Source organism: Amycolatopsis sp. lyj-346 (assembly GCF_046548975.1).
In the GTDB taxonomy this organism is placed as follows: Bacteria; Actinomycetota; Actinomycetes; order Mycobacteriales; family Pseudonocardiaceae; genus Amycolatopsis.
Map to the genome: position 1 here is coordinate 1 of NZ_JAJPWT010000029.1, position 42997 is coordinate 42997.

32 protein-coding genes are annotated in these 42997 nt (G+C 72.2%); 9 read left to right on the forward strand and 23 right to left on the reverse strand.

All coding sequences use genetic code 11. The annotated features are described in order from the left end of the window. Positions 1-430: 430 nt before the first annotated feature. The 3 genes from ACLJQE_RS43540 to ACLJQE_RS43550 all read right to left on the reverse strand — a co-directional run bounded on the left by ACLJQE_RS43540 (position 431) and on the right by ACLJQE_RS43550 (position 4711). Positions 431-1990, reverse strand: coding sequence for an amidase (locus ACLJQE_RS43540; RefSeq protein ID WP_410645730.1), 1560 nt, complete (start codon positions 1988-1990; stop codon positions 431-433). Further along, positions 1990-3333 carry a type I glutamate--ammonia ligase gene (glnA, locus tag ACLJQE_RS43545; protein WP_410645731.1) on the reverse strand — a complete coding sequence of 448 codons (1344 nt, stop codon included), beginning with the start codon at positions 3331-3333 and terminating at the stop codon, positions 1990-1992. The genes ACLJQE_RS43540 and glnA overlap by 1 nt, the downstream gene beginning before the upstream one ends. Positions 3334-3394: 61 nt before the next feature. Continuing rightward, complete coding sequence (locus ACLJQE_RS43550; RefSeq protein WP_410645732.1) at positions 3395-4711, reverse strand: MFS transporter; 1317 nt, start codon at positions 4709-4711, stop codon at positions 3395-3397. Between the two features lie 87 nt (positions 4712-4798). Here ACLJQE_RS43550 and ACLJQE_RS43555 point away from each other — a divergent pair, with 87 nt between their 5' ends. Next, on the forward strand, positions 4799-5410 hold the full coding sequence (locus ACLJQE_RS43555; protein ID WP_410645733.1) for an LppX_LprAFG lipoprotein: 612 nt from the start codon (positions 4799-4801) through the stop codon (positions 5408-5410). Between the two features lie 61 nt (positions 5411-5471). Here ACLJQE_RS43555 and ACLJQE_RS43560 read toward each other — a convergent pair whose 3' ends face one another. Further along, positions 5472-7034 carry an alpha/beta hydrolase gene (locus ACLJQE_RS43560; protein ID WP_410645761.1) on the reverse strand — a complete coding sequence of 521 codons (1563 nt, stop codon included), beginning with the start codon at positions 7032-7034 and terminating at the stop codon, positions 5472-5474. Between the two features lie 154 nt (positions 7035-7188). Here ACLJQE_RS43560 and secA2 point away from each other — a divergent pair, with 154 nt between their 5' ends. Together secA2 and ACLJQE_RS43570 are read left to right on the forward strand one after the other, a co-directional pair. Continuing rightward, positions 7189-9540, forward strand: a complete 2352-nt coding sequence (gene secA2, locus ACLJQE_RS43565) for an accessory Sec system translocase SecA2 (protein ID WP_410645734.1) — start codon at positions 7189-7191, stop codon at positions 9538-9540. Positions 9541-9640: 100 nt separating this feature from the next. Beyond that, positions 9641-11362, forward strand: a complete 1722-nt coding sequence (locus tag ACLJQE_RS43570) for an NAD+ synthase (RefSeq protein ID WP_410645735.1) — start codon at positions 9641-9643, stop codon at positions 11360-11362. On the opposite strand, the gene ACLJQE_RS43575 is transcribed toward ACLJQE_RS43570, so the two are convergent. Further along, positions 11363-11977, reverse strand: a complete 615-nt coding sequence (locus tag ACLJQE_RS43575) for a VOC family protein (RefSeq protein WP_410645736.1) — start codon at positions 11975-11977, stop codon at positions 11363-11365. An 8-nt stretch (positions 11978-11985) separates the two neighbouring features. Next, positions 11986-13326, reverse strand: a complete 1341-nt coding sequence (locus tag ACLJQE_RS43580; RefSeq protein WP_410645737.1) for a S8 family peptidase — start codon at positions 13324-13326, stop codon at positions 11986-11988. Between the two features lie 85 nt (positions 13327-13411). On the opposite strand from ACLJQE_RS43580, the gene ACLJQE_RS43585 reads away from it, so the two are divergent. Further along, the gene (locus ACLJQE_RS43585) at positions 13412-13945 is read left to right on the forward strand and encodes a methylated-DNA--[protein]-cysteine S-methyltransferase (protein WP_410645738.1); all 534 of its coding nucleotides are present in this window, start codon (positions 13412-13414) and stop codon (positions 13943-13945) included. Between the two features lie 158 nt (positions 13946-14103). Here the strand turns inward: ACLJQE_RS43585 and ACLJQE_RS43590 are convergent, their stop codons facing one another. From ACLJQE_RS43590 to lysX, 3 genes are all read right to left on the reverse strand, one after another. Then, a complete protein-coding gene (locus tag ACLJQE_RS43590) occupies positions 14104-14694 on the reverse strand; it encodes a DinB family protein (RefSeq protein WP_410645739.1) in 591 nt (196 codons plus the stop codon). An 83-nt stretch (positions 14695-14777) separates the two neighbouring features. Further along, on the reverse strand, positions 14778-15344 hold the full coding sequence (locus ACLJQE_RS43595; protein WP_410645740.1) for a hypothetical protein: 567 nt from the start codon (positions 15342-15344) through the stop codon (positions 14778-14780). A 63-nt stretch (positions 15345-15407) separates the two neighbouring features. After that, positions 15408-18731, reverse strand: coding sequence for a bifunctional lysylphosphatidylglycerol synthetase/lysine--tRNA ligase LysX (gene lysX, locus ACLJQE_RS43600; protein ID WP_410645741.1), 3324 nt, complete (start codon positions 18729-18731; stop codon positions 15408-15410). 236 nt (positions 18732-18967) lie between these two features. On the opposite strand from lysX, the gene panB reads away from it, so the two are divergent. Continuing rightward, the gene (panB, locus tag ACLJQE_RS43605; RefSeq protein ID WP_410645742.1) at positions 18968-19837 is read left to right on the forward strand and encodes a 3-methyl-2-oxobutanoate hydroxymethyltransferase; all 870 of its coding nucleotides are present in this window, start codon (positions 18968-18970) and stop codon (positions 19835-19837) included. A gap of 110 nt (positions 19838-19947) precedes the next feature. On the opposite strand, the gene ACLJQE_RS43610 is transcribed toward panB, so the two are convergent. Together ACLJQE_RS43610 and ACLJQE_RS43615 are read right to left on the reverse strand one after the other, a co-directional pair. Next, a complete protein-coding gene (locus ACLJQE_RS43610) occupies positions 19948-20805 on the reverse strand; it encodes a cytochrome c oxidase assembly protein (protein ID WP_410645743.1) in 858 nt (285 codons plus the stop codon). 1 nt (position 20806) lies between these two features. Next, positions 20807-21733: an undecaprenyl-diphosphate phosphatase gene (locus ACLJQE_RS43615; RefSeq protein WP_410645744.1), complete on the reverse strand. Its 927-nt coding sequence runs from the start codon at positions 21731-21733 to the stop codon at positions 20807-20809. Positions 21734-22067: 334 nt separating this feature from the next. Here ACLJQE_RS43615 and pip point away from each other — a divergent pair, with 334 nt between their 5' ends. After that, positions 22068-23012: a prolyl aminopeptidase gene (gene pip, locus ACLJQE_RS43620; protein ID WP_410645745.1), complete on the forward strand. Its 945-nt coding sequence runs from the start codon at positions 22068-22070 to the stop codon at positions 23010-23012. 15 nt (positions 23013-23027) lie between these two features. Here the strand turns inward: pip and ACLJQE_RS43625 are convergent, their stop codons facing one another. Next, the gene (locus tag ACLJQE_RS43625) at positions 23028-24485 is read right to left on the reverse strand and encodes a PucR family transcriptional regulator (RefSeq protein ID WP_410645746.1); all 1458 of its coding nucleotides are present in this window, start codon (positions 24483-24485) and stop codon (positions 23028-23030) included. A gap of 102 nt (positions 24486-24587) precedes the next feature. Between ACLJQE_RS43625 and gabT the strand changes: the two genes are divergently transcribed. Next, entirely contained in the window at positions 24588-25943 is a 1356-nt protein-coding gene (gabT, locus tag ACLJQE_RS43630; protein WP_410645747.1) for a 4-aminobutyrate--2-oxoglutarate transaminase, read from the forward strand. Next, on the forward strand, positions 25940-27367 hold the full coding sequence (locus ACLJQE_RS43635) for an aldehyde dehydrogenase family protein (RefSeq protein ID WP_410645748.1): 1428 nt from the start codon (positions 25940-25942) through the stop codon (positions 27365-27367). The genes gabT and ACLJQE_RS43635 overlap by 4 nt, the downstream gene beginning before the upstream one ends. On the opposite strand, the gene ACLJQE_RS43640 is transcribed toward ACLJQE_RS43635, so the two are convergent. The 5 genes from ACLJQE_RS43640 to ACLJQE_RS43660 form a co-directional block, all read right to left on the reverse strand. Next, the gene (locus ACLJQE_RS43640) at positions 27364-28017 is read right to left on the reverse strand and encodes a response regulator (RefSeq protein WP_410645749.1); all 654 of its coding nucleotides are present in this window, start codon (positions 28015-28017) and stop codon (positions 27364-27366) included. The two genes, ACLJQE_RS43635 and ACLJQE_RS43640, sit on opposite strands and share 4 nt — an antisense overlap. Further along, positions 28014-29165: a sensor histidine kinase gene (locus ACLJQE_RS43645; protein WP_410645750.1), complete on the reverse strand. Its 1152-nt coding sequence runs from the start codon at positions 29163-29165 to the stop codon at positions 28014-28016. Before ACLJQE_RS43645 ends, ACLJQE_RS43640 begins: the two co-directional genes overlap by 4 nt. Positions 29166-29209: 44 nt before the next feature. Then, on the reverse strand, positions 29210-30367 hold the full coding sequence (locus tag ACLJQE_RS43650; RefSeq protein WP_410645751.1) for a serine hydrolase domain-containing protein: 1158 nt from the start codon (positions 30365-30367) through the stop codon (positions 29210-29212). 102 nt (positions 30368-30469) lie between these two features. Beyond that, positions 30470-31243, reverse strand: coding sequence for a helical backbone metal receptor (locus tag ACLJQE_RS43655; RefSeq protein ID WP_410645752.1), 774 nt, complete (start codon positions 31241-31243; stop codon positions 30470-30472). Next, complete coding sequence (locus ACLJQE_RS43660; protein ID WP_410645753.1) at positions 31240-32646, reverse strand: RNB domain-containing ribonuclease; 1407 nt, start codon at positions 32644-32646, stop codon at positions 31240-31242. The genes ACLJQE_RS43655 and ACLJQE_RS43660 overlap by 4 nt, the downstream gene beginning before the upstream one ends. A 131-nt stretch (positions 32647-32777) precedes the next feature. On the opposite strand from ACLJQE_RS43660, the gene ACLJQE_RS43665 reads away from it, so the two are divergent. After that, entirely contained in the window at positions 32778-33722 is a 945-nt protein-coding gene (locus ACLJQE_RS43665; protein ID WP_410645754.1) for an AAA family ATPase, read from the forward strand. Here the strand turns inward: ACLJQE_RS43665 and ACLJQE_RS43670 are convergent. From ACLJQE_RS43670 to ACLJQE_RS43695, 6 genes are all read right to left on the reverse strand, one after another. Next, a complete protein-coding gene (locus tag ACLJQE_RS43670; protein WP_410645755.1) occupies positions 33719-33904 on the reverse strand; it encodes a hypothetical protein in 186 nt (61 codons plus the stop codon). The genes ACLJQE_RS43665 and ACLJQE_RS43670 overlap by 4 nt on opposite strands. A gap of 31 nt (positions 33905-33935) precedes the next feature. Further along, complete coding sequence (locus ACLJQE_RS43675; protein WP_410645756.1) at positions 33936-37256, reverse strand: hypothetical protein; 3321 nt, start codon at positions 37254-37256, stop codon at positions 33936-33938. A gap of 95 nt (positions 37257-37351) precedes the next feature. Continuing rightward, complete coding sequence (locus tag ACLJQE_RS43680) at positions 37352-38353, reverse strand: C40 family peptidase (protein ID WP_410645757.1); 1002 nt, start codon at positions 38351-38353, stop codon at positions 37352-37354. A gap of 2 nt (positions 38354-38355) precedes the next feature. Beyond that, positions 38356-38958, reverse strand: a complete 603-nt coding sequence (locus tag ACLJQE_RS43685; protein ID WP_410645758.1) for a hypothetical protein — start codon at positions 38956-38958, stop codon at positions 38356-38358. A gap of 3 nt (positions 38959-38961) precedes the next feature. Further along, entirely contained in the window at positions 38962-41028 is a 2067-nt protein-coding gene (locus ACLJQE_RS43690; RefSeq protein ID WP_410645759.1) for a magnesium transporter, read from the reverse strand. After that, the coding region (locus ACLJQE_RS43695) for an ATP-binding protein (RefSeq protein WP_410645760.1) at positions 41025-42997 on the reverse strand (1973 nt) is incomplete at its 5' end. The genes ACLJQE_RS43695 and ACLJQE_RS43690, both read right to left, overlap by 4 nt.

Sequence of the window (42997 nt, forward strand, 5' to 3'; positions counted from 1 at the left end):
AACTCTCCATCAATGAACAGTTTAATCGAGGCAAATAAATGCTCTCAAAGGAACCTCACACGAGGTTCATACATAAGCTCTACTGGCTTAGTTCACTAGCACACTGTTGAGTTCTCAAGCAACACACTCTGAATCCACCCGCGTTATCCGCGGCTAAATCCTCGGCAGTTGTTCCAAGCTTTTGGTCGAGCATGCCTAATCCTACGAGTTTAGTCGTAGGGGGTCGGCGGCCGCTCGTGGGCCGACGCTGAACATTACCCGGTCCGATCCGCGGTGTCAACCCGCTCGTCCCGGCCTGGTCTCCGGGGCTTGCGGCCCCGGTGTGACCCGGTGTTCCTGGCGACGAAGAGAAGATTACATGCCCCCGAACCGCCCCAAAACAGGGGGGTCACTTAACGACATCGCCGCAGGTCAGAGTGCTTACGGACGGCTACGACGGCAGCGTCGCCAGGAACCGGGGCGGGACGCGCGCCGGAGCGACCCGCGAGAAGTCCGCCGCGAACGCCAGCACCCGGGCGTCGGACCACCGCGGCCCCATGAACGACAGGCCCACCGGGAGCGGTCCGGCGAACCCCGCCGGCACGGTCACGTCGGGGTAGCCCGCCACCGCCGCCGGGGTCGAGGACGGGATCACGTCGTTGTCGCCCACCGCGCAGTCGGTCTTCCACGCCGGCGGGTTGGTCGGCGACGCGATCGCGGCCAGGCCGTGCGCGGCCAGCGTCTCGTCCAGCGACCGGCGCGAAAGGTCCGTGAGCTCGGCGCGCATGGCCCGGTAGCCCGGGTCCGACGGCGGCGGCGCGGCCAGTGCCTGCTCGAACAGCTCTTGACCGGCGAAGCACGTCCGCTCCAGCGGGTCCGCGCGGTTGTACGCGATCAGCTCGGCCAGGTTCCGCGGTCCGTGCGGGCGGGTCGCCAGGTAGGCGTCGATGTCGCGGTGGAACTCCGTGAGCAGCGCCGGGAACTCCAGCTCCAGGAGCCGGTCCTGGTACGGCAACGTCACTTCGACGACCGTCGCACCGGCCTTGACCAGGGCATTCCGGGCCGACGTCATGATCGCGTCGGTGGCCGGGCCGAGGACCGGCAGGCGCCACAGGCCGATCCGCGCGCCGCTCAGGGCACCCGGGCGCAGCAGTTTCGCGTAGTCCGACGGCTGGGTGCGCGGGTAGGTCAGGGTGGCCGGATCCGACGGGTCCCGCCCCTGCAGGACCGAGAGCGTCAGCGCCACGTCGACGACGTTGCGGGCGATCGGGCCCGCGGTGTCCTGCTCGGCCGAGATCGGCACCACGCCGGTGCGGCTGACCAGGCCGAGGCTCGGTTTGTGCCCGACCGTGGCCGTCATCCCGGCGGGGCACACGATCGAGCCGTCCGTCTCCGAGCCGATCGCCACCTGGGCGAGTGACGCCGCCACGCCGGCCGCGGACCCCGCGGACGACCCGCACGGGTTGCGGTCCAGCACGTACGGGTTGTTCGTCTGCCCGCCGACGCCCGACCAGCCGGACGTCGGCTTCGCGGCGCGGAAGTTCGCCCATTCGGAGAGGTTCGCCTTGCCGAGGATCACCGCACCGGCGCTCCGCAGCCGGGTGATCAGCGTGGCGTCCTTCGCCGGGAAACTGCGGAGTGCCCGCGACCCGGCCGTCGTCTGCTGGTCGCGGGTGTCGACGTTGTCCTTGACCAGCACCGGGATGCCGTCGAGGGGCCCGCGCAGGCGGTGCGCGCGACGCCGGGCGTCGCTCTCCCGAGCCTGGCCCGGCGCGGCCGGGTTGACCGCCAGTACCGCGTTGACCTTGCCGTCGATCCGGCGGATCCGTTCGAGATAAGTGCTGGTCAGGTCCACCGCGGTGAGCCGGCCGGACGCCATCCGCGCCTGCAGGGCCGGGATGTCGGCCGAGTCGAGGTCGAACTTCGAAGAGGACGCCGACGCGGCGGGTGCGGCGGGGACGAGCACGAGTGCGGCGGCCAGGATCGCGAGGAACACCGGCCGCCGCCCCATCAGAGCACCGGGAGGAGCGTCCGGAGTTCGTACGGGGTGACCGCGCTGCGGTAGTTGTCCCACTCCACGCGCTTGTTCCGGAGGAAGAAGTCGTAGACGTGCTCACCGAGCGCTTCCGGCAGCAGCTCCGACTTCTCCATCTCGGCCAGTGCCTCCCCCAGGTTCTGCGGCAGCTGCGAGTACCCGGCCGCGCGCCGTTCGGAGTCGCTGAGCTGCCAGATGTTGTCCTCGGCGGGGGGCGGCAGCTCGTAGCCCTTCTCGATCCCCTTCAGCCCGGCGGCCAGGATGACCGAGTACGCCAGGTACGGGTTGCACGCCGAGTCCAGCGTGCGGATCTCCACCCGTCGGGATGACGCCTTTCCGACTGAATACATCGGGACGCGGACGAGCGCGGAGCGGTTGGCACGGCCCCACGAGACGGTCGTCGGGGCCTCACTGCCGCTGATCAGGCGCTTGTAGGAGTTCACCCACTGGTTGGTGACCGCCGAGATCTCCTTGGCGTGGTGGAGCACCCCGGCGACGAAGGCCTTGCCGGTCCCCGACAGCTCGTGCGGGTCTTCGGCGTCGTAGAAGGCGTTGCGGTCGCCTTCGAACAGGCTGACGTGGGTGTGCATCCCCGAGCCGGGCTGGTCGGTGAACGGCTTCGGCATGAACGTCGCGCGCACCCCCTGGGTCAGCGCGACCTCCTTGACGACGTAGCGGAACGTCATCACGTTGTCGGCCATGGTCAGCGCGTCGGCGTAGCGGAGGTCGATCTCCTGCTGGCCGGGAGCCCCTTCGTGGTGGCTGAACTCGACCGAGATGCCCATGGCCTCGAGCGTCTCGATGGCGTGACGGCGGAAGTGCGTCGCCGTGGCGTGGCTGGCCTGGTCGAAGTAGCCGCCGTTGTCCGCGGGCTCCGGCTCGCTGCCGTCGTCCGGCATGGTCGAGAGGAGGAAGAACTCGATTTCGGGGTGGACGTAGCAGGTGAAGCCCGCTTCGGCGGCCTTCGACAGCTGGCGGCGCAGCACGTGCCGCGGGTCGGCCCACGACGGCGAGCCGTCGGGCATGGCGATGTCGCAGAACATGCGGGCCGAGTAGGGGCCGCCGTCGGGGGTTTCCCAGGGCAAGACCTGGAACGTCGACGGATCGGGTTTGGCGACCATGTCCGATTCGTAGACGCGCGCGAAGCCCTCGATGGCCGAGCCGTCGAAGCCGATGCCGTCGTTGAAAGCCCCTTCGAGCTCGGCCGGCGCGACGGCGACGGACTTGAGGAACCCCAGCACATCGGTGAACCAGAGACGAACGAAGCGGATGTCGCGCTCCTCGAGCGTGCGAAGCACGAATTCCTGCTGGCGATCCATGGCCGCACCCTAACCACAGCGTGTTAACGACATGTTTCGCGACGCGCCGTGGCCGCCGAAGTCACGTCGCGAGTACCGCAACGGGCTTCCTCGCCCGCGTGATGGCCAGCGACGCGACCGACGCGATGACGGCCAGCACGGCCGCGGCGTACCAGGCCAGGGTGTAGTTCCCGAGCTGGTCGCGGACCAGGCCGGCGGCCGACGCGGCGAACGCGGCCCCGAGCTGGTGGGAGGCGAAGACCCAGCCGAACACGATCGGGCCGGCGTCGCCGAACGCGCGGATGCAGAGCGCGACCGTCGGCGGGACCGTGGCCACCCAGTCGAGGCCGTAGAACAGGATGAACGCCCACATGCTCGGCTGCACCGAATCGGTGAACAGCTGCGGGAGCAGGGCCAGCGAGAGCCCGCGCAGGGCGTAGTAGACGCCGAGCAGGATCCGCGGGTCGACGCGGTCGGTGAGCCAGCCGGAGAAGATCGTGCCGACGACGTCGAAGAGGCCGACCAGTGCCAGCAGGCTCGCCGCGGTCGTCTGCGGCATGCCGTGGTCGTGCGCGGCCGGGACGAAGTGGGTGCCGACCAGGCCGTTGGTCGTCGCGCCGCAGATCGCGAAGCCGATCGCGAGCAGCCAGAACGTCCGGGTCCGGGCGGCCTGGCCCAGCACGGAGAGAGCACGGCGGACCGAGCCGGTCCGCGCGGCCGGGTGCACGACCTCGGCGGCATCGGGGGCATCGGGGGCATCGGGGGCATCGGGGGCATCGGGGGCACCGTAGGCCGTGGTGCCGACGTCGGCGGGGTGGTCGCGGATCACCAGCAGGACCACCGGGACGACGGCGAGCGCGGCGATCGCGATCACCAGCGACGCCGTGCGCCAGCCCGACCCCACCGCCAGGTTCGCGATCAGCGGCAGGAAGATCAGCTGGCCGGTGGCACCCGCGGCGGTCAGGACGCCGGTGACGACCCCGCGGCTGCGGACGAACCACCGCGTCGCGATCATCGCGGCGAAGCCCATGGCCATCGAGCCGGTGCCCAGCCCGACCAGCACACCCCAGCACAGCACGAGCTGCCAGCTCGCGGTCATGAACACCGTGCCGCCCGCGCCGAGGGCGATGACGGTCAACGCCGTCGCCGAGACGCGCCGGATGCCGAAGCGCTCCATCAACGCGGCCGCGAAGGGCGCGAAGAGGCCGAAGAGCACGAGGTTCACCGAGACGGCCGAGCTGATCGTGGTGCGGGACCAGCCGAACTCTTCGTGCAGCGGGTCGATCAGGACGCCGGGAGCGGCGCGGAAGCCGGCGGAGGCGAGCAGCGCGACGAACGCGGCGCCGGCGATCAGCCACGCACGGTGCAGCCTCGGGGCGGGACGGGTCTCAACGGTCACTCAGGCAGTCTCACCACGCGCGCGTGACGGCGGAAGTGGCCGGAAGGACATCATCCGCAAGGATCGGGCCAACAGTAGGCTCACGCCATGGTTCGCCTCGCCCTGCTGCTCGCGCTCCTCCTGACGGCCGGCTGCACCGCGTCACCCGACACGCGCGGGCCGTTCCCGGCGGGCGCCGCCCTGGTCCGCGAGGCCGCGACGTCGTTCGCCTCGGTCCGGAGCGTGCACTTCGCGGCCGGCGTCAACGGCGTGCTGCCGGGCTTCCCGCTCCGCCAGATCGAGGGCGACGCGACCCTCGACGACGGCGGCCACGCCACCGGAACGGCCGACGTCCAGGACGGTGACGGGCACACCGAGTTCCCGTTCGACGTGCGCGACGGCCAGGACTCGCAGTACCGGGTCAGCGCCTTCCTCGGCCCGCAGGGCGGGCTGAAACGGCTGCTCGACGGGGTGACCGACGCCAAGACCGAAGGCCGCGAGAACGTCGACGGCGCCCCCGCGCTGCGGGTCGGCGGCCGGGTGCCGGCCGCCGTGGCGCACAGCGTGCTCGCGCCGATCGACGCCGACCTCACCGTCAAGGTGTGGGTCGCCGACGACGGCGGGCCACGCCGCTTCGTGCGGCTGTGGGTGCAGATCCCGCCGGCCGGCGATCACCTCAGCCCGGTGATGATCGAGCTGTCGCTGACCAACCAGGCGTAGCTGTGACAACCGGGGCTTCGCCCCGGGCCGGGGGCTTCGCCACCCGGACCCCCGCAAAGCGCTACTGCCCCGAGCACCGCTTGCCGTCCGGCGGCACCGTGCCGTCGACCAGGTAGTCCGTGCCCGCTTCGTCCACGCACTTCACGCCCTGCAGGAACACCGTGTGCTGAGTGCCCTCGTAGGTCAGCAGCGCACCCTTCAGGCCCTTCGCGAGGTTGACGCCGGCCTGGTACGGCGTCGCCGGGTCGTTGGTCGTCGAGATGATCAGCGTCTTCGCCAGGCCTTCGACGTTCGGCACGTGCGGTTCCGAGGTGTTCGGCACCGGCCAGAACGCGCACGCGTCGCGGGCCGCGCTCGCCGGGCGGCCGTCGTCGAGGAACGGCGCCACCTTCACGTACTCCTCCTGCGCCTTGAGGATGACGGCCGGGTCCGTGACGCGCGGGTCGTCGACGCAGCGGACCGCCGTGAAGGCGTCCTGCGTGGTGCCGTAGCGGCCGTCGGAGTCGCGCTCGTTGTAGATGTCGGCGAGCTTCTCCAGCGTCGTGCCGCGCTGCTGCCTCAGCTCGTTGAGGCCCGTGTTCAGGGTGTCCCAGAGGCTTTGCTGGTAGAGCGCCTGGATCACGCCGGTCGTCGCGTCCTCGTAGGAGAGCTTGCGGCCGTCGCCGACCGGCACCGGGAAGTCGATCAACGGCTGGACGAGGGCCTGGAACGCCTTGACCGCGCCGGCGTCGTCCGCGCCGAGCGCGCAGTCCTGCTGGGCCGTGCACCACTTCGCGAACTGCGTGAACGCCGTCCCGAAGCCCTGGCCCTGCGCGACGAGCGACTCGACCGCGTCCTGCTCGGGGTCGACCGCGCCGTCGAGGACCATCGCGCGGACGTTCTTCGGGAACGCTTCGGCGTACGCCGACCCGATCCGGGTGCCGTAGGAGTAGCCCAAATAGGTGAGCTTTTCGTCGCCGAGGACCGAGCGGAGGACGTCCAGGTCCTTCACGACGTCGCGGGTGCCGAGGTTGGCGAGCATCCCGGTGCCGTCCTCGGTGCGCTGGGCGCACTTGGCGGCGAAGTCCTTTTCCTGCGATTCCTGCTTCAGCACGCCCGCCGGCGAGCCGTCGGTCTCGCTGTCGTCGGCGCGGTCGGCGTCCCGCTCGGCGTCGGTCAGGCAGTGGACGGCCGGCTGGCTGGCCCCGATCCCCCGCGGGTCGAACCCGACCAGGTCGAAGCGTTTGCCCAGGCCGGTGCTGGTCACCGGCTTGCTCAGCCCGGCGGCCGCGACCATGCCCGACGCGCCCGGGCCGCCCGGGTTGACCACGAGCGACCCGATCCGCGAGCCGGCGTCCGTCGCCTGTCGCCGGAGCAGGCCGAGGGTGATCGTGTCCCCGGCCGGCTTCGCGTAGTCCAGCGGCACGGTCAGGCGCGCGCACTGGACGTCCTTCGCCTGGAACGCCGACCGCGAGTCTTCCGATGTCGCGTAAGGTGCGCAGTCGGCCCAGCTCAGGCTCTGGCCGTAGAACCGCTCCAGCCCGGCGGGCACCGGCCCGGACGGCGGGTGCGACTCGGTCGTCGGCGCGGGTGGCTCGGTTCTGCCGGAGGACGTGCACGCGGCCAGCGAGGCCACGAGCAGCACGGACGTCGCGATCGCGGTGATCCGGCGACGATGGGACCTGGCGCTGGGATGTGGGAACACGGTTGGATCGTCCCATCCGGCCGCGGAACTCGAACGCACCACCGTCGCGTTGGGTGGTGGAGGCCGTCGAGCGAGAGAGAACGGGAGACCAGGGGTGGCAGCACTGATCAGCCGGGTGGGCAAGAAGCTCCGCCGGATCATCCAGCGGCCGGGCAGCGTCGAGCTGACCCGCTACGAAGCACTGCTGCCCGCGGTCGGAAAGCTCGAACCCGAGCTCGAGAAGCTCTCCGACGAGGAGCTGACCGAGCGGGCGGGCAAGCTCCGCGAGAAGCTGAAGGACACCGCGTTCGGCGACGACCAGCTGGTCGAGGTGTGCGCGCTGGGCCGTGAGGCCGCGCGGCGGGCACTGGGCGAGCGCGCGTTCGACGTGCAGGTGCTGGGCACGATGGGCCTGCTCACCAAGCACGTCGTGCAGATGGAAACCGGTGAGGGCAAGACCCTCGCCGGTGCGCTGGCCGCGGCGGGGTACGCCCTGCGCGGAAAGCGCGTTCACGTCGTCACGGTCAACGACTACCTGGCCCGGCGCGACGCGGAATGGATGGGCCCGGTCTACGCCCTGCTCGGGGTGTCGGTCGGCTGGGTCGAGCCGTCGCACTCGCGTGAGGAGCGTCGCGAGGCCTACGCCAAGGACGTCACCTACGGCGCCGTCGCCGAAATCGGCTTCGACGTGCTCCGGGACCGGCTGGTGACCAGCGTCGACGACCTGGTCCAGCCCGCCCCCGAGGTCGCGATCGTCGACGAGGCGGACTCGGTGCTGGTCGACGAGGCCCGCGTGCCGCTGGTGATGGCCGGCTCGATCGACCACACCGACGCCGACGAAGAGGTCGCGAAGGTCGTCCGGCGGCTGCGGCTGGGCCTGCACTACGAGACCGACAGCGAGGGCCGCAACGCCTGGCTGACCGACGCCGGCGCGTCCGTCGTCGCGAAGTCGCTCGGCCTGGAGGTCGACGACCTCTACGGCGAGACGGCCTCGGACCGGCTCCCCGCGGTGAACGTCGCGCTGCACGCGCACGCGCTGCTCACCCGCGACGTCGACTACCTGGTCCGCGACGGCAAGGTGCAGCTCATCAACGCCGCCCGCGGCCGTGTCGCCGAACTGCAGCGCTGGCCGGACGGCCTCCAGGCCGCCGTCGAGGCGAAGGAGCAGGTCAGCGCCACCGACCGCGGCGAGATCCTGGACTCGATCACCGTACAGGCGTTGCTCGCGCGGTACCCGGAGGTCGCGGGCATGACCGGGACCGCGGTCGCCGTCGCCGAGCAGCTGCGGGAGTTCTACAAGCTCGAGGTCGCGGTCATCCCGCCGAACACCCCGAACATCCGCGAAGACCTCGAAGACCGGATCTTCGCTTCGCCGTCGCAGAAGCTGCGGGCGATCGAGGAGGAGATCCGCACGGTGCACGAGACCGGGCGGCCGATCCTCGTCGGCACCCAGGACGTCGCCGAGTCCGAAGAGCTGGCCGAGAAGCTGGCGAAGGTCGACCTCGAGTGCGTCGTGCTCAACGCGCGCAACGACGCCGAAGAGGCCGCGATCATCGCCGAGGCCGGCAAGAAGGGCGCGGTCACCGTGTCCACGCAGATGGCGGGCCGCGGTACCGACATCCGGCTGGGCGGCACCGACGGCGCGACCCGTGACGAGGTCGTCGAACTGGGCGGGCTGCACGTCATCGGCACCGCGCGGTACCCGTCGAGCCGGCTCGACGGGCAGCTGCGCGGCCGCTCCGGCCGCCAGGGCGACCCGGGCAGCGCGATCTTCTTCGCCAGCCTGAACGACGAACTCGTGCTGTCGAACGCGCCGGACGTGCCCGAGGGCATCGCCGCCGACGAGGAGACCGGCGAGATCACCGACCCGGCGGCGCTGCGGCAGCTCAACCACGCCCAGCGCGTCGCCGAGGGTGTCGACCTGGAGATCCACCGCAACACCTGGCGCTACACGCGGCTGATCGAGCGGCAGCGCGGCGACCTGCTGGTGCACCGCGACAAGGTGCTTCGCACCGCGTATGCGGCGGAGGCGCTCGAAAAGGCGCACCCGGAGAAGTTCGGCGAGCTGAAGGAGAAGCTCGCCGAAGGCGAGGAAAGCCAGGAGAAGCTGGAGCAGATGTGCCGCGAGGTGCTGCTGTTCCACGTCGACCAGCTGTGGTCGGACCACCTGGCGTACCTGACCGACGTCCGCGAGAGCATCCACCTGCGGGCGCTGGCCCGGGAGACGCCGCTGGACGAGTTCCACCGCGCGGCGATCCCGGAGTTCCACAAGATCATCGCCGAGGCCGACTCCCGGGCGGCGAAGACGCTCGAAGAGGCGGAGCTGACCGACGAAGGCATCGACCTCGGTGACGCGGGTGTGCGGCGGGCCAACACGACGTGGACGTACCTGGTCCACGACAACCCGTTCGATTCGGACTTCGAGCAGACCATCAAGAAGGTCCGGAGCATGATCAAGCGGAAGTAGCCGGTTCTCGAGAGGCCCCCGTCCGGTTCGCCGGGCGGGGGCTTTCGATTTCGCCCACATTCGCTCGGCCTTCCGGGTGACGGTGGGCCAGAATGGCGGCATGCCGCAACTGCGCATCGCGCTCGCCCAGGTCAACCCCACCGTCGGCGACCTCGACGGCAACGCCGATCTGCACGTCGAGTGGACCCGCCGGGCCGCCGAAGCCGGCGCGCACGTCGTCGTCTTCCCCGAGATGTCCCTGACCGGCTACCCCATCGAGGACCTCTCGCTCCGCAAGACCTTCGCCGCCGCGTCGCGGCAGGGTGTCGAGTCGCTGGCGCGCCGCCTGGACGAAGCCGGCTGCGGCGAAGTGCTCACCTACCTCGGCTACCTCGACCTCGACGAAATCGGCCCGCGTGACGCGGCCGCGGCGCTCTACCGCGGCGAAGTCGTCGCCCGGCAGTTCAAGCACCACCTGCCCAACTACGGCGTCTTCGACGAGCACCGCTGGTACAAGCCGGGCACGACGCTCGACGTCGTCCGGTTCCACGGGCTCGACATCGGCATGGTCATCTGCGAGGACGTCTGGCAGGACGGCGGGCCGATCTCGGCGCTCGGCCGCGCCGGCGTCGACCTCGTCGTGGCGCCGAACGCGTCGCCGTACGAACGGTCCAAGGACGAGCAGCGGCTGCCGCTGATCGCCCGGCGCGCCGCCGAGGCCGGGGCGCCCCTGGTCTACACCAACCAGATCGGCGGGCAGGACGACCTCGTCTTCGACGGCGACTCGCTCGTCGTCGGCGCGGACGGCACCCTGCTGGCCCGCGCACCGCAGTTCGTCGAGCACCTGCTCGTGCTGGACATGGACCTCGCCGCGGGCGGGCACGCCGCCGACGGCGAACTCGAAGGCCTGCACGTCCGGCGCCGGGTGCTGAGCGCGGAACCGCTGCCGGCCTACGAGCCGACGGCCACGCCGGTGATCAGCGAGCCGCTGTCCGAAGAGGCCGAGGTGTGGCACGCGCTGGTCGTCGGGCTCCGGGACTACGTGCACAAGAACGGGTTCTCGTCGGTGACCTTCGGGTTCTCCGGCGGCATCGACTCGGCGGTCTGCGCGGCGCTGGCGGCGGACGCGCTGGGCGGCGACAACGTCTACGGCGTCTCGATGCCGTCGAAGTACTCGTCGGGGCACTCGAAGGACGACGCCGCCGACCTGGCGCGGCGGATCGGCGCCCACTACCGGGTCGAGCCGGTCGAGGACATGGTCCGGGTGTACGTCGACCAGCTTTCCCTGACGGGCCTGGCCGAAGAGAACATCCAGGCGCGGACGCGGGGCATGCTGCTGATGGCACTGTCCAACCTGGACGGTCACCTGGTGCTGGCCACCGGCAACAAGACCGAGCTCGCCGTCGGGTATTCGACGATCTACGGCGACGCGGTCGGCGCGTTCGCCCCGATCAAGGACGTCTTCAAGACGCACGTGTGGCAGCTGGCCCGCTGGCGCAACGCCGAAGCGGTGAAGAACGGCGAAACGCCGCCGATCCCGGAGAACTCCATCTCGAAGCCGCCGTCGGCGGAGCTGCGGCCCGGCCAGGTGGACACCGACTCGCTGCCCGACTACGCGCTGCTGGACGACATCCTCGACGACTACGTCGAGGGCGACCGCGGGTACGCGGACCTGGTGTCCGCGGGCTTCGACCCGGAGACCATCGACCGCGTGGTGCGGATGGTCGACAAGGCCGAGTACAAGCGGCGCCAGTACCCGCCGGGCACGAAGATCACGTTCAAGGCCTTCGGCCGCGACCGGCGGCTGCCGATGACCAACCTGTGGCGCGAGGGCAAGGCCTAGCTAGCTCAGGGCGACCTGGCGGCCTTCCGGTGTCCGGAGGGCCGCCGTCAGGCCGGCTTTGTCCGCGCGGCGGACCAGCAGCTCCAAGCCGAGTGCGTCCGTCACCGCGAGCACCGAATCCGGGTCCGGGTGGACGCCGGTGACCATCAGCAGCGGCAGGGACGGCAGGTCCCGCGTCGTCGGGTGCGGCGTCGAACCCCAGTCGATGAGGAACGGGTGCAAGGTGCCCGGGACGGCCGGCGGGGTCAGGCGCCAGCGCAGCGTTTCGCCGTCGCCGGTTTCGCGGGACATCTCCCGCGCGTCGCCCGGGTCGAAGCCGTGGGCGCGGGCCTCGGCGATCGTCGTGTCGATGTCGGTCGTGCGGACCGCCCACGCGACCAGCGCGGGCTCGGTCAGCTCGTCGATGCCGAACGGCCGCGGTACGTCGGGGTCCGGCTGCGCCGGGTCCGGGCCGATGACCTCCAGGTACATCCCCGCGCCGAGGTCGGCGAGGTGGTTGGCCGTGCCGACGCCGAGGTGACGGCCGCCGGGCACGGGCGTGACTCCGGTGAGGGCGGTGACCCGGGCGACGGCGTCGGCGAGGTCCGGGCCGGCGTAGACGAGGTGATCGAGCACGAGCGCCATCATCCCGCGCCGACGGCCTTCGCCGCATCGACCACTCCGTGGCCGTAGTAGGTCGTTCCCTGCGGCGTCGCCTGGCAGACGGCGTCCGGGCACGGCAGCGGCGTCGCCGTGGCGTAGAGGGCGCGCTTGATCCGCTCGGCGCTCCAGTGCGGGTGCTCGCTCGCGATCAGGGCGGCGACGCCGCTCGCGTGCGGGGCGGCCATCGACGTCCCGTTCGCGGACCGGTATTCGCCGTTCGGCCAGGTCGACCAGATGCGTGCGCCGGGCGCGGCGACGCTGATCCGGGTCGCCGAGTAGTTCGAGAAGGTGGCTTTGACGAGCTTTTCGTCGAGTGCGCCGGTGCCGACGACGCCGGGCAGCTCGTGCGGCAGCCGGGTGCAGCTCGGGTCGATCCGGCGTTCCACCGGCGTGCTGTCGGCCGGGCTTTCCTTGTCCACCGAGCGCGTGTCGAGGTTGATCCCGGCGTTGCCGGCGGAGGCGACCACCAGGACGTTGCGGCGCTGCGCGTACGCGACCGCCCGGCCGACGGCGAGCTTCGCCGCGGCCTGGTCCGGCTGGTCGTCGCAGTTGTAGCGCCACGGGATCGACCGGTAGCTGTTGTTCGTCACGGCGAACCCGTGCTCGGCGGCCCAGACGAAGCCGCAGACCATGCTCTCTGCCGTCTCCTTGTCGTCGAGCTCGGCGAGTTTGACCGCGGCGATCTTCACCCCCGGGGCGACGCCGACGACGCCGGTTCCGTTGCGGGCCGCGGCGATCGTGCCCGCGACGTGCGTGCCGTGGCCGTCGAGCGTGGGCCGCCAGGCGCCGGGGCCGCGGTCGGGCCAGCCGGACAGGCAGGAGACGGAGTTTCTCCTGTCGAACGCCTTCGCGAGTTCGGGGTGGGTGTCGTCGACGCCGACGTCGAGGACACCGACGACCGTGCGCCTGCTGCCGTCGGTGACCTGGTGCGCTTCGGGCAGGTGCAGCGCCGGGACGTCCCACGCCGTGCCCTCCGGCGGGACCAGGCCGGAGTTCGGCGAGCCGGGACCGGTGTAGCGGAGGTCCTTGCGGGGCGCGAAGAACTCCTTCGGGATCTTCGCGGTGCGCGTCGCGCCGACGGCGTCGATGCCCGGCGTTTTCCGGACCTTCGCGGCGAAGTCGTCCTTCGCCGTGTACGCGACCACGACGCCGATCTGCGGGTAACTCGCGACGACCGTGCCCCCGGCGTGCTTGACGACCTGCTCCGCCCACCACGTGTGGTGCGTGACGACGACGTGCGGCATGACCAGCGGATCGGCGGCCGCCGGAGTGGCGATCATGCCGAGCAGCAGCAACGCCGTCACCAGGATTGCTCGTCGCACGCGTCCTCCTCGAAATTCGCCCAAACCGAACTTAGCGATCATCGGCGGCGGGGCGGTACCCCTCTTCGGTCGTAGGCTGGACGGCATGACGACGGGGTTCACGGTGTTCGGCACGGCGATCGGGGCGTGCGGGCTCGCCTGGCGCGACGACGTCGTCGCCGGGACGTCGCTGCCCGAGGGCAGCCCGGAATGGACCCGCGCCGGGCTGGTCCGCCGGTTCCCGGACGCCGTCGAGGGGACGCCGCCGTCACCGGTGCGGGCCGCGGTGGACGGGATCGTGGCGTTGCTCGGCGGTGCGCGTTCCGACCTGGCCCCGGTCGAGCTGGACTTCTCCGGGGTGCCGGCGTTCAACCGGCGCGCGTACGAGGTCGCGCGGGAGATCCCGCCGGGCAAGACGCTGACGTACGGCGACATCGCCCACCGGCTCGGGCAGCCGGGGTCGGCGCAGGCCGTCGGGCAGGCGATGGGGCACAACCCGTTCCCGATCATCGTGCCGTGCCACCGCGTGCTGGCGGCGGGCGGGAAGGACGGCGGGTTCTCGGCGCGGGGCGGGGTCGGGACCAAACGCCGGATGCTCGTGATCGAAGGCGCGCTCGCGGACGAGCCGACGCTGTTCTGACGCCCCGCCGGTGTACGCGGAAGGGTATCTCGCGTGCCAAGAGGGTCGACTCGCGTGCCTGGAGGGTCGACTCGCGTGATTGAGGGGTCGACTCGCGTGCGTGGGGGTCGGGTGGTGGGCCTGGGGGCGGCTCGCGGGTGGGGCCGCGAGCCGAACGGTCAGGCGGGCTGGGGCGAGGGGGTCCAGGGCTTGATCCACGGGGACTCGGGCCAGCCCTCGGCTGCTGCCATCAGGGGGATGGCCGTGCCGCCGTCGATGTGCTCGCGGATGATGTCCGCGTGGCCCGCGTGGCGGGCCGTCTCCTGGATCAGGTGCAGCAGGACCCAGCGGACCGACCAGGCCTCGACGTCCTGGGGGAACCACGGGACGCCCTTCGGGACCGGGACCGCCTGGCCGAGGTCGTCGATGCCCGCGATGACCTCCGCCGTGCGGGCGGCCACCTCGTCGTAGCGGGCCAGCGCGCCCTCCAGGGTCTCCTCCGGGCCCAGGCGGTGCGCCGACTCGTACTCCGCCATCGCCTCGCCGAACGGCTTCTGCGGCACCTGCAGCACCGTGTCCATCCAGCTGTCCTCGGTGCTCGCGACGTGCTTGATCAGCCCGCCCACCGACAGCGTGCTCTTCGTCGAGGCGAGTCTCGCCTGATCGTCGGTCAGCCCGTGTGCCGCCAATCTGAGCACGTACCGCTGCTGCTCCAGGAAGCTCAGCAGCCCGTCACGCTCGTCGGTCACCGGGCGCACGTTTCCCGCCATGTCGATCCTTCCGTCTGGGAATACCTGCGGCGATCGTGCCACCCACCACCGACATTCCGGGCGGAAAGCCCGAAGATCGGCCGCTACCGGTGCGCGTGCCGCGGCGCCGGCTTGACGAAGGCGTACGCCCCGCCGACGCCGTACAGCGCCGCGCGGACCAGCAGCTGGGCCCGGGTGAACACGCCCTCGAAGGTGTCCAGCTGCCGGCTGAGCACGACGGCCAGCCAGGTGGCCAGCACCAGCACCAGGCCCACGACCGCGAGTGCGCGCCAGCCCGGCGGCCACCACAGGATCAGGCTGATCACCCCGGTCACCAGCACGACGCTGAGCAGCGACGACAGCAGGTGGCTGCGCTCGGGGTAGGCGGCCTGCAGCAGCACGAGCACGCCGAACGCGCTCACCGAGATCGAACTCAGCCGCGCCGACCACTGGACCGGCCCGAGCCGGTGCAGCGGCGGCCCGGCGAGGATGAACGCGACCCCCGACACCGCGAGCAGGACCCGGAACACCGGTGGCCCGGTCAGCAGCGCCTCGGCCGGGTCCCGCACCGGGGAGACACCGGTGGGCAGGAAGAACTCCAGCAGCCAGCCCGAATACGCGAGGACGGCCACCCCCATCAGGAGGGCCGAGGCGATCCGAGCCGTGCGCACGAGGCAGAGCGTAAGCGACGGGCCGCGCCACGGCCCGTCGCCGTGACCAGGTCCACCGAGTCGTTACGCCTGCGGTCGGACGAAGGGGAACAGGACCGTCTGGCGGATCGAGGCGCCGGTGAGCATCATGAGCAGCCGATCGACGCCCAAACCGAGCCCGCCGGTCGGCGGCATGCCGTGCTCCAAGGCGAGCAGGAAATCTTCGTCCAGCTCCATGGCCTCGACGTCGCCGCTGGCCGCGCGCAGTGACTGTCCCTCGAGCCGCCGTCGCTGCTCGATCGGGTCCGTCAACTCGGTGTAGGCCGTGCCGACCTCGGAGCCGAACGCGATGAGGTCCCAGCGCTCGGCCAGCCGCGGGTCCACCCGGTGCTGCCGGGTCAGGGGCGAGACGTCGGTCGGGTAGTCGGTGTAGAAGGTCGGCAGCACGGTCGCGCCCTCGACGAGGTGCTCGAACGCCTTGAGCACGAGGTCGCCGGGCCCCGGGTCCTCCCCCACCGGCACGCCCGCGGCCACGCACAGGCGGCGCAGCTCGGTCACCGGGGTCCCCGCGTCGATCTCCTCGCCGAACACCGCCGAGACGGCTTCGTGGACCGGGACGACCGGCCAGTCGCCGGAGATGTCGTACTCGACGATCCGGCCGCCGGCGTCGGGCCGCCGCACGATCTGGGCGCCGTACGCCGCTTCGGCCGCGTGCTGGACGAGTTCGCGCGTCAGCGTCCTCATCGTGTCGTAGTCCGCGTACGCCTGGTACGCCTCGAGCATCGTGAACTCGGGGTTGTGCGTCGCGTCGACGCCTTCGTTGCGGAAGTTGCGGTTGAGCTCGAAGACGCGCTCGACGCCCGCCACGCACAGCCGTTTCAGGTACAGCTCGGGTGCGATCCGCAGGTACATCCGCATGTCGTAGGCGTTGATGTGGGTGACGAACGGCCGGGCGTTGGCGCCACCGTGCACTGCCTGCAGCATCGGCGTCTCGACCTCGAGGTAGTCGGCGTGGTGCAGCCGGTCGCGCACCGCGCGGACCACGGTCGACCGCAGCCGCAGCATGTTCGTCGAGTCCGGGTTGACCGCCAGGTCGAGGTAGCGCTGCCGGACGCGCGTCTCCGGGTCGGTGAGGCCCTTCCGCTTGTCGGGCAGCGGGTGCAGGCACTTCGCGGTGACCGTCCACTCGTCGACGAGCACCGAAAGCTCGCCCCGCTTCGACGTCACGACCTGGCCGCCGACGCCGACGTGGTCGCCGAGGTCGACGCCGGTCCGCCAGCGGGTGAGGTCCAGCTCGCCCGCCTCGAGCATCAGCTGGATCTCGCCGCTGAAGTCCTTGACGCGGGCGAAGCACAGGCCGCCGAGGATGCGCAGGTTCAGCACCCGACCGGCGATCCGGACCCGGTGCCCGGTGGTGGTGTCCGGCTTCAGGCCGCCGAACTTCCGGACGACGTCGCCGATGTGGTCGTCGCGGCGGAACCCGACCGGGTACGGGTCGATGCCGGCCTCGCGCAGCTTGTCCAGCTTGGCGATGCGGACGCGGACCTGCTCGGGCCGCCGCACGGCCTTCGGTGCCGGCGTCGCGGCCGACTCCTCGATCTCCTTGACGCGCGCGACGAAGCCTTCGCTGACCGTCTCCAGCCGCAGCGACCGCGCCCGTCCGGTGGGGACGAACCCTTCGAGCGCGCCCGCCACGATCCCGACGCGCGGCAGCCGCCGGGCCGAGGAGTAGCAGAGGAACCGCGGCTCCCAGTCCGGCGCGTACTTGGCGTTGGACCGGTACAGGGACTCCAGCTGGAAGAACCGCGAGAACACGCTCAGCACTCCGCGCCAGGCCCGCAGCACCGGGCCCGCGCCGATCCGCTCGCCCTCGGAGAACACCGCGCGGAACATCGCGAAGTTGAGCGAGATCCGCTGCGCGCCGAGGTGCTGCGCGGCCGCGACGACCTCGGCGATCAGGTACTCGTTGAGGCCGTTTTCGGCGTCGCGGTCGCGGCGCATGAGGTCCAGCGAAAGCCCGCGGCGGCCCCACGGGACGAACGACAGCAGCCCGCGCAGCTCGCCGTGGGAGTCGTAGGCCTCGACCATCACGCTGCGGCCGTCGCTGGGGTCGCCGAGCCTGCCCAGCGCCATCGAGAAGCCGCGTTCGGTCTCGGCACCGCGCCAGGCCTGCGCCCGGGCGAGCAGCTCGGTCATCTCGGCTTCGGGGATCTCGCCGTGGCGGCGGACCCGCGAGGTGTAGCCGGCTCGCTGGATGCGCTTGACGGCTTGGCGCACCGAACGCCGCTCCGGCCCGGCGAGGCTGAACTCGCGGACGTCGAGCACGGCTTCGTCGCCGATTTCCAGGGCACGCAGGCCCGCGCCGGTGTACGCCTTCGCGCCGCGCTCGCTCGCCCCGAGCACCCCCGGGGTCCAGCCGTACGTGCGTGTCTCGTCGAGCCACGCGCGGACCGCGTCGGGCCACGCCTCCGGGTCGCCGACCGGGTCGGCGCTGGCGACGCTGGTGCCGCCGAGGACGCGGTAGGTCACCGCCGCGCGGCCGTTCGGCGCGAAGACGACGCTCTTGTCGCGCCGGGTGGCGAAGTAGCCGAGGGAGTCGTCCTCGCCGTGCTCGGCGAGCAGCTGACGCAGGCGGAGCTCGTCATCGTCGGTCCGCAGGCCCCGGCTGCGCACCCCGCGGAAGAGCAGGTACAGCGCCGCGGTGACGACCGCGGTCGCGCTGAGGTCGAGGAACACGTCCAGCCAGGCGGGCCCCTCGCCGACACCGATCCGGCGCAGCTGCAGGTTCTCGCCGGTGGCGTGGTTGACGACCCAGGCGAAGCGCTCCCACGCGTCGCCGAGGTGGCCGGGGAATGCCTCCGTCAGCGCCCAGCCGACCAGGATGACCACGGCGAAACCGCCGAACAGCATGCTCAGGCCGTCACGCCAGGCACTCGGCGCGAGCCGGGCCGGGAACGCCGGGCGCAGCGCGAGCAGGAACACGATCAGCCCGATCGAGACGAGGTCGGCGACGGTCAGCACCCACAGCTGCGCGGGGATGTGGCGGACCTGCTTCGGGCCGAGCGTCAGCAGTTCGGGTGACCACAGCAGCGTCGCCTGCAGGCCCAGGGTGAGCAGCAGCCCGCCGACCTGGAACAGCACCAGCGTGTAGAGCGCCGCCGTCTTGCGGCGGCGCAGGGCACCCCCGAGCACCACCAGCAGCAGCACCATGACCAGGCTCTCGCTGGTCGGCACGCTCAGGCCGGAGAACGCCATGTCGATGCCGTTGAGCAGGCGGCCGTGCGTGCCGCCGGCGAACAGCAGGATCACCGAGAACACCGCGGCCAGCTGGACCACGGTCGCGACGACGCCGCCCGCCCTCGCCTTCCACGCGGGGAGGTGGCGGCGCGAGCTCGCGGGGTTTCCCATGGGTGGTTTCGTCGCCTTTCGCGGCCGGTCGGTGGTCATGCCTCTTCTTGACGTGAGTCAACCGGCGTTGGTTGTCCCCGGCCATCGACCCGAAGGCCGACGGCCGGTGGTCCCGGGGGTGTGAAGCTTGTCGCACGTGGTTGGGGCGGCTCCGGGCGCGTGTCACGCTTTGGGACGCCCCTGTTCCACGACCCGGGGACCTCATCGAGGCCTCGAGGGAAGGACGGTCGACGACGATGTCTGCCAGCGCCGAAGAACCCGCCCCCTACGGCACCGGACCCGCCGCTCCCGCGGCACGCGCGCCGGGCCGGAAGGTCCGCGTCCACCACCTGCGTGAGCTCAAGGAACGCGGCGAACCGTGGCCCATGCTCACCGCGTACGACATGTACACCGCCGCGCTGTTCGACGAGGCCGGGATCCCCGTGCTGCTCGTCGGCGACTCCGCGGCCAACAACGTCTTCGGCTACGACACCACGGTCGCGGTGACGGTCGACGAGCTGCTGCCGCTGGTCCGGGCGGTCACCCGGTCGGTCAAGCGCGCCCTCGTGGTCGCCGACCTGCCGTTCGGCTCCTACCAGCTCTCGCCGCAGCAGGCGCTGGAGACGTCGGTGCGGTTCATGAAGGAAGGCCTCGCGCACGCCGTGAAGCTCGAAGGCGGACAGCGGTTCGCCGCGCACGTCGAGGCGCTGACGGCGGCGGGCGTGCCGGTGATGGGCCACATCGGATTCACCCCGCAGAGTGAACACAACCTCGGTGGCTACCGGGTGCAGGGGCGCGGCGAAGCGGCGGACGTGCTGCTCGCCGACGCGCTGGCTCTGCAGGAAGCCGGGGCGTTCGCGGTGGTGATGGAGATGGTGCCCGCCGAGGCCGCCAAGCGCGTCACGGCGGAGCTGAAGATCCCGACGGTCGGCATCGGCGCGGGCCCGGACTGCGACGCGCAGGTGCTCGTCTGGCAGGACATGGCCGGGCTGCGGCGCGGAAAGGCGCCGCGGTTCGTCAAGCGGTACGCCGACGTCGCCACGGTGCTGCAGAACGCGGCGACGGCGTTCGCCGAGGACGTCCGGCGCGGGGAGTTCCCGGCAGCGGAGAACGCGTTCCACGACTAGGCCGGTCCCCGAGCGCCCCAATGTGGCCTTCGGTGCGTTGAACGCACCGAAGGCCACCTTGGGTGCGTTCAACGCAACCAAGGCCACATTGGGGCGCTGGGGAGCCGGGGTCATGGGCGGCGGAACCGTTCGGCCAGGGCCGGGTCCGAGTCCCACCAGAGGGCGCTGGCCGGTGCGGCTTCTTCGTCCAGCCGGGCGTCGATCTGCTTCGCGCGCCGGGCGTCGTCGCGGGCCCAGCGGACGAACAGCGCCACCACGAACGGCAGGCCCGCGACGTCGCCGCCGATCCAGAGCACGCCCGCGCCGATGATCTGGTCCGTGCGCGGATCCGGCCCCCAGCCCGGGTGCGCGGCCGCGTAGTGCGCCGGGGCGAGCAGCGGGCCGAGCCACAGCACCAGGCCGAGCGCGCCGTCGAAGACCACCTCGGCGAACGCGATCCACACCGACACCAGGTGCGGGTCCTCCCGCGGCGTCGGGTCGAGGCCGAGGCGCGTCCAGAAGTACGTGAACCCCGCGAGCACGAGGGCGAGCCGGACCAGGCCGTCGACGAGTGGCGAGCGCAGCGTGAGGTCGTAGAGCGGAGTCAGGTACAGCACCAGCACCGGCGCGATCAGCACGACCGTGACGACCGGCGGGAACGTCAGCGCGCGGACGAGCGGGCCGCGGCCGTGCCGCCGCAGCCGGGTCGCACGCGGGCAGCGGTCCAGGACCAGCCGGATGGGTGCGCCGAGGGCGAGCAGCAGCGGCGTGATCATCAGCAGCGTGACCGTCTGGACCGCGCGGACCCAGAAGAACGTCGTGTCGTAGACCGCCAGCGGCGAGCAGGTGACGACCACGATCGTCGCGAGCCCGGCGAGGAACGCCGTCGTGCGGCCCGGCGGCCAGTCCCGGCGGTGGGCCGCGCGGACGTAGAGCGTGCCCGCAACGAGCACGCCGAGGACGGCCGGGGCGTCGAACGTCAGCGGCATCTCAGACCGCGAAGAAGATCAGGCTGCCGATTCCGGCGACCACGCAGTAAATGGCGAACGGCGTCAGAGTGCGCGTTTCGAAGTATCCGGTGAGGAATCGGACAGAAATGTACGAAGCGATGCCGGCGACGACGCTGCCAACGAGCGCGGGGCCGAGCGAAGCCTGGTTTTCCGGGGCGAACAACGTCGGCATCTTGAGCACGCCCGCGGCGAGGATCACCGGCGTGGCGAGCAGGAAGGCGAACCGGGCCGCGTCCTCGTGGCCCAGCCCGCGGCGCAGGCCGGCGACCATCGTGATGCCCGAGCGGCTGATGCCCGGCAGCAGCGCGAGGATCTGCGCCGCGCCGATCAGCACCGCCTCGCCGGCACGCAGCTTCGCCAACCGGACGTCGGTCTTCTCCTCGACCGAAACCGCCCGCATGACCAGGGTGTCCTCGGTCGAAAAGTCCACAGTGTCCGCTTCCTCCGCCGGCTTGCGGCGGGAGAACTTCTCGGTGGCGTAGAGGACACCGCCGTTGAGCGCGAGGAAGATCGCCGCCGGCACCGGCTTGCCGAGGACGTCGCGCAGCAGGCTTTCCAGGAGCAGGCCGGCCAGCCCGACCGGGATGGTGGCGAGCACCAGCAGCCAGGCGAGCCGCTGGTCGGGCGTGCGGACCTCGCGGTGGCGGATCGACGTCCACAGCCCGCCGATGATCCGCACCCAGTCCTTGCGGAAGAACAGGACCAGCGCGAGCGCGGTGGCGACGTGCATCGCCACCAGCACCGCGAGGTACGGCGAGTCCTTCCCGATGCTCAGGTCGCGCTGCCACGAGCCGCCGAGCCAGGCGGGTAGCAGGATGCTGTGGCCGAGACTGGACACCGGAAACAATTCCGACACCCCTTGCAACGCCCCGACGACAATTGCCTCGACATAGGTCACCGCGGACATTCCGTACCTCTTTTTCGAAGACCTGTCGAAATTCCTGACCCGAAAGTACCGGCCCTTTCGCAAGCGGCGGGCAAGGGGGACGCGCTCGCTCAGCGTCTCCACAGGACGTTCACGTATATGAACCTCGTCCATGTCCTTGACTGCTGTTCGGCTTGTGGCTTAGCGTTTAACCCGTCGCCGCCACGACAGCTCCCCACGGCGGCTGACGCCCTCGGACCGGGGACCCGCTCAGCCCGGCGGCGGGGGCGGGTCCCCGCCTTTCTCGGGCGTCGTCCCGGCGCTCGGCGGCGGGGCGTCGGGGCGACGGCCGAGGCCCTGCGGCACAGTGTCAAACATGGACGAGCTGTACCCGCCGATCCCCGCCCGCGCCGAAGGATTCCTCGAAACCGGTGACGGACACCGGATCCGGTGCCAGGAGGCGGGCAACCCGGCCGGGAAGCCGGTCGTGGTGCTGCACGGCGGCCCCGGCAGCGGGATCGCGCCGATGGCCCGGCGGCACTTCGACCCGGCGGCCTACCGGATCGTCCTGTTCGACCAGCGCGGCTCGGGGCGCTCGACGCCGGACGCCGGCGACCTCACCGCGAACACCCTGTGGCACCTGGTCGCCGACATGGAACTGCTGCGCGAACGGCTCGGCATCGAGCGCTGGCAGCTCTTCGGCGGCTCCTGGGGCGCGACGCTCGCGCTCGCCTACGCCGAGACGCACCCTTCGCGCGTCAGCGAAATCATCCTCCGGGGCGTGTTCACCGTGCGGCAGAGCGAGCTCGACTGGATCTACCGCGGCGGCGCCGCCCACCTGTTCCCCCGCGAGTGGGAAGCGTTCCTCGCCCCGCTCCCGGCGTCGCTCCGGGAGGACCCGCTGGCCGGGTACGCCGTCCTGCTCGACGACCCGGCCGAGGAGGTCCGCCACCGCGCGGCGATCGCGTGGAGCACCTGGGAAGGCGCGACGGTTTCGGTGCTGCCCCAGGAGTCGTTCGTCCGCCAGTACGCCGACCCGGCGTTCGCGCTGACGTTCGCCCGGCTCGCCGTCCACTACTTCCGCCACGGCGCCTGGCTCGACGACGGGCAGCTGATCCGCGACGCGGGCAAGCTCGCGGACATCCCGGGCGTGCTCGTCCAGGGCCGCTACGACACGGTGTGCCCGCCGGTCACGGCGTACGAGCTGCACCAGGCCTGGCCGGGGTCGGCGCTGAAGCTGGTCGAAGGCGCCGGCCACGCGGTGACCGACCCGGGCGTGCTGGCGGCGTTGCGAGCGGCGACGGACTCGTTCCGCGAGTAGGACGGTGACCGGAGCCTAGGCCTGCAGCGCCACCCACAGCTCGGCGCGGACGCCCGGCGAGTCCAGATCGCGGCCCAGCAGGTCCTGCGCCTTGGTGATCCGGTTCCGCAGCGTGTGCCGGTGCACGCCCAGGCGGGCGGCCGCCACGTCCCAGTGGCCGTGGTGCTCCAGCCAGCAGCGCAGCGACTCGACCAGGTCGCCGCGGCCCGTTTCGTCGTGGCGGCGCAGCGGGGACAGCAGGTTCTCGCCGTAGATGCGGGCCACCACCGGGTCGATCAGAGACAGCAGGCCGCGAGCCGAGTGCTCGGCGTAGGTGACCAGTGGCTTGCCCTCCGCCTCGGCCGCGCGGGCCGCGAGGTCGGCTTGCTCCGCTCCGGCCGCGAAGTCCTCGAGCGGCACCGGGTCCGCCAGGCCCGCGTGCATCGGCCCGGCGCTCGCCGCCGCGGCCAGCGCGCGGTCCACGACGTCGCCGCCCGAACGGCCGGCCACGAGGACCGCCGAGCCCGATTCGGCGAAGAACAGCGAAGGCTCCCCCTCCAGCGCGTCGCACACCCGGCGCCGTTGACCGGGGGTGCCCACCAGCGCGACCAGCGCCCACGGCGGCTCCGGCGGATCGCCCCACACCGTGCTCAGCACCCCGAAGGCCAGCTCGTGCTGCCCCGCCGACAGCAGGTCGGCCACCCCGGTCCGCAGGAGCCGCCAGGCGTGCGTGAGCTTCAGATCCTGTTCCAGCGCCAGGGAAAGCAGGGCGACCGCGGTGTTCACCACGTGCCGTCCGGCCGTGTCGAGCGGCTCGGCCGTGCCCACCGCGAGCGCCCGGCGCACCCGCGTGTGGAGCGTCTGCAGCACGACTTCGTGCCCGTCGAGCTCGAAGACCCGCGTCCCCGTGCGGAGCTGCTTCAGCTCTTCGCGCACTTCGCCGGCGTACGCCTGGGCACCGGCCGAGCCCTCGGTGCCCGCGGTGTCGAGCAGCAGCACCCAGCCGTCGACGAGTTTCGCCAGCTTGCGCAGCACCCCCGCCGGGCCGCCCTTGCCGACCGCCGTGCGGGTCAGTTCCTGCTGGGCACGGCCGATGCGGACCGTCGACGCGTACTCGTCGGCCGCCACCGCCCGCGAAACCGCGCGGGTGATCGCGATGAACGGCGTCTTCCGCGGCACCTCCAGCACCGGGAACCCCACCTCGGCCGCCGTCGACACGAGCGAACCCGGAACGCGGTCGTGGCTCAGCCCGACGCCGAACCCGAGCCCCGCGACCCCGGCGGCCACGAGACGGCGGACGTACGCCGGTGCCGTCTCCTCGTCGAGGGCCAGCCCGGTGGTGAGCAGCAGCTCGCCGCCCTCGAGGAAGGCCTGCGGGTCGGTCAGCTCCGTCGGGTGGACCCAGCCGATCGGGCGGTCCAGGACGTCTTCGCCGGTCAGCACCCGCAGCCCGAGCGGGCGCTCGGCGGCCAGCGCGGCCAGGGTGAGTGCCATAACGGCCAATCGTACGCGCCAAATTGTGCAGAACGGCCAGCTGACCAGCGGCCGGGGGCCACTCATCCTGAGGACGTCCACCGACTTCCCAGGGAGCACGCCGTGACCGCAAGCACCACCGCCGAGCCGCAGGCCCCGGCGCCCCGGCAGCGCAGGCTGCAGACCGAAATCCCCGGCCCCGCCTCGCGTGAGCTGCAGCAGCGCCGCGTCGCCGCCGTCGCCGCCGGGGTCGCCTCGGTCCTGCCCGTCTACGTCACCTCCGCCAGTGGCGGCCTGCTCACCGACGCCGACGGCAACGTGCTCATCGACTTCGGCTCCGGCATCGCGGTGACCAACGTCGGGCACTCCGCGCCGGCCGTCGTCGACCGCGTCCGCAAGCAGGCCTGCTGGTTCACCCACACCTGCTTCATGGTCACGCCGTACGAGGGGTACGTCGAAGTCTGCGAAGCACTGGCAGAGCTGACGCCGGGCGACCACGCGAAGAAGTCGGTGCTGTTCAACTCGGGCGCCGAAGCGGTCGAGAACGCCGTGAAGATCGCGCGGGTCGCGACCGGGCGCCAGGCCGTCGTCGTGTTCGACCACGCCTACCACGGCCGCACCAACCTCACGATGGGCATGACCGCGAAATCCGTGCCCTACAAGCACGGCTTCGGCCCGTTCGCGCCCGAGGTCTACCGCGTGCCGGGCTCGTACCCGTTCCGCGACGGCCTGTCCGGCTCCGAAGCGGCCGCACTGGCCATCGACCGGATCGAGAAGCAGATCGGCGGCGACCAGGTCGCGGCGGTCGTGCTCGAGCCCATCCAGGGCGAAGGCGGCTTCATCGAGCCCGCGCGCGGCTTCCTCCCCGCGATCGCCGCGTGGTGCCGGGAAAACGGTGTCGTGTACGTCGCCGACGAGGTCCAGACCGGCTTCTGCCGCACCGGTTCGTGGTTCGCCTCCACCGACGAGGACGTGGTGCCGGACCTCATCGCGACGGCCAAGGGCATCGCCGGCGGCCTGCCGCTGTCCGCCGTCACCGGTCGCGCGGAGCTGCTCGACGCCGTCGGCCCGGGTGGTCTCGGCGGCACGTACGGCGGCAACCCGATCGCCTGCGCCGCGGCGCTCGGTTCGATCGAGACGATGAAGACCGAGGACCTCGCCGCGTCGGCCAAGCGCATCGAAGGCGTCGTCCTGCCGCGGCTGCGGGCGCTGGCGGCCGGGACCGGCGTCATCGGCGACGTCCGCGGGCGCGGCGCGATGCTGGCCGCGGAGTTCGTGCGCCCCGGTTCCACCGAGCCCGACGCCGACCTGACCAAGCGCGTCGCGGCCGCGTGTCACCGCGCCGGCGTCGTGGTGCTGACCTGTGGCACGTACGGCAACGTCGTCCGGCTGCTGCCGCCGCTGTCACTGGCCGACGACCTGCTCGACGAGGGCCTCGCGGTGCTCGAACACGCCGTCCGGACGGAGGCCCGCGCATGACGTTCCCGTTCTGGGTGGCCGGGAAGCCGGTGACGACCGGTCCGACGGCGGTGGTCCGGCACCCCTACGACGGTTCTTCCGCGGGTGCCCACTTCGTGCCGTCTCCTGCCGGCGTCGAAGCCGCGGTGCAGGCCGCCCACGACGTCGCCGTCGAGTTCGCCACGCTGCCCGCGCACGTCCGCGCCGGCGCGTTGGACCACGTGTCCCGTTCGCTGGGTGAGCGGTCCGAAGAGATCGCGGCCTTGATCACGGCGGAGTCGGGCAAGCCGCTGAAGTGGGCGCGCGGCGAGGCCGGGCGCGCGGTGTCGACGTTCCGCTGGGCCGCGGAGGAGGCCCGCCGGTTCTCCGGCGAACTGCAACGCCTCGACACGGACCCGGGCGGCACCGGCAGGCTGGCGCTGGTGCGGCGGGTGCCGCGCGGCCCGGTGCTGGGCATCACGCCGTTCAACTTCCCGCTGAACCTGGTGGCGCACAAGGTGGCCCCGGCGATCGCGGTCGGCGCGCCGATCGTGCTCAAGCCGGCGCCGTCGACGCCGCTGACGGCGTTGCTGCTCGGCGAGATCCTGGCTGCCACGGATCTTCCGGCCGGGTCGTGGTCGATCCTGCCGGTCGACAACGAGACGTCGTCCCGGCTGGTCGAGGACCCGCGGCTGCCGGTGGTGTCGTTCACCGGCTCGGTCCCGGTCGGCTGGGCGATCCGCGACCGCGTGCCCCGCAAGCACGTGGCGCTCGAGCTGGGCGGCAACGGCGCGGTGCTCGTCTGTCCGGATTGGACTGATCTGGACTTCGCGGCGCAGCGGATCGCGACGTTCGCGATGTACCAGGCGGGACAGTCGTGCATCTCGGTGCAGCGGGTGTACGCGCACGATTCCGTTTACGACGCTTTGGCCGAAAAGGTTCTCGCGCAGGTTCAGGCGTTGCGCACCGGCGACCCGCGCGCCGAGGGTGTCGACGTCGGCCCGCTGATCAACGTCGACGCCGCCGACCGGGTCTCGTCGTGGATTTCGGCCGCGGTGTCGTCCGGCGCCCGCCTGCTGACCGGTGGTGGGCAGTCGGGGGCGACGGTCGAGCCGACGGTGCTGGCGGACGTCCCGGAGGACGCGCAGGTGCTGGCCGAGGAGGTGTTCGGCCCGGTGGTTTCGCTGGTGCGGGTCGGTTCCGTCGAGGAGGGCGTCGAGCGGATCAACGCGTCCCGGTTCGGGTTGCAGGCCGGGGTGTTCACCCGTGACGTCCCGACGGCGTTCGAGGTGTCGGCCGCGTTGCGGGTGGGTGGCGTGATCGTCGGCGACGTGCCGACCTTCCGCGCCGATCAGATGCCGTACGGCGGCGTGAAGGATTCGGGCGTGGGCCGCGAAGGCCCGGCGGCGGCGATGGCGGACTTCACGGAGGAGCGGGTAACGGTCCTGACGGGTCTGACGCTCTAGGCGCGGCCCGGGACGGCGAGGCCGGTTTCGTAGGCGACGATCACCGCCTGCACCCGGTCTCGCAGCCCGAGCTTGCTCAGCAGGTTGCTCACGTGGGTCTTCACCGTGTGCTCGCTGACCACCAGCTCCGCGGCGATCTCGGCGTTCGACAGCCCGCGCGCCAGCATCGCCAGCGTCTGCCGTTCCCGTGCGGTCAGCTCCGCGAGCCGCTGCGGGGCCGGGACCGCCGGGCGGGCCGTGTACTGCGCGATCAGCCGCCGGGTCACCGAGGGTGCGAGCAGCGCGTCCCCGGCCGCCACCACCCGGACCGCCTGGACGAGGTCGTCGCGCCGGACGTCCTTGAGCAGGAAGCCGCTCGCGCCCGCCCGCAAGGCCTCGTAGACGTAGTCGTCCTGGTCGAACGTCGTCAGCATGAGCACCTGGCAGGCGGTCTCGGCGCAGACGATCTTCGCCGCCTCGATGCCGTCCATCCGGGGCATCCGGATGTCGAGCAGCAGCACGTCCGGCCGGTGCGCGCGGACCGCCTCGACGGCCTCGGCGCCGTCACCCGCCTCCGCGACGACCTCGATGTCGGGCTGCGCACCCAGTATCATCGCGAACCCGGCCCGGACCAGCTCCTGGTCGTCCGCGACGACGACCCGCACGCTCATGCCCGCACCCCGAACCGCACCCGGACGCGGAACCCCGGTCCGTCCGCCCGCGGGCCCGCCGTCACTTCGCCGCCGCACGCGGTGGCGCGTTCGCGGATGCCGATCAGGCCGTGCCCGCCGGTGCCGTCGCCGGCCGGGCCGCGGCCGTCGTCGGTGATCTCGAGGGTCAAGGTGCCGTCCTGCCAGTCGAGGCGGACGCCGGCGTGCCGGGCCTCCGCGTGCTTGACGATGTTGGTGAGGGCTTCCTGCGTGATGCGGTACGCGGCGACTTCGGCGTCCGGGGTGAGCTCGCCCGGCACCCCGGAGACGGCGAACGCGATGTCCGTCCCCGCGCCGGACGCGCCTTCGACCAGCCGGGGCAGGTCGTCGAGGGACGGCTGCGGGTCGTGCGGCCCGTCGTCGGTCTTGAGCACGGTGAGCATCCGGCGCAGCTGCGCCATCGCGTCCCGCCCCGACGACGCGATCGCGTCGAACGCCGCTTCCGCGCGGGCCGGCTCACCGGGCAGCGCCACCGGGCCCGCTTCCGCCTGCACGACCATGAGACTGACCGCGTGCGACAGGATGTCGTGCATGTCCCTGGCGATCCGGGCGCGTTCCCGCTCCGCCGCCCGCGCGGCTTCGGCGAGCCGCTCGCGGTCGAGCCACTCGGCCCGCTCGCGCAGCGCCTCGGCGTGCGCCCGGGACGTCACCGCGGCCCGGCCGATCGCGTAGGCGGCGACGAAGAGGATCCCGCTGCGCAGCGCGGTTTCCGACGACGCCGTCAGCAGGCTCCCGCCGACCGTGATCGCCAGTGCGGCGACCCGCGGCCACGGTCCCGAGCGCACGGCGACGGTGTACAGCGCGATGAGCACGCCGTACCAGACGGGCTGGGCCGGGACGTTGCGGGCGAAGTCGTAGGCCCACGCGCCCAGCAGGCCGCCCAGCAGCACCGCGACCGGGAACCGCCGCCGCCACCACAGGCAGCCGGCCGTGGCCAGCACGACGACCACGCCCCAGGCGTGCCACGGCCCGCCGGCCGGGTTCGTGCGGGAGAAGAACGGCCACAGCCCGGCCACCGCCACGCCCACGGCCAGCGCCGCGTCGACCCCCGCAGGGGGCAATGCACGCAGGCGGCGGGTCAGGGGTTCGAGAACCGGCGAAGCGGACACAGGACGTGATCCTGCCCGTTCCCCGGTTCCCGTCGCCCACCCGGTCATCCGCGCGCGGCCAGCGTCATCCCGGCCAGGACGATCTCCTGCGTGACGGAAGTCGGGTTGTCGCCGTTCTTGGCGTCGTTGGCGGTGACGCCGTAGACCAGCCGGCGCCCGCCGTCACGCGTGCCGCCGAGCCCCGCGAGGTAGCCGTACCAGCCGCCGCTCTTGCCCCAGACCTCGCCCACGCCCGGCAGCTTGAACCGCTGCAGCCCGATGCCGAAGCTCGCGGCCTTGCCGCTGACGTCCTTGACCGACGGCACCGCGAACAGCTCGGCCTGGACCGGCGGCGGCAGGAGCTTCCCGCCCAGCAGCGCTTCGGTGAAGACGTCGAGGTCACGCGTCGTCGACACGATGCTGCTGGAGGCCCAGCCGAAGGACTGCTCCCAGCGCGTGACGTCCTGGAGCGAGCCGTCGGTCATGATCTGGTAGCCGTGCAGGTACGGGCCGTGGAGCGCGGGGTCGTGCCCGGGCGCGGTGGTGCCGGTCAGGTGCAGCGGGCGCACGATCCGGTCCCGGACCTGGCTTTCGTAGCTGCGCCCGGTGATCTTCTCGACGAGCATCCCGGCGACGATGTACCCGATGTTGCGGTAGTGCTGCGCGGTGCCGGGCTCGAACTCCTTCTGCCCCTGGGCGAAGGCCGCGGCGACGTACTGCTCCGGCGTCCAGCGGTCGAACCGGTGGGCCACCAGGTACTCGATGCTTTCGTCCTCCAGCACCGGGCTCGGCAGGCCGTTGGTGTAGTCCAGCAGCTGCCGGACGGTCACCGCGGGATACCCGGCGGGCAGCAGGCCGGGCAGGTACTCCTGCACCGTGCCGTCCAGGGCGATCCGCTGCTCGGCGACCAGCTGCAGCACGACGACGGCGGTGAACACCTTGGTGACGCTGCCGATCCGGAACCGCGCGTCCGGGTGCACCGGCGCCCCGGTGCGGCGGTCGGCGACCCCGGCGGTGCCCGCCCAGCAGCCGTCCGGGCCGGTGGCGCGGACCAGCGCGCCGGTCACGTCGTCGTTCGGCAGGCCCTTGATCGCTTGCTCGAGAGCCGTGGTGTCCAAGGGTTTCGGTGCGATGCAGGCGTGGCCGGGTGCGGCGGCGAACGCCGGTGCCGCGGTGCCCGCCAGCGTGGCGGCGAGCAGGGCGGCGGCAACGAGCTTGATCATGTGCAGGCTCCTCGGTGGGTTCCGGTGGTGCCTTCGATCATGGTTTTCCGCGCCCCGCGGCGGATCGCCGGTGAGAGCGATTCCGGAACTCACTCTCAGGGACTAGAGCGCGGCCAGCGCCTCCGTCAACGCGGCGTGCGCCTCGACGAGCGACGGCCCGTACCAGGTGAGGTGGCGGCCCGAGACCAGGACGTACCGCGCGTCCGGGAAGTGGTCCGGGCCGTCCTCGTCGGTGAACAGGTACGGCTCGTCCGGCAGCACCAGCAGGTCCGCGTCCGCGCTCAGGTGGGCCCGCAGCTCGGCGAGGTCCGGACGCGGGTAGCGCTCCTCCGAGCCCGCGTACGCGTTCGCCACGCCGACGCGGCGCAGGACGTCACCCGCGAACGTGTCGCGGCCCAGGACGATCCACGGCTTGCGCCACACCGGGACCACCGCGTGGAAGCGCACCGGCCGGACTTCGCGCCAGGCTTCTTCCGCCGCGAGCAGCCAGTCCGGCTCGGCCAGCTCGTACGCCTGCGTCAGGATCCGCCGCAGGGAGCCCAGCGCCGACGGCACGGACGCCGCCGCGGCCATCACCCACACCGGGATCCCGTTGGCGCGCAGGCGTTCCACGTCTTCCTGGCGGTTCTCCTCCACGTTGGCCAGCACCAGGTCCGGTGCGAGGTCGAGCACGCGGTCCAGCTTCGGGTACTTCGACCCGCCGACGCGGGCAACGTCCAAAGTGGCCGGATGGGTGCAGTAGTCCGTGGCGCCGGCGAGCCGTCCCGGCGCGCTCACCTCGACCGCCTCGGTCAGCGACGGCACGAGTGACACGACTCGCGAAGCCGGTCCGGAAAGCGGCACCGGCTCCCCGAGGTCGTCGACGAGGTACGTCATGCGCGTTCGAACGACACCTTCCGCTTCTCGACGTCCACCGCGGTGAGGCGCACCGCGATCCGCTCGCCCGCGGTCAGCCGCTCCCCCGCGCACTTCGCCATCACGGTCGGGTCCTCGACGAGGATTTCGGCCTTGTTTTCGTCCGCGCGCAGCACCACCGCGCTGAACTCGCCGCCGACGTGCTCGGCCAGCACCCACGCCTCGACCTGGTCGATGCAGGCCCGCTCGACCTTCGCGGCGAGGGTGTCGGACGCGCTCATCCGCTCCGGGACGTCGGCGAGCGCCGCGCGCACCCACTCCGGGACCTCGCGCCCGGCCGAGACGGCGAGGCAGATCTCCGTGGCGAACCGGTCGACCAGCCGCCGGATCGGCGCCGTGACGTGCGCGTACGCCCCGCCGATGCCCGCGTGCGTCGTCAGTGACGGCAGTTCGCCGTCGAACGCGGTGTAGCCCGCGCCGCGCAGGAGCCGCGTCGTGTCGGCGTAGAGCGCCATCGACGCCGGCTGGCCGGGGTCCAATCGGGACAGGAACTCCGAGACGGTCGTTTCCGGCGCCCACGCGATGCCCAGCGCTTCGGCGGAACGACGCAGCCAGTCGACGGCTTCCGGCTCCGGGTCGGGCAGCGTGCGCAGGACGCCGATCCGCGCGTCGAGCATGATCCGCGCCGCGGCCATCCCGGTGAGCAGCGAGATTTCGGCGTTCCATGCGTCGACGGCGGTGCGCGGACGGCGGGCGAGCACCCAGCCGCCGTCCGGGTCGCCGGTGATCTCCTGCTCGGGCAGCTGCAGCTCGACCGCGCCGCGCCGGACGGCCAGCTCGCGCCGCCGCCGTCCCAGCTCGGGCAACGCGGCCACCGACGGGTGCGGGTTCCCGGCTTCGAGCGCCGCCTGCACCGTCTCGTAGTCGAACTGCTCGGTGGACCGGACCAGCGCGCGGCGGACCCGGGTGGCGGTCGGCTCGCCCGCTTCGTCGGTCTCGATGGTCCAGAGCACCGCGGGCCGGACCTCGCCGGGCAGCAGGCTCGCCGCGCCTTCGGACAGCACCGGCGGGTGCAGCGGGACGTTCCCGTCGGGCAGGTAGAGCGTCTGCCCGCGCAGGCGCGACTCGCGGTCGAGCGCGCCGCCGGGCGGGACGAACGCGGCGAGGTCGGCGATGGCGTAGTGCACGCGGAAGCCGCGCGCGGTCTTCTCGACGACCATCGCCTGGTCGAGGTCCTTGGCGCCGGGCGGGTCGATGGTGACCAGCGGCAGGTCCGTCGCGTCCTCCCGGGGACCCGCGCTGGCCAGCGGATCGAGGACCGCCGCCTCCGCCTCGGCCAGCACGTCGGGCCCGAACGACTCCGGCAGCGAAAACTCGGCACGCAGGGGGCCGAAGTCCCCGCCCGCCGAGTGTGTCCTGATCACGAGGGGAGGCACCCCCCAACCCTAACCCGCGCCGGGCCCGGAGATCGCCCGATCGGGCGCGGGCCGGTCGGGTGTACGTTGCCCCGGGCATAATGAAAACCGTCATCATTGCCAGAAGGGGGATTCCGACCGTGAAGATCGCGTTCGTCGGCAAGGGCGGCAGCGGCAAGACCACGCTGTCGTCGCTGTTCGTGGCGTACCTCGCCGACGCCGGCCTGCCGGTGCTCGCCATCGACGCCGACATCAACCAGCACCTCGCGGTGGCGCTCGGCGCGACCGAGGAGGAAGCGCTCGCCTGGCCGACGCTGGGCGACAACATGGCCCTGATCAAGGACTACCTGCGCGGCGACAACCCCCGCATCCCGGACGCGGCGTCGATGATCAAGACGACCCCGCCGGGCCGCGGCTCGCGGCTGGTCCGGCCGTTCGAGGACAACCCGGTGTTCGCGGCGTGCTTCCGGCAGCTGGGCGGCGTGCGCCTCGGCGTCACCGGCCAGTTCGACGAGGACGACCTCGGCGTCAAGTGCTACCACTCGAAGGTGGGGGCGGCGGAGCTGCTGCTCAACCACATGGTCGACGTCGACGGCGAATACGTCGTGATGGACATGACGGCGGGGGCGGACGCGTTCGCTTCGGGGCTGTTCACGCGCTTCGACGTGACGTTCCTGGTGTGCGAGCCGACGGTCCGGAGCGTGGGCGTGTACCGCCAGTACGCGGACTACGCGCGTGACTTCGGCGTGCGGCTCGTGGTGGTGGGCAACAAGGTGACGGACGCCGAGGACGTCGAGTTCCTGCAGGACCAGGTCGGCTCGGCGTTGCTGGGCTGGCTGTCGGCGTCAGGGCACGTACGCGCGGCGGAGCGCGGCACGGCCCGGCCGATCGCGGAGCTCGAGCAGCCCAACCTGGAGACCCTGGCCTCGATGCGGGCGGCGGTCGACGCGGAGAAGCGCGACTGGGCGCGTTACCAGCACCAGGCGGTCGAGTTCCACCTGCGCAACGCGGCGGCGTGGGCCGGCGCCGACCTCGCCGCGCAGGTGGACCCGGAGTTCGTGTTGAGCCCGCGGCTGACGGTCTAGTCGTCCTCTTCGGCATCGGCCCGCCGGGTGCGTTCCCGGGCGATGTCGAGGGCCCGCCGGGCGGTGGCCTCGTCCGGGTAGGGGCCGAGCAGGTCGACGCTGCGGCTGCGTTCGAGGTGCTCGACCTGGCGGGTGCGGGTGTTGTAGTACCAACCCTGGTCCGGGTTCGGGTCTTTGGACATGGTCCTAGGTTCGCACCCGCAGGCCGGGCTGTCAGCGCTTGTACCGGTACGGGATCTCCGTCGGCTGCCCGGTGGGCCCGAAGTCCGGCGGTTCTTCGGGCTCTTTGGTTTCGGTGAACTCGTCGAACCAGCCACGCGGAGTACCCCGGGGCGGCGTTTCGGGCTCTTGCCGCGAAGGTTGCGGGAGGGGCGTGTCCCGCCCGGGGAAGACGGGCCGGGCATGCGGAGCCGGCGGCGGGACGGGAGGCATGGTCCCGGGCCCGGGGAAGACGGGCCGCGCGGGAGCGGCATGCCGGGCGGGGAACGGCTGGGGGGCCGATTCCGGGCCGGGGAAGACGGGCTTGGGGGGCGGGGGTTGAGGCACGCCGCTTTGTGGGCCGGGCGCGGGGTGGGTGGTGGTGCTTTGTGGGGGGTTGCCGGCCGGGCTGGGTGCCGAGGCGGAGCCGGGCACCGGCTGGCTGGACGGTGGGGTGTTTTGCGACAGGTTGCCGGCCGGACTGGGCGCCGACGCGGAGCCGGGCACCGGGAGACCCGGCGGCAGCGGGGAGCCTTGCACCGGGTTACCGGCCGGACTAGGCGCCGACGCAGAGCCGGGCCCTGGCTGGCTGGACGGTGAGGTGCTTTGCGACAGGTTGCCGGCCGGACTGGGCGCCGACGCAGAGCCGGGCACCGGCTGGGTGAGCGGCAACGGGGAGCCCTGCACCGGGTTACCGGCCGGACTAGGTGCCGACGCGGAGCCGGGCGCCGGATGGCTGGGCGGCAGCGGAGCGCTTTGCGCCGGGCTGGGAACCGAAGCCGTGCCGGGTGCCATCGGGGAACCGGCGGTGCCGGCGCCGTGCGGGGGCGCAACGCTCGGCTGGGGACTGGTACTCGGTCCCTGAGCGGTACCCGGCAGCGGCGCGAAGCTGGAAGCCGGGGTGCCGGGGCTGTTGCCCTGCACGGGTGCAGCGCCCGGTACTTGACCGGTACCGGGGATGGGAACCGGGCTGGTGCCCTGAGCGGTGCCGGGCACCGGACCGATGCCGGGAGCGGCGGCAGGGACCGGACCGGCGCCGGGAGCCGGCAAGCCGGCGGTTCCCCAGGGTGGCTTGGGCAGATGGGAACCGATCATCGGAGGCCGCACCTCCGGCGAGCCAGGCCGGGCGGCATCGCCCGAGGCAGCGGCCACGGCATCAGGGTCCGGTGATTCAGGGGACGGCTGCACCTCCGAGGCAGCCACCGGCCGCGAAACAGCGCCGGGGTCCTGCGACTCGGCGGGCGGCAGCACTGGCGCGGCCGGCGTCGACCGCGCCACCACATCGGGTGCCTGCGACTCGCCGACCGACCAGACCTCCGAGGCAGCCACCGGCTGCGAAACCACATCAGGAGCCGCCGGTGACTCGGCAGGCGGCTGCACTCCACCCGCCGCAGCTCCTGGCTGCGAAACCGCATCGGATGCCTGCGACTCGGCGGGCGGCTGCGCTTCAGAGGCCCCGGTCGGCTGGGAAACCGCACCGGAGCCCGCCTGCGCTTCGGCGGGCGGCTGTGCGCCGGCTTCGGCGGGCGGCTGGGGACGGTTGGGGGCCGTCTCGGATTCGGCCGGCGGCTGGGGTGTCGGGGGCTCCGGCTGCGTAATGGCCGATGGCACCTCCTGCGGGGCGGTGGGCGGCCCCGGCGGGAAATCCGGCTCCACCGGATGGACCGGCTTCCGCTCTGCCGCCGTGGGCGCAGCCGGTTCGTTCCGGTCTGCTTCGTTCGCTGCGGACTCGGGGGGTTCGGCCACCTCGGCCTGGGGCTCGTTCGACGGCACCGGCTCGGCCGCCGCGGGTTCGGCTGCCTCCGGGCGAGCCGCCTCCGCTGGTGCCGGTCCGCTCGATGCCGATGCCGAGCCCTCCGGTGGATCCGTCTCTTGCGATGCCGGTGCACCAACCTCGAACCGGCCCGCGTCCTGCGGCTCCGATTCGCCCGAAGCCGAGGCTGCGACCTCAGGCTGCTCCGCTTCACCGAAGGCCGGTTCGGCGGCCTCCGGCCGGTCGACGGCCGGTGACGCCGGTTCGGCCGGTGCCGAGCCGGGCCGGTCCGCATCCGGCGACACCGGTTCACCCGGTGCCGCGCCCTGCCGGTCCACATCCGGCCGCACCGGTTCCCCGGGGGCCGAAGTCACACTCTCCCGCAGCGGCGAATCAACCGGCGCCGGTGCCGCAACGCCCCCTGGAACCGAGGCCACGGCCTCCGGCTGACCCGCATCCAGCGGCTCCGCCTCAGCCGGCTGCACCTCCGGTCGAGTTCCCTCCGACGCAGGCCCAGCTTCCGAAACCACGGGCCGCTGAAGCTGGACCGGTGAGGCAACCTCCGGCTCCGGACTCCCAGCAGGCTCGGCAAACCGCGCCTGCACCGCCGGAGCCGACGGCTGCTCCGCCGCATGGATCTCCGCCCGAACCGAAGCCGCCGAGGATTCGGCTGCCGCACTCGGCGCATCCTGCTGCGCCCAAGCCACCGGGGACTCGGCAGCCGCACTGGCCCCCTCCGGCTGGACCGGTGAAGCGACCTCCGGCTCCGGACTCCCCGCCGACTCGGCAGAGCGCGGCTGAACCCAAGCCGCCGACGGCTCCGCCGCAGGAACCTCCGGCGTCGCCGCGTGGCGTGGCGAGGATGGCGCCTTCACCGGGCCCGGCAGGTCCGGCTCGGCCGTCACCGACCACTCCGGCTCCGCCGCCGCCTGGGCCTGATCCTGGCGGTGCGCTTCCTGGGACCGGGCCCACACCACGTGCTGCTCGGGCGTCCCCGGTACCGACTGGGCCGGCGGCGGGTGGGGCACCGTTCGCCACACCGGGGCCGGGCCGATGTTCATCGGGGCCGGGGCCTGACCGGATGGGGCGGCCGTCGGGGGGGCCGGGCGGGCCGCGGGTTTGGGGATCGGGTCCAGGCAGGACACCAGCACCGACGTGTTCTCGGGATCCGGCACCTTCCGGCCGCTGCGCTCGCGGTAGACCATCTCGCCGTCCGCGTCCATCTCCACCAGGTAGCCCGCCTCCGCGAGCTGCTCCTCGTCGAGGTCCGCCAGCTTCTCGTACCGCGATGGCACCACCCGGTAGATGGGCCACGCCAGCCCCGCGTTCTCCGCGTGGAACTGGGCGAGCAGCGCCGCCATCTGGTGCTGCCACGGCAGCGACATGCCCTCGGCCAGCGACCTCGGCAGCACCACGTACCCCGCGTCCACCCCCGGGTACCCCTGGCCCAGCTGGTCGGCGAGTGGCGTGCTGGACGCGGGACGGGCGCTCTGCCGCGGCGGCTGAGGCGCGCCGAACAGCGCCGCCGGGTCACGGGGCTCGTTCGCTCCGGGCTTGCCGCGCCTGCCGAATTTGCGTCCCACGTGCTCATCCTCTGCCAGTACGCGGCCACCTGCTCGTGGAAGCGCCGCGACGTCGGGTGAATCGGCCGATTCTGTCCAGGCCCTCGCGACCCATGCTAAACGCCGGGGCGGACCGCCTGCGGCACGAGTTCGCCCTCGTCGAACGAGAAGTTCCGGGTGTGCACCGGGACGCCGGTCTGCTGTGCTTCGACGATCTTGTTGCCGCCCAGGTACATCATCACGTGGTGAATGGACGTCGGATCCGAGGGGTCGGTGGCGAGGAACAGCAGGTCACCGGGCTGCGCGTCCCGCACCGGCAGGTACGCGCCGGCGTGGTACTGGTCGCGCGAAACGCGCGGCAGGATGATCCCCGCCGACTCGTAGGCCCGCAGCATCAGCCCCGAACAGTCGTACGAATTCGGTCCCGTGGCGCCCCACACATACGGCTTCCCCTGCTCGCCCAGCGCGAAACTGATGGCCTGCCCGGCGGCCTGGCTGGGCGGCAGCAGCTCGCCCACGCCGGTGCCGCAGGCGACGACGTCGACGGCCTCGCCGACCGTCTCCACCAGGGTCGCCGCCATCGGCTCCCACTTGTGGTAGCGGTCCGGGAAGCCCGAGCGCTCCACGGCCTGTGCCGCGTCGCCCGGCCGCTTGTTCTCCCAGTCCGGCACCGCCAGCAGCACGTCGTAGAACTTGTTGACCGCGTACTGCGGGTTGGTGACCTCGGCCACCGAGCCCCAGCCCATCGACGGGCGCATCTGGAAGATGCCCTGGGAGTCGCGGTCGCCGTAGGTCAGGTTGTGCAGGCCGGACTCGGTCATCCCGGCCTGGATCGCGACCTGCCACGCGCGCGGCGCCAGCGACCGCTGCTTGCCGATCGAGATGATCAGCGCGACGATGCCGCGCTGCTCTTCGTCCAGCTTCGAGGCGTCGACCGTGCCGCGGTCGCCCTGGCCGGGCTGCGTCGGCCCGACCGAGGCGTCGCAGCTCATCAGGTTCACGCCCCGGGCCTGCGCCTGCTGGTTGTCGATGACGACCTTCGCGGCGACCGCGGTCACGACCAGGGCACCGATCGCGAGGAACACGACCAGCCCCAGCCACAACCCCAGGCGCCGCACGGTCAGCTCGCCTGGTCGTAGTCGGCGACCCGCCAGCCGGCGTTGGTGCTCACCACCGTGATGGCCAGCTTCGGCCCGTCGGTCGGGATGGTCAGCTGCACCGAGCTCGGGTACGACGTGCCGACGACCGGCTCACCGGTGACCTTCGTCGCCGGGATGTTCGCCGGGTCCACCGTCGCCATCTGCGGCAGGTACTCCTCGGTGGTGAACGGCTTCAGCTGCGCGAGCCACTGCTCGGAGGTGATCCCGGCCGGGTGCTTGACCCAGGCCGCGGCCCACTCCTTGGCGATGCGGATCGCGTCGCCGTTCGGGGTGGTCGGCGTCGGGGTGGCCAGCGGCGTGGACAGCCGCGTCGGCAGGTTCGACGTCGGGACCGGCGCCGCGACGCCCGGCGGGGTCGCCGTGGCCGAGGTGGTCGTCCCCGGGCCGCCCGGCGACGCCTTGGCCTGCGGCTTGCCGATCGCCTTGGGCAGCACGATGCCGAGCGCGGTGACCAGGATCGCCAGGAACACCAGCGTCCCCATCAGGTGGCGGGGCGAGCGCAGCGGCCAGCCCCACAGGCGGCGGTAGACCGCGGCGCGGCCGCGGTGGGTGCGGATCGGCATCGGTCACCGCCCCATCGCTTGGTCGGTGTCACGCGGTTCCTCGCGGACCTCGATGCCCCGCGACGGCCGGTAGAGCACGAAGACCGGCTTGCCCGCGACGACCTCGGGGTCCACGCGACGCGGCTGGGCGCGCACGCCCGGCGTGCGCGGCACGGAGTCGCTGAACCCGGACTCGGGCGGGCGCAGGTCGGACGGCACGACGACGGGCTCGGGCTCGTCGCTCCAGCGCCGGTCGGCCACCGGCGAGGTGTCGACGCGCCGGCTCTCCTCCCGCGTCGTCGGACGGCCGCCCGCCCCGACGACGACGTACTCGCCGCCGTCGCCGTTGGCCGGGTTGTACTGGCCGAAGACCGGGGCGCCGGGACGGCCGCCCGCGGGCAGCGCGCCGGCGGAGCCGCCGATGGCCCCCGGCCAGGCCCCGGACCACGCGGCGGCCGGGCGGGACGCACCCGAGCTGTTGTCGAGGCGCTGCGCGTTGGCGAAGATCGTGGCTTCCGGCCGGAACCGGCCGCCGCCGGCGGTGGCGCCGAGCGGGCCGCGCTGCTCGCCGTCGACGACGTCGTCGGTGTCGCGCACGTTCTGCCAGAACTCGTCCTGCGGCGTCGGGCCGGTGCGGTTGCGCTTGAAGCGGGAGAAGATCCCGCCCCCGGGCGACGGCACGGCGGCGCCGACCATGCTGACCGACATCTCGACCATCTGCCACAGGCGCCGTACCGGCCGCCCGACCATGAACAGCAGGACGGTGATCAGCCCGGCGAGCACCATCTGCGTGAGCATGTTCAGCGAGTTGCCGGCGTCGAAGATGGCCTGCAGGAGAAGCGCGTGCACCCCGGCGAGGACGGAGAGCACGACGAGGTTGAAGGCAACGCCACCGGCAACCTTGAGCGCACGGCGCAGGATGTCCGGGTGCAGGAGCGCCACGAGCCCGATGAGCGGCGCGGTGAGCGCGAAGAGGCGGATGAGGACCTGGGCGAGGAGAACGCTTGCCTTGGCCAGGAGCTGGAAGAGCGAGTAGACGAGGGCCTGGCCGAACGAGAGGAACCCGGCCCCGGTGCGGCCGCCGGCTTCACCGGTGAAGTAGCCGGTGGCGGGGCCGAGCTTGGTGGAGATGTCCTTGTAGGCGTTCTTCTTGCCGTCGATGACGGCCTGGTTGCCGTCGTCGCCGTTGCGCAGCTGCGCCCACGTGAACGCCTGCGCGTCCAGCAGCGGACGGCCGAACTGTTCCGCCTGCGGCGCGGTCGGCGAACCGAACTCCCCGCGGATCCAGTTCTTGTAGACGATTTCGTTGTGCAGGTTCGTCGGCAGCACGTGCCGCACGACGCGGTTGTCGGCGTCGTCGACGAACCCGGCCTGGATGTTCGTCGTGGTCTGGACGATCGCCTTGTCGATCGGGTCGAAGTACCGCAGCATCGCCAGCGATGACGCGGCGAGCCAGACACCCGCCAGCGCGTACAGCGCCCGTTTGCTGACCGCGGCGAGGTCGCCGCGCCAGATGTTGCGGAACAGCATGATCGACATGACCAGCGCGACCAGCCCGAACAGCTGGGCGTAGATGTTGTTGTAGACCTTCTCCGCGCCCGACTTCACCGCGCTGTAGAGCGGGTTGAGCAGGCCGCCCTCGAGCACGGTGTAGTGCAGCGAGTTCGTCGCGCCGACGATGTTCTTGCCCAGGTTGAACAGCTGGTTGCCGCCCCAGGTGTCGAGCGTCGAGCCCGGCGGGGTCAGGCTCAGCCCGGAGCAGTCCGTCTCGAAGGTGTTCCAGACGAACCCGGCGTAGCTGTAGTCGACGTACGGGCTGCCCGCCTCGCCGTGCCCTTCCGCGGGGTCGATCGCGCCGACCATGCCCGCGCCGGGGCGTTCCGGGTTGGGTGCCTCGCCACAGGTCGCCGCGCTCGCCGCCGGGGCGGTGGCGATGGCCTGCAGGGCGAAGACGAGCATGACGGCGAACATCGTCGCCTTGCGCCCCGGCGTGCGCCGCCCCGGCCGCGGACCTTCCTTGATCCGCCGCTTCAGCGAGTGCCACCCCGCGGCCAACGTCAGCAGGACCGCCAGCGTCAGCACGGCGTTCATGCGGCGTCCCGGCCGGTGCCGCCCTTTCCGCCGGTGCGGGCGTGTTGCTGCGGCCCGTTGGGTGGCTGGACGCCGCCCTCCACTTCGCCGGTCTCGGATGCCAGGGGGTCCGGTGCGCCCAGGAGGTGTTCGTCGGCCAGGCCGACCTCCAGTTCCGCCGCCAGCTCGAAGTCCTGCTCCAGCGAGATGTCGTCCTCCGGGGGGACCGCGACGTACGGCTTCTTCTCCTCCGAAGGCAGGGCCAGCTCGTTGCCCGGACGCCGCGAGGGCGCCGCGTCCTTCGAACCCGGTGTCGTGTCCATGACCGCCCGCAGGTGGTCCAGGTGCGGGCCGGAGAAGTCGACGCGGATGCGCTCCACGCCGCCCGCGCCGTCGCCGAAGATGAACTGGCGGGGCTCCACGTCCCGCTCCACGCCGCGCTGGGCGCCGGGGCGGCGGCCCAGCGCCGCCACCACCTGCTCGTAGCCGACGCCGACCGGGACCTTCAGCAGGCGGAGAGCGTCCGCCTGGGCGTCGTCGTCGTCCAGGCGACCGACGAACACCGAGTCCAGCAGCGCCACGAACCCCTGGATCTTCAGGAAGTCCGCCGGGATCTGGGACGACAGCAGGACACGGACGTTCCACTTGCGCGAGTCACGCGCGAAGCGGTTCATCAGCACGCGGCCGGTCGGGACCTCGGACAGGAAGAACGCCTCGTCGATCCAGACGCCCTTGCGCATCTCCTTCGGCTTCTCGTACACCGACCGCTGGGTCAGCCACGCCGCCAGGTTCAGCATCTCGACACCCAGGGACTCCGCGTCCGTCCAGTACTCCCGGGGGACGCCGTCCTTCGGGAGCGTCAAGCCCGCCATCGTCAGCACCGTCAGGCGGTCGTCGCGGGTTTCCGAGTACGGGTCCGCGTCCGTCTCGGGGATGAGCAGTGCCATCCGCTCGCGCATCTCGTCGAGGAAGTCCGCGACGACGCCCGCGTGCTCGTGGTGCTCGCTCGAATCCCGCCGCAGGGCGTCGATCACCTGGCCGGGATCCGCGTCGAAGCGGCCGCCGACGGCGCGGACCGCGCGCAGCAGCACGATCCGGGTCTGCGCCATCCGGGACACCTCGTACGGCAGCACCCCGCTCAGGACGTCCAGGACGAGGCGCCTCCGGGTGGCGCCCGCAAGGGCTTTCTCGCGCCGCCAGGACCGCTCGGGGTCGTCCTCGTCCATGAAGTGCTCGATCAGCGGCTCGGCGACCACCCGGTACGGGTTCAGGATCCCCGGCTGGGCGTTGAGCAGGTTGATCGGCCGCGCGTACGGCCGCAGCTCCGGCAGGTCGCAGAGGCGGGACAAGGGACCCGAAGGGTCGAGGATCGTCCAGTTCGCCCCCGCGCGCAGCGTCTTGTAGACGATGCCGCCGCCGAGGAACGACTTACCACCACCCAGGCCCGCCACCATGGCCGTGAGGCCGGAACCGTCGCGGATCTCCTGGGCCATCCACGGGTCCCAGGCCACCGGGCGCCGGGTCGCCGTGCACGTCTCGCCGAGCAGGATGCCGCGGCGGTCGCCGACCTCCGCGGTCGCCGTCGGGACCGCCGAGGACGCCCAGACCACCGAGCCGCGGCGCATGTACGCCGCCGAAGCCAGCGGCTCGCCCGGGATGAACTCCCGGGCCAGCGCGTACTGGGCCTCGGGGTGCTCGATGGCGATCTTCGGCTTGTACAGGTCGAGCAGCTGCTGGGCCAGGCGCAGCGCGTCGCGCTCGGTCGGGCCGGACACCGCCAGCCGCCACCAGGACCGCACGCGGGTGGCCAGCGCGGTGAAGCCCGACGTCATCTCGTCGTCGATCTCCAGCACCCGGCCGGCCTGGCGCGACAGCGACTGCGGCGGCTCCAGCTCGTGCTCGTCGGTGTAGTGCTTGACCTGCGAGCGCACCTTGTTCATCTGCCGCTGCAGCTCGCCCGCCACGTCCTCGGGGCGCCGGACGTAGATGC

Coding starts and splice junctions, on each gene's coding strand:
- ACLJQE_RS43540 (WP_410645730.1), bottom strand. CDS start 1,990: ATGGGGCGGCGGCCGGTGTTCCTCGCGATCCTGGCCGCCGCACTCGTG.
- glnA (WP_410645731.1), bottom strand. CDS start 3,333: ATGGATCGCCAGCAGGAATTCGTGCTTCGCACGCTCGAGGAGCGCGAC.
- ACLJQE_RS43555 (WP_410645733.1), top strand. CDS start 4,799: ATGGTTCGCCTCGCCCTGCTGCTCGCGCTCCTCCTGACGGCCGGCTGC.
- ACLJQE_RS43570 (WP_410645735.1), top strand. CDS start 9,641: ATGCCGCAACTGCGCATCGCGCTCGCCCAGGTCAACCCCACCGTCGGC.
- ACLJQE_RS43585 (WP_410645738.1), top strand. CDS start 13,412: ATGACGACGGGGTTCACGGTGTTCGGCACGGCGATCGGGGCGTGCGGG.
- ACLJQE_RS43590 (WP_410645739.1), bottom strand. CDS start 14,694: ATGGCGGGAAACGTGCGCCCGGTGACCGACGAGCGTGACGGGCTGCTG.
- lysX (WP_410645741.1), bottom strand. CDS start 18,731: ATGGGAAACCCCGCGAGCTCGCGCCGCCACCTCCCCGCGTGGAAGGCG.
- panB (WP_410645742.1), top strand. CDS start 18,968: ATGTCTGCCAGCGCCGAAGAACCCGCCCCCTACGGCACCGGACCCGCC.
- ACLJQE_RS43610 (WP_410645743.1), bottom strand. CDS start 20,805: ATGCCGCTGACGTTCGACGCCCCGGCCGTCCTCGGCGTGCTCGTTGCG.
- ACLJQE_RS43615 (WP_410645744.1), bottom strand. CDS start 21,733: ATGTCCGCGGTGACCTATGTCGAGGCAATTGTCGTCGGGGCGTTGCAA.
- pip (WP_410645745.1), top strand. CDS start 22,068: ATGGACGAGCTGTACCCGCCGATCCCCGCCCGCGCCGAAGGATTCCTC.
- ACLJQE_RS43625 (WP_410645746.1), bottom strand. CDS start 24,485: ATGGCACTCACCCTGGCCGCGCTGGCCGCCGAGCGCCCGCTCGGGCTG.
- ACLJQE_RS43635 (WP_410645748.1), top strand. CDS start 25,940: ATGACGTTCCCGTTCTGGGTGGCCGGGAAGCCGGTGACGACCGGTCCG.
- ACLJQE_RS43640 (WP_410645749.1), bottom strand. CDS start 28,017: ATGAGCGTGCGGGTCGTCGTCGCGGACGACCAGGAGCTGGTCCGGGCC.
- ACLJQE_RS43650 (WP_410645751.1), bottom strand. CDS start 30,367: ATGATCAAGCTCGTTGCCGCCGCCCTGCTCGCCGCCACGCTGGCGGGC.
- ACLJQE_RS43655 (WP_410645752.1), bottom strand. CDS start 31,243: ATGACGTACCTCGTCGACGACCTCGGGGAGCCGGTGCCGCTTTCCGGA.
- ACLJQE_RS43670 (WP_410645755.1), bottom strand. CDS start 33,904: ATGTCCAAAGACCCGAACCCGGACCAGGGTTGGTACTACAACACCCGC.
- ACLJQE_RS43685 (WP_410645758.1), bottom strand. CDS start 38,958: ATGCCGATCCGCACCCACCGCGGCCGCGCCGCGGTCTACCGCCGCCTG.
- ACLJQE_RS43690 (WP_410645759.1), bottom strand. CDS start 41,028: ATGAACGCCGTGCTGACGCTGGCGGTCCTGCTGACGTTGGCCGCGGGG.